Annotated in this window: 53 protein-coding genes and 1 pseudogene (1 of these 54 only partly in view); 23 read left to right on the top strand and 31 right to left on the bottom strand. The window is 71.3% G+C overall.

The features are described from left to right. Window positions 1-924: the 3' portion of an ROK family transcriptional regulator gene (locus tag ACFV8T_RS23475; protein WP_385330614.1), read on the top strand. 234 nt of this gene lie to the left of the window's left edge; the window shows 924 of its 1,158 coding nt (coding positions 235-1,158); its start codon lies beyond the left edge, outside the window; it ends in the stop codon at window positions 922-924. A gap of 62 nt (window positions 925-986) precedes the next feature. Here ACFV8T_RS23475 and ACFV8T_RS23470 read toward each other — a convergent pair whose 3' ends face one another. Beyond that, complete coding sequence (locus ACFV8T_RS23470) at window positions 987-1,754, bottom strand: GntR family transcriptional regulator (RefSeq protein ID WP_385330612.1); 768 nt, start codon at window positions 1,752-1,754, stop codon at window positions 987-989. A gap of 316 nt (window positions 1,755-2,070) precedes the next feature. Further along, entirely contained in the window at window positions 2,071-2,964 is an 894-nt protein-coding gene (locus ACFV8T_RS23465; RefSeq protein ID WP_385330609.1) for an RNA polymerase sigma-70 factor, read from the bottom strand. Between the two features lie 154 nt (window positions 2,965-3,118). On the opposite strand from ACFV8T_RS23465, the gene ACFV8T_RS23460 reads away from it, so the two are divergent. Beyond that, complete coding sequence (locus tag ACFV8T_RS23460) at window positions 3,119-3,949, top strand: alpha/beta fold hydrolase (protein WP_385330606.1); 831 nt, start codon at window positions 3,119-3,121, stop codon at window positions 3,947-3,949. A gap of 75 nt (window positions 3,950-4,024) precedes the next feature. Here the strand turns inward: ACFV8T_RS23460 and ACFV8T_RS23455 are convergent. After that, a pseudogene (locus ACFV8T_RS23455) lies at window positions 4,025-4,873 on the bottom strand (DMT family transporter); the annotation flags it as partial. Between the two features lie 47 nt (window positions 4,874-4,920). Between ACFV8T_RS23455 and ACFV8T_RS23450 the strand changes: the two are divergent. From ACFV8T_RS23450 to ACFV8T_RS23430, 5 genes are all read left to right on the top strand, one after another. Next, window positions 4,921-6,414: a PLP-dependent aminotransferase family protein gene (locus ACFV8T_RS23450; RefSeq protein WP_385330604.1), complete on the top strand. Its 1,494-nt coding sequence runs from the start codon at window positions 4,921-4,923 to the stop codon at window positions 6,412-6,414. 88 nt (window positions 6,415-6,502) lie between these two features. Further along, window positions 6,503-8,083, top strand: a complete 1,581-nt coding sequence (locus tag ACFV8T_RS23445; RefSeq protein WP_385330601.1) for an alkaline phosphatase D family protein — start codon at window positions 6,503-6,505, stop codon at window positions 8,081-8,083. A gap of 73 nt (window positions 8,084-8,156) precedes the next feature. Beyond that, window positions 8,157-9,530 carry an SWIM zinc finger family protein gene (locus ACFV8T_RS23440; RefSeq protein WP_385330599.1) on the top strand — a complete coding sequence of 458 codons (1,374 nt, stop codon included), beginning with the start codon at window positions 8,157-8,159 and terminating at the stop codon, window positions 9,528-9,530. Further along, window positions 9,527-12,208, top strand: a complete 2,682-nt coding sequence (locus tag ACFV8T_RS23435) for a DUF6493 family protein (RefSeq protein ID WP_385330597.1) — start codon at window positions 9,527-9,529, stop codon at window positions 12,206-12,208. Before ACFV8T_RS23440 ends, ACFV8T_RS23435 begins: the two co-directional genes overlap by 4 nt. Before the next feature lie 374 nt (window positions 12,209-12,582). Next, window positions 12,583-14,028, top strand: a complete 1,446-nt coding sequence (locus ACFV8T_RS23430; protein WP_385330594.1) for a GNAT family N-acetyltransferase — start codon at window positions 12,583-12,585, stop codon at window positions 14,026-14,028. On the opposite strand, the gene ACFV8T_RS23425 is transcribed toward ACFV8T_RS23430, so the two are convergent. Next, window positions 13,996-15,219 (bottom strand): trans-sulfuration enzyme family protein, encoded by a 1,224-nt coding sequence (locus ACFV8T_RS23425; RefSeq protein ID WP_385330592.1) that lies wholly within the window; start codon window positions 15,217-15,219, stop codon window positions 13,996-13,998. The genes ACFV8T_RS23430 and ACFV8T_RS23425 overlap by 33 nt on opposite strands. A 59-nt stretch (window positions 15,220-15,278) precedes the next feature. On the opposite strand from ACFV8T_RS23425, the gene ACFV8T_RS23420 reads away from it, so the two are divergent. Together ACFV8T_RS23420 and ACFV8T_RS23415 are read left to right on the top strand one after the other, a co-directional pair. Beyond that, complete coding sequence (locus ACFV8T_RS23420) at window positions 15,279-15,776, top strand: Lrp/AsnC family transcriptional regulator (RefSeq protein ID WP_385330589.1); 498 nt, start codon at window positions 15,279-15,281, stop codon at window positions 15,774-15,776. A gap of 48 nt (window positions 15,777-15,824) precedes the next feature. After that, on the top strand, window positions 15,825-17,510 hold the full coding sequence (locus tag ACFV8T_RS23415) for a DUF885 domain-containing protein (RefSeq protein ID WP_385330587.1): 1,686 nt from the start codon (window positions 15,825-15,827) through the stop codon (window positions 17,508-17,510). A 110-nt stretch (window positions 17,511-17,620) separates the two neighbouring features. On the opposite strand, the gene ACFV8T_RS23410 is transcribed toward ACFV8T_RS23415, so the two are convergent. After that, window positions 17,621-18,109: a rhodanese-like domain-containing protein gene (locus ACFV8T_RS23410; protein ID WP_385330584.1), complete on the bottom strand. Its 489-nt coding sequence runs from the start codon at window positions 18,107-18,109 to the stop codon at window positions 17,621-17,623. 95 nt (window positions 18,110-18,204) lie between these two features. Between ACFV8T_RS23410 and ACFV8T_RS23405 the strand changes: the two genes are divergently transcribed. Further along, window positions 18,205-18,651 carry an Lrp/AsnC family transcriptional regulator gene (locus tag ACFV8T_RS23405; RefSeq protein WP_385330581.1) on the top strand — a complete coding sequence of 149 codons (447 nt, stop codon included), beginning with the start codon at window positions 18,205-18,207 and terminating at the stop codon, window positions 18,649-18,651. Here ACFV8T_RS23405 and ACFV8T_RS23400 read toward each other — a convergent pair. The 4 genes from ACFV8T_RS23400 to ACFV8T_RS23385 form a co-directional block, all read right to left on the bottom strand. Next, window positions 18,641-21,805 carry an AAA family ATPase gene (locus tag ACFV8T_RS23400; protein ID WP_385330578.1) on the bottom strand — a complete coding sequence of 1,055 codons (3,165 nt, stop codon included), beginning with the start codon at window positions 21,803-21,805 and terminating at the stop codon, window positions 18,641-18,643. The genes ACFV8T_RS23405 and ACFV8T_RS23400 overlap by 11 nt on opposite strands. Continuing rightward, window positions 21,802-22,968: an exonuclease SbcCD subunit D gene (locus ACFV8T_RS23395; protein ID WP_385330575.1), complete on the bottom strand. Its 1,167-nt coding sequence runs from the start codon at window positions 22,966-22,968 to the stop codon at window positions 21,802-21,804. The genes ACFV8T_RS23400 and ACFV8T_RS23395 overlap by 4 nt, the downstream gene beginning before the upstream one ends. 137 nt (window positions 22,969-23,105) lie before the next feature. Further along, window positions 23,106-24,053, bottom strand: a complete 948-nt coding sequence (locus ACFV8T_RS23390; protein WP_385330572.1) for an ornithine cyclodeaminase family protein — start codon at window positions 24,051-24,053, stop codon at window positions 23,106-23,108. Between the two features lie 68 nt (window positions 24,054-24,121). Next, window positions 24,122-24,748: a YigZ family protein gene (locus ACFV8T_RS23385; protein WP_385330569.1), complete on the bottom strand. Its 627-nt coding sequence runs from the start codon at window positions 24,746-24,748 to the stop codon at window positions 24,122-24,124. Window positions 24,749-24,806: 58 nt separating this feature from the next. Between ACFV8T_RS23385 and ACFV8T_RS23380 the strand changes: the two genes are divergently transcribed. Next, window positions 24,807-25,217: a CoA-binding protein gene (locus ACFV8T_RS23380; RefSeq protein WP_385330566.1), complete on the top strand. Its 411-nt coding sequence runs from the start codon at window positions 24,807-24,809 to the stop codon at window positions 25,215-25,217. A gap of 83 nt (window positions 25,218-25,300) precedes the next feature. Then, entirely contained in the window at window positions 25,301-26,152 is an 852-nt protein-coding gene (locus ACFV8T_RS23375; RefSeq protein ID WP_385330564.1) for an aminoglycoside N(3)-acetyltransferase, read from the top strand. A 27-nt stretch (window positions 26,153-26,179) separates the two neighbouring features. Here ACFV8T_RS23375 and ACFV8T_RS23370 read toward each other — a convergent pair whose 3' ends face one another. Further along, window positions 26,180-26,740, bottom strand: a complete 561-nt coding sequence (locus tag ACFV8T_RS23370) for a YbaK/EbsC family protein (protein ID WP_385330561.1) — start codon at window positions 26,738-26,740, stop codon at window positions 26,180-26,182. 44 nt (window positions 26,741-26,784) lie between these two features. Next, window positions 26,785-27,357, bottom strand: a complete 573-nt coding sequence (locus tag ACFV8T_RS23365) for a helix-turn-helix domain-containing protein (protein WP_385330558.1) — start codon at window positions 27,355-27,357, stop codon at window positions 26,785-26,787. 93 nt (window positions 27,358-27,450) lie between these two features. Between ACFV8T_RS23365 and ACFV8T_RS23360 the strand changes: the two genes are divergently transcribed. Continuing rightward, window positions 27,451-28,317: an EamA family transporter gene (locus ACFV8T_RS23360; protein WP_385330555.1), complete on the top strand. Its 867-nt coding sequence runs from the start codon at window positions 27,451-27,453 to the stop codon at window positions 28,315-28,317. An 18-nt stretch (window positions 28,318-28,335) separates the two neighbouring features. Here ACFV8T_RS23360 and ACFV8T_RS23355 read toward each other — a convergent pair whose 3' ends face one another. Next, complete coding sequence (locus ACFV8T_RS23355) at window positions 28,336-29,091, bottom strand: acyltransferase (RefSeq protein ID WP_385330552.1); 756 nt, start codon at window positions 29,089-29,091, stop codon at window positions 28,336-28,338. Between the two features lie 189 nt (window positions 29,092-29,280). On the opposite strand from ACFV8T_RS23355, the gene ACFV8T_RS23350 reads away from it, so the two are divergent. After that, window positions 29,281-29,811, top strand: coding sequence for a gamma carbonic anhydrase family protein (locus ACFV8T_RS23350; protein ID WP_385330550.1), 531 nt, complete (start codon window positions 29,281-29,283; stop codon window positions 29,809-29,811). Between the two features lie 133 nt (window positions 29,812-29,944). Here the strand turns inward: ACFV8T_RS23350 and ACFV8T_RS23345 are convergent, their stop codons facing one another. Together ACFV8T_RS23345 and ACFV8T_RS23340 are read right to left on the bottom strand one after the other, a co-directional pair. Then, window positions 29,945-30,604: a DedA family protein gene (locus ACFV8T_RS23345; protein WP_385330547.1), complete on the bottom strand. Its 660-nt coding sequence runs from the start codon at window positions 30,602-30,604 to the stop codon at window positions 29,945-29,947. Window positions 30,605-30,762: 158 nt separating this feature from the next. After that, window positions 30,763-31,200 carry a DUF4442 domain-containing protein gene (locus ACFV8T_RS23340; RefSeq protein ID WP_385330996.1) on the bottom strand — a complete coding sequence of 146 codons (438 nt, stop codon included), beginning with the start codon at window positions 31,198-31,200 and terminating at the stop codon, window positions 30,763-30,765. A gap of 151 nt (window positions 31,201-31,351) precedes the next feature. Between ACFV8T_RS23340 and ACFV8T_RS23335 the strand changes: the two genes are divergently transcribed. Both ACFV8T_RS23335 and ACFV8T_RS23330 read left to right on the top strand, forming a co-directional pair. After that, window positions 31,352-32,413, top strand: coding sequence for a hypothetical protein (locus ACFV8T_RS23335; protein WP_385330544.1), 1,062 nt, complete (start codon window positions 31,352-31,354; stop codon window positions 32,411-32,413). 62 nt (window positions 32,414-32,475) lie between these two features. Further along, window positions 32,476-33,774 carry an MFS transporter gene (locus ACFV8T_RS23330; protein WP_385330541.1) on the top strand — a complete coding sequence of 433 codons (1,299 nt, stop codon included), beginning with the start codon at window positions 32,476-32,478 and terminating at the stop codon, window positions 33,772-33,774. On the opposite strand, the gene ACFV8T_RS23325 is transcribed toward ACFV8T_RS23330, so the two are convergent. From ACFV8T_RS23325 to tuf, 3 genes are all read right to left on the bottom strand, one after another. Next, window positions 33,736-34,581: a spermidine synthase gene (locus ACFV8T_RS23325; protein WP_385330538.1), complete on the bottom strand. Its 846-nt coding sequence runs from the start codon at window positions 34,579-34,581 to the stop codon at window positions 33,736-33,738. The genes ACFV8T_RS23330 and ACFV8T_RS23325 overlap by 39 nt on opposite strands. 22 nt (window positions 34,582-34,603) lie before the next feature. Then, a complete protein-coding gene (locus tag ACFV8T_RS23320; RefSeq protein WP_385330536.1) occupies window positions 34,604-35,449 on the bottom strand; it encodes a patatin-like phospholipase family protein in 846 nt (281 codons plus the stop codon). 73 nt (window positions 35,450-35,522) lie between these two features. Beyond that, complete coding sequence (gene tuf / locus ACFV8T_RS23315) at window positions 35,523-36,710, bottom strand: elongation factor Tu (protein ID WP_385330533.1); 1,188 nt, start codon at window positions 36,708-36,710, stop codon at window positions 35,523-35,525. Window positions 36,711-37,121: 411 nt separating this feature from the next. On the opposite strand from tuf, the gene ACFV8T_RS23310 reads away from it, so the two are divergent. Continuing rightward, on the top strand, window positions 37,122-37,835 hold the full coding sequence (locus ACFV8T_RS23310; protein WP_385330530.1) for a TVP38/TMEM64 family protein: 714 nt from the start codon (window positions 37,122-37,124) through the stop codon (window positions 37,833-37,835). A gap of 211 nt (window positions 37,836-38,046) precedes the next feature. Next, window positions 38,047-38,919: an undecaprenyl-diphosphate phosphatase gene (locus tag ACFV8T_RS23305; protein ID WP_385330527.1), complete on the top strand. Its 873-nt coding sequence runs from the start codon at window positions 38,047-38,049 to the stop codon at window positions 38,917-38,919. A 58-nt stretch (window positions 38,920-38,977) separates the two neighbouring features. On the opposite strand, the gene ACFV8T_RS23300 is transcribed toward ACFV8T_RS23305, so the two are convergent. Both ACFV8T_RS23300 and ACFV8T_RS23295 read right to left on the bottom strand, forming a co-directional pair. Beyond that, a complete protein-coding gene (locus ACFV8T_RS23300) occupies window positions 38,978-39,232 on the bottom strand; it encodes a DUF1049 domain-containing protein (RefSeq protein ID WP_385330525.1) in 255 nt (84 codons plus the stop codon). Between the two features lie 131 nt (window positions 39,233-39,363). Beyond that, window positions 39,364-39,633: a hypothetical protein gene (locus ACFV8T_RS23295; RefSeq protein WP_266422552.1), complete on the bottom strand. Its 270-nt coding sequence runs from the start codon at window positions 39,631-39,633 to the stop codon at window positions 39,364-39,366. Between the two features lie 250 nt (window positions 39,634-39,883). Between ACFV8T_RS23295 and ACFV8T_RS23290 the strand changes: the two genes are divergently transcribed. The 3 genes from ACFV8T_RS23290 to lnt all read left to right on the top strand — a co-directional run bounded on the left by ACFV8T_RS23290 (window position 39,884) and on the right by lnt (window position 43,217). After that, complete coding sequence (locus ACFV8T_RS23290) at window positions 39,884-40,747, top strand: universal stress protein (protein WP_385330521.1); 864 nt, start codon at window positions 39,884-39,886, stop codon at window positions 40,745-40,747. Between the two features lie 68 nt (window positions 40,748-40,815). Beyond that, window positions 40,816-41,313 (top strand): nuclear transport factor 2 family protein, encoded by a 498-nt coding sequence (locus ACFV8T_RS23285; protein ID WP_385330519.1) that lies wholly within the window; start codon window positions 40,816-40,818, stop codon window positions 41,311-41,313. 101 nt (window positions 41,314-41,414) lie between these two features. Beyond that, the gene (gene lnt, locus ACFV8T_RS23280) at window positions 41,415-43,217 is read left to right on the top strand and encodes an apolipoprotein N-acyltransferase (RefSeq protein WP_385330516.1); all 1,803 of its coding nucleotides are present in this window, start codon (window positions 41,415-41,417) and stop codon (window positions 43,215-43,217) included. Here lnt and ACFV8T_RS23275 read toward each other — a convergent pair. The 3 genes from ACFV8T_RS23275 to ACFV8T_RS23265 form a co-directional block, all read right to left on the bottom strand. Next, window positions 43,168-43,515, bottom strand: a complete 348-nt coding sequence (locus tag ACFV8T_RS23275; protein ID WP_385330514.1) for a hypothetical protein — start codon at window positions 43,513-43,515, stop codon at window positions 43,168-43,170. The two genes, lnt and ACFV8T_RS23275, sit on opposite strands and share 50 nt — an antisense overlap. A 182-nt stretch (window positions 43,516-43,697) precedes the next feature. Further along, window positions 43,698-44,597, bottom strand: a complete 900-nt coding sequence (locus ACFV8T_RS23270) for a Gfo/Idh/MocA family protein (protein WP_385330511.1) — start codon at window positions 44,595-44,597, stop codon at window positions 43,698-43,700. Between the two features lie 13 nt (window positions 44,598-44,610). Further along, window positions 44,611-45,831 (bottom strand): FAD-dependent monooxygenase, encoded by a 1,221-nt coding sequence (locus tag ACFV8T_RS23265; protein ID WP_385330509.1) that lies wholly within the window; start codon window positions 45,829-45,831, stop codon window positions 44,611-44,613. A 124-nt stretch (window positions 45,832-45,955) separates the two neighbouring features. Between ACFV8T_RS23265 and ACFV8T_RS23260 the strand changes: the two genes are divergently transcribed. Then, entirely contained in the window at window positions 45,956-46,624 is a 669-nt protein-coding gene (locus tag ACFV8T_RS23260) for a TetR/AcrR family transcriptional regulator (RefSeq protein ID WP_385330506.1), read from the top strand. 73 nt (window positions 46,625-46,697) lie between these two features. Next, entirely contained in the window at window positions 46,698-47,162 is a 465-nt protein-coding gene (locus tag ACFV8T_RS23255) for a hypothetical protein (RefSeq protein ID WP_385330504.1), read from the top strand. Window positions 47,163-47,214: 52 nt separating this feature from the next. On the opposite strand, the gene ACFV8T_RS23250 is transcribed toward ACFV8T_RS23255, so the two are convergent. The 9 genes from ACFV8T_RS23250 to ACFV8T_RS23210 form a co-directional block, all read right to left on the bottom strand. Then, a complete protein-coding gene (locus ACFV8T_RS23250; RefSeq protein WP_385330501.1) occupies window positions 47,215-47,700 on the bottom strand; it encodes a hypothetical protein in 486 nt (161 codons plus the stop codon). A gap of 136 nt (window positions 47,701-47,836) precedes the next feature. Beyond that, on the bottom strand, window positions 47,837-48,520 hold the full coding sequence (locus tag ACFV8T_RS23245; RefSeq protein ID WP_072489654.1) for a uracil-DNA glycosylase: 684 nt from the start codon (window positions 48,518-48,520) through the stop codon (window positions 47,837-47,839). Window positions 48,521-48,631: 111 nt separating this feature from the next. After that, a complete protein-coding gene (locus ACFV8T_RS23240) occupies window positions 48,632-50,212 on the bottom strand; it encodes an ABC transporter substrate-binding protein (RefSeq protein ID WP_385330497.1) in 1,581 nt (526 codons plus the stop codon). A 117-nt stretch (window positions 50,213-50,329) separates the two neighbouring features. Further along, the gene (locus ACFV8T_RS23235; protein WP_385330494.1) at window positions 50,330-51,085 is read right to left on the bottom strand and encodes an SDR family oxidoreductase; all 756 of its coding nucleotides are present in this window, start codon (window positions 51,083-51,085) and stop codon (window positions 50,330-50,332) included. Window positions 51,086-51,105: 20 nt separating this feature from the next. After that, entirely contained in the window at window positions 51,106-51,867 is a 762-nt protein-coding gene (gene fabG / locus ACFV8T_RS23230) for a 3-oxoacyl-ACP reductase FabG (protein WP_356481807.1), read from the bottom strand. 234 nt (window positions 51,868-52,101) lie between these two features. Then, window positions 52,102-52,485, bottom strand: a complete 384-nt coding sequence (locus ACFV8T_RS23225) for a DUF3037 domain-containing protein (RefSeq protein WP_385330491.1) — start codon at window positions 52,483-52,485, stop codon at window positions 52,102-52,104. Continuing rightward, complete coding sequence (locus ACFV8T_RS23220; protein ID WP_385330489.1) at window positions 52,482-53,336, bottom strand: HipA family kinase; 855 nt, start codon at window positions 53,334-53,336, stop codon at window positions 52,482-52,484. The genes ACFV8T_RS23225 and ACFV8T_RS23220 overlap by 4 nt, the downstream gene beginning before the upstream one ends. Window positions 53,337-53,406: 70 nt before the next feature. Beyond that, window positions 53,407-54,273: a tyrosine-type recombinase/integrase gene (locus tag ACFV8T_RS23215; protein WP_385330487.1), complete on the bottom strand. Its 867-nt coding sequence runs from the start codon at window positions 54,271-54,273 to the stop codon at window positions 53,407-53,409. Between the two features lie 459 nt (window positions 54,274-54,732). Beyond that, on the bottom strand, window positions 54,733-55,035 hold the full coding sequence (locus ACFV8T_RS23210; RefSeq protein ID WP_385330484.1) for a helix-turn-helix transcriptional regulator: 303 nt from the start codon (window positions 55,033-55,035) through the stop codon (window positions 54,733-54,735). Between the last annotated feature and the right edge of the window lie 897 nt (window positions 55,036-55,932).

The following is a 55,932-nucleotide window of genomic DNA, read 5'->3' as shown; positions in this document are numbered from 1 at the left end:
TTCCGGTTCCGTGCGGAGGCCGGGCATCTGCTCGGCGTCGAGATCGGCCCGCATCGCGTCTCCGCACTGCTGTCGGGGCTGGACGGCCGGATCATCGGAGCCGACGCCCGCGAGGTGTCGGAGACTGCCTGCGCCGACGACCGGCTCGACAAGGTCAGGGCCGTGGTGGCCGACCTCCTGCGGCGTACGGGTGTGGCCAGGAGCAGTCTGCGCGCGGTAGGGGTCGGCAGTCCGGGCATCGTGGAGGCGGACGGGACGGTACGGCTGGGGACCGCCCTGCCGGGCTGGACAGGTCTCGCACTGGGTGAGCGGCTGAGGCGCTCCTTCCGCTGTCCCGTCCTGGTGGAGAACGACGCCAACGCCGCGGCGGTGGCGGAGCACTGGAAGGGCGCGGCCACCGAGTCCGACGACATCGTGTTCGTTCTGGCGGGGCTGAGTCCGGGCGCCGGTTCGCTGATCGGCGGGCGGCTGCACCGTGGTTTCGGCGGTGCAGCGGGCGAGATCGGCGCGCTGCATCTGCTCGGCCGCGAAGTGACTCCGGAGCGGCTTCTGTCCACGACGGACACTCCGCTGGATCCGTTGGACGAGCCCGCGGTCGCCCATGTGTTCGCGGAGGCCCGGCACGGCGATGTCCGGGCGCAGGCGGCGGTCGAGCGGTTCATTCAGCGCCTGGTGCACGATGTGGCGGCGCTGGTGCTGGCGCTGGACCCCGAGCTCGTGGTGGTGGGCGGCTGGGCCACCGGGCTGGACGATGTGCTGGATCCCCTCCGCAGCGAGCTGGCCCGCTACTGCCTCCGGCCGCCACGGGTCACGCTGTCGCTGCTCGGTGAGGCGGCGGTGGCCACCGGCGCCCTGCGGCTGGCTCTCGACCACGTCGAGGAACAGCTCTTCGCGGTGGAGGGAACGGTGACGGCCCGCCGCTGAGTGCGACGGGCCGTGCGTACCGACAGAGAATCGGCGGAGAGCCGGCCCGGAGCCGGCCGTACTCAGGAGGCCTGGCGCTCCTGGTCATGGTGGCTGATCTCCAGGTCGCCCGAGTCGCCGAAGGTGAGCCGGCAGGTGTCGGCACGGTACGTGGCGACGGAGAGCGCAGCGGTACCGCCCGCCACGAGGTAGTGGGTGGTGACGACGAGAACGGGGGCGCCGGGAAGCCGGTCGAGCTCCTTGGCGTCGTCCACCCGTGCCGAGCCGAGCTCCACCGACCGGTCCTGGCCGTCGAGGCCGAGGCGGTGCAGCTCGCGCAGGACCCCTCGGGCCCGGACGGGCCCGGACGGGGCGTCGATCGCGGAGAGTTCAGGCACGGACGAGGACGGGACGTACAGGAGTTCCGCCGCGACCGTCTGCCCGTGGGAGACCCGGATACGGCGCACTATGTGCACCGGCTCGTCGGCCTCCACATCGAGCACGGCCGTCACCGAGGACGGCGCGACCGACGCCGTGCAGTCCACCGGCTGCCATGCCTCCGCCGCACCGCCGCCGGACCAGTCCCGCCGTGCCGTCGAGACCGCGACCCCGACGCGCGGCGGGGCGACGGTGGTCCCGACGCCGCGGCGACGCTGCAGCCTTCCTTCGAGTTCGAGCTGTTCCAGAGCCTGCCGGAGCGTGGCTCGGGCGACTCCGAAGCGGGCGGCGAGCTCGCGCTCATTGGGCAGGATCTCCCCCACCGCAAAATCCGAGTCGAGTGCCTCACTGAGCACGGTCTTGAGGTGCCAGTACTTCGGCTCCTGCACCGATTCCAGCTGCGTGGTCCCCACCCTGTCCTCCGCAATCACCCAGCGGCTATTCCGCGACGTTATTTATTAAAGGTTCCTGTCTTAACGTTGAGACCATAGGACGGTACACACCCTTGGTCAAGACCAATCCTCGGTCGGTCACGCAGCGAAACGGGACTCTGCCGCAGAGCGTTCACAGGACGTTCGTGGTGCTGTGAGGCGAGCGCAGCACAAAGCCCCACGACCACTGGAACCCAAGGGCAGGGCGTGGGGCTTCGAACAGCGGACGGCAGCGGGGTCACCCGGCGACCGGAGTCACCGCCGCCGGTCGAGAGCGCGGTCGGTGACCCGGCAGCCGCTACGCCTCCGGAAGGTCGGCGAAACTCATGAGCTTGTCAGGATTTCGCACGATATATACGCACTGGATGAGCCCGTCCTTGACGTCCACCTGAACGACCGAGTCGACCTTTCCGCCCAGGAACAACAGCAGGCCCGGCCCGCCGTTGAGTTCCAGGAGGCGGAAGTCGAGTTCCTCGACCTGGGTGTGGGCGACGGCGAAGAGGAAGCGGCCGACCTTGTCGGCGCTCTTGAGGACCCGCAGCGGCGCCCTGGATTTTCCGCCGCTGTCCCCGACCAGCCGCGCGTCGGGCGCGAGCAGGGCCAGCAGCTCCTCGATGTCGCCACCCGCCGCCGCGGCGAGGAACCGCTCGGTAAGGTCACGGCGGTGGGCCGGGTCGACGTCGTAGCGCGGTTTGCGCTCCTCCACGTGGTGCCGCGCACGCCCTGCCAACTGGCGCACCGCGGCCTCGGTCCGGTCCAGGGCGGTGGCGATCTCCGCATACGGAAAGCCGAACGCCTCGCGCAGCACGAAGACGGCCCGCTCCAGCGGTGACAGGGACTCCAGGACGACGAGCACGGCGACGGATACGGAGTCGGCCAGGACAGCCTGTCCCTCTGTGTCGGGCACAGCCGGTCCGAAATCGGTGACGACCGGTTCCGGCAGCCACGGCCCGACGTACGCCTCGCGCCGCGACTGCACCTGCCGCAGCCGGTCGATGGCGAGGCGGGTGATGATCCTCACGAGAAAGGCGCGCGGCTCCCGTACGTCCTCACGGGACGCGGAGGACCAGCGAAGCCAAGCCTCCTGCACCACGTCCTCGGCATCGACGACCCGGCCCAGCATGCGGTAGGCAACGCCGGTGAGCACGGGACGGTGCTTCTCGAAGACATCGGTCGCGGTGTCGGCTGTCACCCCTCCATCCCAGCCGACCCGTCGCACCCTGTCCAGCGTGAATCCCATCCCCCTCTTGAACTGCAGGCTACTGAACGGTAATTGTTATTGACGAGACGTCTAAGTCGCCTTCAGGCATGGCCCCTTCATGCCGGATCACCCCGGGAGCACCAGCATGGCCACCACGGTCTCGTTCAGCGTCGACTCACCCCAAGGGCCTCGGACCGTTTCCGTGGCGTATGAACGGACCGGCGCCGGCGAGCCGCTGCTCCTGCTCCACGGCATCGGCCACCACCGTCAGGCCTGGGACCCGGTATTGTCCGTGCTCGCCGTGGAACGGGATGTGATAGCCGTCGATCTCCCAGGCTTCGGCGCCTCGCCGGCACTGCCCGACGGACTGCCGTACGACCTGCCGACCACGGCCACGGTGCTCGGAGCGTTGTGCGAGGAGCTCGGTCTGGACCGGCCGCATGTGGCGGGCAATTCGCTCGGCGGTCTGCTGGCGCTGGAGCTCGGCCGGAAGAAGCTCGTGCGGTCGGTGACAGCGCTCTCGCCCGCCGGTTTCTGGACCGGGGGCGAGCGACGCTACGCGTTCGGGACGCTGCGGGCCATGCGGCAGGCCGCGTTGTCGATGCCGGTCCCACTGATCGAGCGGCTCTCGCACAGCGCGGCCGGGCGCACGGCGCTGACCAGCACCATCTACGCCCGGCCCGCCCGACGTTCAGCCGATGCCGTCGTCGCGGAGACCATCGCCCTGCGCGAGGCGACCGGATTCCACCAGACGCTCGCCACCGGGCGCGGCGTCACGTTCACCGACGATGTGCCGGGGCTGCCGGTGACCGTCGCCTGGGGCAGCCGGGACCGGATCCTGCTGCGCCGGCAGGGAATCAGGGCCAAGCACACCATGCCCGACGCCCGGCTGGTCCGGCTGCCGGGCTGCGGTCATGTGCCGATGAACGACGATCCGGCGCTCGTGGCGCGCGTCATCCTGGACACCAGCCGTTGACACCGCACCGGTCGCCGAATCCGCACCCCGGGCCGCTCCGTTCCGGGACAGGACTCCCGATCCGAGGGCGACACCCAGCCCGACCAGAAGACTTCCGCCCGCCTGTGCGGTGCCGTACGAACCGGTGCCGACGAGCGGTGCCGTGAGCGCGGCGGAGACCGGGATCAGGCCGGAGAACAGCGTGGCACGCTCGGCACCGACGCGCTGCATGCCCATGTACCAGCAGACGAAACCGATCACGGTGACCACTGCCGCCTGCCACAGCAGCGCCGTCGCCTCCGCCTCAGTGGGCATCCGCAGAACATCGCTGCCGTCCAGGACCACGCCGAGCCACGCCGACTCGACGGCGGCGATCCCGCAGACCGTGGCGGAGAGCAGCTTCGGTCCGAGGGGTCGCAGGACCGGTACGGCGAGGACGGCGAAGCCGACCTCGCCTGCCAGAGCGCCGACCGAACAGAGGATGCCCGCCAGGTCCGTGCGACCCCAGCCCTGGACGGTGAAGGCCCCGGCGGCGACGAGCGCGGACGCGTACAGGACCGTGCGTGTCGGCCGGCGGCCGTCCATGAGTGGTACGAGTACGGCGACGAGGATCGGGGCGCAGCCGACGAACACCCCTGGAACGGCGGGTTCCGCGGATCGCTCCGCACTGAGCACGGCAAGGTTGAAGCCGACCATGCCGATGGCTGCCAGCAGCGCGAGCCGTCCCCACTGGCGCAGGGTGAGGGTGCGCAGCGCGGTGATCGGCCGGGACTGCCTGTCACGGGCCAGGAGGGGTACGAGCAGCAGCGCCGCGAGGCCGTAGCGCAGCGCCTGGCCGCCCGCGTACGGGTACGCGCCCAGGACACTGTTGGCGGTGAAGGAAGCACCCACGAGGATGCAGGCGAAGGCTGCGAGGAGCGCCCCGCGCAGAGAGCTGACGTTCATGGAATCGACGCTAGGCAGCCGGACGGTCCGGTTTAAGGTCCACTTCCATGATGTCTTCGGGGACCAATCCGCGGCCGGACCGTTCGGAGGACGGCGAGTTCGGCTCCGCCGCCTGGGAGTTGCTGCTGCCGGCTGCGGCGGAGCCGGCCCGTCGGCGCGGTCGCGCGCTGCAGTCGGCCCTGCGCGAAGCCGTGCGTTCCGGCCGTCTCGTTCCCGGGACGCGGCTGCCGTCCAGCCGTGCGCTCGCCGCCGATCTGCGGGTGTCTCGGGGGCTGGTCACCGAGGCGTACGAACAGCTCACGGCCGAGGGCTATCTGCGCAGCGGACGTGGTGCGGGTACCTGGGTGAGCGAAGCGGTTCGGGCACCCGTACCGGGGGCGTGTGATCTCGCGCCGCGCGCCGCGGGCGTACGCGTGGACTTCCGGCCTGGCACGCCCGATCTGTCGCTGTTCCCGCGCGGTGCCTGGGCCGCCGCGTACCGCTCGGTGCTCGGCCGGCTGCCGCACGGCGCGCTCGGCTATCCCGATCCGCGCGGCCTGCCCGGACTGCGGGACGCCCTGGCCGCCCTGCTGTCCAGGCGCCGAGGGGTGGTCGCCGATCCCGAGCGCCTGGTGGTGTGCTCCGGCGTGGCGCAGGCGACGACTCTGCTGGGGTTCGTGCTGCACGGACGGGGAATACGGACCGTCGGCGTCGAGGACCCCGGAAGTCCCGAACACTCCGCGCTGTTCGCATCCGCGGGGGTCGCCACCATCGGCTTGCCGCTCGACGACGAGGGTCTCGCGATCGAGCCCCTCGTGCGCTCGGACGTGCGCGCGGTCGTCACCACACCGGCGCACCAGTTTCCCACCGGAATCGCCTACTCCGCCGCCCGTCGCAGCCGGCTTCTGGACTGGGCACGCGCCGTGGACGGGCTGGTCGTGGAGGACGACTACGACGGCGACTTCCGCTACGACCGCGCCCCCGTCGGCGCGTTGCAGGGGCTCGACCCGGAGCATGTCGCGTACACCGGCTCGGTGAGCAAATCGCTGGCACCCGGGCTCCGGCTCGGCTGGCTCCTCGCACCGGCGGCCATGACCGACGAGATCGTCGCCCGCAAGCGCACGATGGATCTGGGCAATCCGGCCGTCGACCAGGCGGTCCTCGCAGACTTCATCACCCGGGGCGGCTACGACCGGCAGCTGCGCCGTTGTCAGCGCGCCTATCGCGAGCGCCGCGACACACTCACTTCGATGCTGGCGGAACACTTCCCCGGAACCGAGGTGAGCGGGATCGCCGCAGGTCTCCACATCATCGCCGCGCTGCCCGAACGGTACGGCCCGGAGCCGTTGTTCATGGCGCGCGCGGCCGGGGCCGGAGTCGCCCTGCGGACGCTCGGTGCCTGCGGCACCGTGCCGTACGAGGACCGGGCGGTGCGCCTGGTTCTCGGATACGCGCATCTGACTCCGTCCGACATCGAGCAGGGCGTACGACTGCTGGCGGCGGCTCAGGAGGACACGAAGGGACCGGGTACCGGCGAGGGGCGGGGCCGGGTGTTCATCTGAGGTTGGTGTGCGCGCCGCCGACGGGCACAAGGGTGGGTTCGCTCACCCATCCGTTCGTCCCGCTGACCACTGCCCCGGAGGCGCCTCGATGTCGAACCGTCCGCGAATTCCGTCCCCCGCCCGCCGCAGTGTGCTGCGCGGTTCGCTCGCCGTGTCGGCCGCGCTCACGCTCCCGGCGGCGGGCGCCGCGGCCCCCGCCTTCGCCCTGTCCGGCCGGCCGCGCGCGGCGTGGGGCGTGCAGGTGGGCGACGTCACCTCGTCCTCGGCGCTGGTCTGGGTGCGGTCGGACCGGCCGGCCCGGATGATCGTGGAGACATCGGCCACGGAGTCGTTCCGGCGGGCCCGCACATGGCATGGTCCGCTCGTCGGTTCCGGCACCGACTTCACCGGGACGACACCGCTGTACGGGCTGCCGCCGGGCGAGCAGGTGCACTACCGGGTGACACTCGCCGATCCCCAGGACCCCCGCCGCACCGGGGAGCCGGTGCACGGAACCTTCCGGACGGCGCCCGCCCGGCGCCGGGACGGGGTGCGGTTCCTGTGGTCGGGCGACATCGCGGGGCAGGGCTGGGGCATCAATCCGGACATCGGCGGCTACGTGGTGTACGACGAGATGCGCCGCCTCGATCCGGACTTCTTCCTCTGCAGCGGTGACAACATCTACGCGGACGGGGTGATCGAGCCGAGCGTGACCCTGCCCGACGGGCGGGTCTGGCGCAATGTCACCACCGAGGAGAAGGCGAAGGTCGCCGAGACCCTCGCCGAGTACCGTGGCAACTTCCGCTACAACCTGCTGGATCACAACCTCCGTGAGTTCAACGCCCAGGTCCCTTCGATCGTTCAGTGGGACGACCACGAGGTGCGCAACAACTGGTATCCGGGGCAGATCCTCGACGACGCCCGGTACACCGAGAAGAACGTGGATGTGCTCGCGGCCCGTTCGATGCGGGCGTTCCGCGAGTACTTCCCGGTCTCCACGCTGCGTGCCCGGTCCGGGGAGGGCCGGATGCACCGCGTGGTGCGCCATGGTCCCCTGCTCGATGTGTTCGTCCTCGACATGCGGTCCTTCCGCAATGCCAACTCGCCCGGCCGGCAGCCCGACGACACGACGGGCATCCTCGGTGCGGAGCAGCTCAAGTGGCTCAAGCACGAGCTGTCCCGGTCCCGCGCGGTGTGGAAGGTGATCGCCGCGGACATGCCGTTGGGACTCGTGGTCACCGATGGTGCGACGGACTTCGAGGCCGTCGCGCAGGGCGATCCCGGAGCCCCGCTCGGCCGTGAGCTGCAGATCGCGGAACTGCTGAGGTACATCAAGCACCGCCGGATCACCGGCACGGTCTGGCTGACGGCGGATGTGCACTACACGTCGGCGCAGCACTACGAGCCCGAGCGTGCGGTGTTCAAGGACTTCGCACCGTTCTGGGAATTCGTGTCGGGGCCGCTGGCCGCAGGTCAGTTCCAGGCGAACGCGCTCGACGCGACGTTCGGTCCGGACCGGGTCTTCGTGCGCGCTCCCGACCGGGCGAACGTGTCGCCGATGGAGTCGCCGCAGTACTTCGGCGAGGTCGACATCGACGGCGACAGTGGTGAGTTGACCGTGCGGCTGCGGGCACAGGGCGGTTCCGTCCTGTTCAGCAAGGTGCTGCAGCCGGGGCGCGTCGGGCAGTGAACCGACGCCCGGCGATCGGCCCCCGGGCGATGGCCGGGGGCCGATTGTCAGTGGTGGGATCTACGGTTTTTCCATGACCCGATCCGTTCAGGCATTGGCCTACTCACGCCCGTCCGCCCTGGATTCCTCACAGGCGGGGCAGCTCCTCGGGCTGGAGACCTCCGGTGGTCTCACCCCGCGGGGCACGGAGCCGCACCCCCGGTTCTTCTCCGGCTTTCTCACCTCGCCGAGGATCGCCGCCCGAGGTCTGCTGGCCGTGGCGGACGTGGCGTCCGCGCGTTACTACCGACCCACCCTGCCCTCGTCCCTCGACCCGGTGGTGACGGGCAACGGCGACCGCTTGCGCTTCGAGTCGTTCTCCGGCTGCTGCGGGGTGTACGCACGTCTCGATGTGCTCCAGGAAGGGCTGGACGGTGCGCGGACGGACCATGGCACCACGAATGTGGATGTCAACAATCCGCTGCGGGAGGCGCTCTCGCGGATAGCGGGCGACGATCCACTGCACATGCGGGTCGGCCCGGACGAGATGGCCGTCACCACGCTGGACGGTCCGGTCGTGGAGAAGAAGGTTCCCCTGCCCGACCGTTGGCTGCGCGGCTTCGCGGAGGCGCAGGTGGTGTCCGCGGGTTTCGATCTGCGGGCCGAGCTGTCGGCGGCCGAGGCCGTCCGGTTCCTGCGTTCGTTGCCGCGTTCGACCCAGAAGGCCTCGCGGGGCGCCCAGTGGGTGGTCCCGGCCGGGAAGACGCTCCGTCCGACGACACGCCCGGTGACGGGGGCGGTGTGTCTGCCGGGCCCCGAGCGTCTGGTGGTGCTGCAGCGGGTGCTGCGTCACGCCACCTCGCTGCGGGTGTACGGACCTGTGGCCGACGGGGCGGCGACCGCGAGCGCATGGGAGGTGGTGCTGCCCGGCATGCGCCTCACCCTGACGCTCTCGCCCGATGTCTCGCGCGGCTTCTCCGGCGAGGGCGGCGTGCTCGAAGCGCTGGCCACCGACGATGCCGCGGCCGATGCGGAGCTGGTGTCCGTGCTGCTGGCCTGGGAGCCGCGGATCGATCCCGCCGACCTGGCGGAGCAGTCGGGGCTCCCGGTGGAACGCGTGAGGGCCGCGCTCACCCGGCTGGGGACGGCGGGCCGGGTCGGCTACGACGTCGCCGACGCGTCCTACTTCCACCGCGAGCTGCCGTACGACGCCGACCGGGCCGAACGGCACAATCCGCGTCTGGTGGCGGCCCGGCAGCTGGCCGGCTCGGGTGCGGTCGTGCTCGACGGGGAGACGGCGGCCGTGGCCTCGGGAGACCGCCGCTATCAAGTGAGGGAGAAGGACGGCATGCTGAGCTGCACCTGTCAGTGGTGGGCGGACTACCGCGGGCGTCGGGGCCCGTGCAAGCACGCCCTGGCCGTCCGAATGGTCCGTCGCGGGGCGCCGGTTGCCGGGGGTGCGCGATGAAGGAGCTGCTCACCGCCGTACGCGAGGCACGCAGGCTGGACGTGCCTGCCCTGCTGTCCGGGCTGGACCGGGCGGAACGCAGGTCGGCGCTGGCGGAGCTGAAGGAGCTGCGCAAGGAGGCGCGGAGCTGGCCCTGGGAGAAGCAGGACAGGATCCGCAAGGCCCTGCTGGTCGCGGGCGCCGGCTGTCACACGGGAGCGGCGGGCTGCGCCGCCTGGATCGGCAGCCGGGACCTGCAGATCTGGTCACGGCCTCCCTACCCGATGCTCCTGAGCGTCCTCGCGGACCGTGACCCCGAGTGGCTCGGTGACGTCGCGCACCGGCTGGCGGCCCGTCCGGGGACGGCGGAGACCGCCTATGAGCTGATCACCGGCCTGGTGAAGACCTCGCAGTGCCCCGTTCCCACCACCGACGGCTTCGTACGGGGCTGGGCCGAAGCGGTCTCGGCCTCGCAGTGGCAGCAGAAGAGGCGACCGCTGGCCGATGTCCTCCGTGCGGACCCGTATGTCACCGTTCTCGTGCCGCGGCTCTTCGAGGTGGCGGAGCTGCCGTCGCAGATGCTCTGGTTCGACGAACCGGACGACCCGAGCCGATGGCATGTGGCGCTCGCCGTCCTCGCGGACGAGGGTCTGCTGGAGCGGGCTTCGCTCGTCGACGGTTGTGTGGCCCGGCTGATCCGCGGCGGAAGGCCCGGCGAACTGCGGTTCTTCCTCGCCGTATTGCGCCGGCTCGCGCTGACCCGCGAGGAGGAGGCGGAGCGGGTGGCGGACTGGACCGCCATGGCGGCGGACGGGATCTCCACCGTCGCCGGGCACGCCCAGGAGGTGCTCGCCCGGCTGGACGGGCACGGCGAACTGCCCGTGCGGTCACTGGCGGAGGTGTCGGGTTCCCTGCTGTTCCGCCCGGAGAAGAAGCTCGTCCGCGCCCAACTGGTGCTGATCGGCAAGACGCTGCGCCGCGATCCGCCGGCCGCCGACGAACTGCTGCCCGTCGTCGCCGAGGCATTCGGGCACGCCGACATCGACATCCAGGAGCGGGCGCTCAAACTCGTCGCGCGCCATCTGCCCGCCGTCGACGCGGCGGTGCGAGAGGAAACCGCCCAGTCGGCCCCGCTGCTGGGTCCGGCACTCCGTACGGCGGCGGCCGAGGTGTTCGGCGACCTGATGGACGACAGTACGGCGGCGGAGCCGTACGTCGAACTCCTGCCGTCCGCCCCCGTCCTGCGGCGCATCGAACCGGCGCCGACAACGCTGCCCGAGCTCGTCGAGGAGGTGGTGGTCCTGGCGAGATCCGCATCACGGGATGTCACCGCCTTCGAGCGGGCACTGGACGGGCTGGTCCGCCACGCCCACACCGACCGGCCGGCGTTGACCGAGGCGCTGCGGGACGCCCTGGCCGGCAGTTGGTGGCTCGTCGACGAATCGCAGAAGAGGGTCGAGCAGCAGCTCCGCTCGGAGGCCGGAATCACCCTGGTCGTGGCCGTGCTGCTCGGACGGGTTCCGATTGAGGCGGTGCATGAGGGGCGTGCGGCCTGGTCCATCAGCAGCGTCTGCGTCCATGCGGCGCTCAAGGGAGTATTGAAGGCCCGGCTGTGGGAAGCCGCCGACGCGGTACTGACCGGCAGCACACCATTCCTGCTGGCCTTCCCGACCTGGCACACCGGCTCGCTCGACCCTGCCGTGCTGATCGAGCGACTGCGTACCTATCAGCAGCTCGGAGTCCGGCCCGGGGAAGCCGACTTCGCCCAGGCCCTGCTGCGGGTTCGGCGCGACGGTCAGCACGAGGCGGCCGAGGCGGCCGAGGCGGCCGACCGGCTCGGCACTCCGGAAGGTGACCGGCTGGCGGCCTGGCTGCGGGCCGACCGGCCGCTCGCGACCGTATACCGCTTCGATCTGGAACGACAGGAGTCCACGGCCCGCGGCTGGGTGGAGCGGCAGCCTGCCGACTGGACCCGGCGCATCCTGATGGCGAGCGATGAACACCCGTTCATTCAGCGGGAGTTCCCGCGCTCCTTCCACTGGCTGGGCAGCGCCCATACCCCGCGTCATCGCACCTGCGACCACGGGAACGACCACCCGGATCCCTGGCTCGCCACCCTGCCCGAGGACAGCGAGACACTGGCCGCGTGGCTGCTGCCGGCCATGGCGACGTGTGCCACCGATGAGCTGAAGGATGCGGCGCGGCCGCTCCTCGGCCTGGTCGAACTGGGTGGGTCTGCCGCCGAGGCCATCCATCTGGCCGTGGGGTACGGGCTGGGTGCCCGGTATCCGGAGGACCGGCTGTCGGCGGTGGACGCCTTGCTGATACTCGCGGCCCGGCAACGGCTGGACACGACGTCGCTCGGCGAGCAGTTGGCGATCCTCCTCGATCACAGGCTGGTGAAACCCACCCGCCTCGCGGACTCCGCCCGTACCGCGGCCGCGACGGGCGCATACCGGACGGTGCTGTCCGTACTGGTCCCCGTTCTGCCCGGACTCCTGGCGAACAAGAAGGGGACGCGCGGGCTGAGCGACCTGCTCTCCGTGGCCGCCGAGTGCGCGGAACACTGTGGTGCGGTGGGCGGTGGCGAGCCGATACCCGGGCTCGCCGAAACGGCCGCGCGCGGCGGATCGTCGCAGCTGGTACGCCAGGCGGTCCGCCTGCAAGCCGCCTGGGAGCAGGGCCTGGGGCAGACGTGAAGGCCCAGGACATCGTGGTGTGACCCCGTGGGTTCTGCCGGCTCGCAGCGATCGGGCCGGCGGTGCGGCAGCTCCTGTCCGGCCCGGCACCGGGCCGGGAGGGCGGGGGCTGCCGCACCGCGACAGCGGGCACGATCAGGCGGACGCATCAGGCAGACACATCGGGCAGACGCATCGGACACACAGACCGGGCAGGCGAGCAAGCGCACAGGTCGGGCGAGCGATCGGGCACACGGGTCGGGCGCGCGGACGGGCACGCGATCAGGCAGGTCACCAATACACCGAAAGTGGGCGATAACGAACTAGATCCATACTTAACCCATCAGTCACAGAGTGTTCGTGATCAGGCAACAACGCTCGGTCAGAGTGAGTCCATGACTGATGTGACATCCGCGAAGACTGCCCGCCGCCCCCACCACTGGCGTCGGGACCTGACCGAGCTGGCCGCGCTGTTCACCGCGGTCGCGGTGGCCGACGCCATCGCGAACCTGATCGGGCACCAGCCGGACGGACCGTACCTGCTGATCGCCTCGGCCGTGGCCCTGGCGGTGACGGCCGGGTTCCACACCTGGTGGGCGCGGCGGCACAGCCACGCCCCGCCGCCGACCGGCTCCGACCTCCCAGCCGAGGGAGACGGCGTCGGCGCGGTCCCGGCCCACCGCGTCGACGCCGCCACGACCGCGCTGCTGAGCACGCCCACCGCTGCGGGCCCGTCCCCGTCCCCCGAGGGCATGGTGCTGTGGCGGATGCGGACCACGGTGCGGGACGCCCCCGGCAGCCTGGCGGTGCTGTGCAGCGCCCTCGCCCGGCACCGGGTCGACATCCTCACCCTGCAGACGCACCCACTGGCCCAGGGCACGGTCGACGAATTCCTGCTGCGCGCGCCCGCCCCGCTCCCGGCCCAGCAGCTGAGCCGGGCGATCTCCGCCGCCGGGGGCAGTTCGACCTGGATCGAGCGGGCCGACACGCACGATCTGGTCGACGCCCCGACGCGCGTCCTCGGCCTCGCCACCCGCACCGCCCTCGACGCGGCCGAACTCCCTCTCGCGCTGCGACAGTTGCTCGGACGGTGCACCATCCACTCGCTGCCCGCCGTCTCGATCACCGGCCGCGCGACCGGTGAGCTCACGCCCGTCGAAGGAGTGCTGGAGCAGACGGTGATGCGGCTGCGCGACCCGTCCGGAGGTGCCATCACGATCGAGCGGCCCTATCTTCCGTTCACGCCGACCGAGTTCGCGAGGGCGCGTGCCCTGGTCGAGCTCGATGCCCGGCTCGGCCCCCGCGTCCCGCGCAGCGAGCACGTGCTCACCCTGCCCGAGGGCAACGAGATCACCGTGCGCCGCGCGGACAGCAGCGACCTCGGAGCAGCACGTGCGATGCACGACCGCTGCTCCGAGCAGACGCTGCGACTGCGGTACCACGGGCCGGTCCACGACGCCGACCGCTACCTGGACCACCTGCTGAGCCCTCGCTTCGGCCGCACGCTGGCCGTGCAGACGGCCTCGGGCCGGCTGGTCGCCCTCGGCCACCTCCTCTGGGACGGCGACGAGACCGAGGTCGCCCTCCTCGTCGAGGACGACTGGCAGCGCCGTGGCATCGGCTCCGAGCTCCTGAGCCGCCTGGTGGCACTCGCCATCGAGGCGGGCTGCGAGAGCGTCTACGCCGTCACCCAGTCGTCCAACACCGGCATGGTCGCGGCCATGCGCGCGCTGTCCCTGCCGTTGGACTACCAGATCGAGGAGGGCACCCTGGTCGTCACCGCCCGGCTGGACGCGACGCCGGTCCGTTCACTGCCCCCGTACGAGCAGGCCGGTCGCTGACTCCCCGGACACGGAGGACTCCCGCCCGGCCTCCGGCGAGCTCAGCGCCTGGCACAGATCGGCCCACAGGTCCTCGACGTCCTCCAGACCGACCGACATGCGCAGCAGCCGGTCCCCGACGCCGGAAGCCTGCCGGTCTCCCTCATCCACGATGCGGTGGCTGATGGAGGCCGGATGCTGGATCAGGGAGTCCACGCTGCCCAGACTCACCGCGGGCGTGATGAGCCGCACGGCCGAGATCACCCGGTGCGGGTCCCCGTACACCTCGAACGAGACCATCGCCCCGCCCAGCTTCGGGTAGTGGACCCTGGCGATGCGCGGATCGACGGTCAGCCTGCGGGACAGTTCGGCGGCGCTCGCGGACGCCGCCCGTACCCGTACCGGAAGCGTGGACAGGCCCCGCAGCAGCAGATACCCGGCCATCGGATGCAGCACCCCGCCGGTGGCGAAACGCACCTGCCGCAGGCGGGCCGCGAACTCCTCGTCGCAGGCGACGACCCCGCCCATCACGTCGCCGTGCCCTCCGAGGTACTTGGTGGCACTGTGCAGCACGATCCGGGCACCGTGCTCGACGGGCCGCTGGAGCACCGGGGTGGCGAAGGTGTTGTCGACGAGCAACGGCACGGAGCCGCAGGAGTGCGCGATCGCGCGGATGTCGACCTCGGCGAGCGTCGGGTTGGCGGGCGTCTCCACCATCACCAGTCCGGTGTCCGGACGGATCGCCTCCGCGATGCCCGCCGGATCCGTCCAGGTCACCTCCGTGCCCAGCAGCCCGGCGCCGAGCAGATGGTCGCTGCAGCCGTAGAGCGGCCGGACGGCGACCACATGGCGCAGTCCCATGCCGGCGCGGACCAGCAGCACGGCGGTGAGCGCCGCCATTCCGCTGGCGAACGACACGGCGCTCCCGGTCCCTTCGAGCCGAGCGAGGGCGGTCTCGAACCGGGCCGTCGTCGGGTTGTCCAGCCGTGAGTAGACCGGCGGCCCTTCGAGCCGGGCGCCGGTGGCGGCGAAGTCGTCGATCCGCTCCGCCTCGCCCCTGGAGTCGTACGAGGGGTAGGTCGTGGACAGATCGATCGGCGGGGCGTGCAGTCCGAGGGCCGCGAGATCGTCGCGGCCCGCGTGCACGGCTTCGGTGGCCAGCGCCCGGGACCGGGGTGTCGTCGGGGGCGCCATCAAGGATTCGGTGTCCATGTCACCACTCTGAACAAACACCGGATTCACTGGGCCATCTCCCGTGTTACGTTCGGCAGATGGCCGATTCTGTCGCTCTTGACCCGGTGGATCTGCACATTCTGCGGCTGCTGCAGAACGATTCCCGGACCACCTACCGCGAGCTGGCCGCAGAGGTCGGCGTCGCACCGTCGACCTGCCTGGACCGGGTGACCAGGCTGCGCCGGTCAGGCGTCATTCTCGGCCACCAGCTGCGTCTGGACCCGGCACGGCTCGGCCGTGGTCTGGAGGCGCTGCTCTCCGTACAGGTCCGGCCGCACCGCAGAGAGCTCATCGGCCCGTTCGTCGAACGCATCAGGACATTGCCGGAGTCCCGCGCGCTGTTCCATCTGACCGGCCCGGACGACTATCTGGTGCATGTCGCGGTCACGGACACGGCCGACCTGCAACGCCTGGTACTGGACGAATTCACCTCGCGCCGCGAGGTGGCGAGGGTCGAGACCAGGCTGATATTCCAGCAGTGGGAGTGCGGGCCGCTGCTGCCACCGTCCGGAGAATCGGCGGAGTCGGGCCACTGAGGCCGAATAATGATGACGCGGAGGCCTCCGCCGTACGAGGATGTCCGCATGTCAGACACATCCAGCAGCGCGCTGCCCCGCCAGGTCGCCGACACCTACGTCGACGCATTCATCGAACTCGACCCGATCGCCGGCACCTATCTCGGTGTCGCGGAGAGCTCGCGCCGCCTTCCCGACTTCTCCCCCGCCGGGCAGGAGGCTCTTGCCGAGCTGGCCCGCACCACCCTGGCGAAGCTCGATGCCGCCGAACAACTGCCCGGCGCGGACAGCGATGCCGAGCGCCGCTGCGGCCGTCTCCTGCGCGAGCGCCTCACGGCGGAACTCGCCGTTCATGAGGCCGACGAGGGGCTGCGCAAGGTCTCCAATCTGTTCTCCCCGGCGCACAACGTCCGTGAGGTGTTCACGGTGACGCCGACCGAGACCGACGAGGACTGGGCGGCGGTCGTGGACCGGCTGCGCGCGGTTCCCGCCGCGCTGGAGGGCTACCGCGAGTCGCTCGCACTCGGCCTGGAGCGCAAGCTGTACGGCGGTCCGCGCGCCACCGCCACCTTCATCGGCCAGCTCGACGAGTGGGCGGGGGACGGCGGTCCGGGCTTCTTCCAGGAGTTCGTGGCCGCGGGACCCGCGACTCTGCGTGCCGATCTGGACGAGGGCGCCCGGCAGGCCACGGAGTCGGTCGTGGCGCTCCGGGACTGGATGCGCGAGGTGTACGCCCCCGCGATCGAGGGTGCGCCGGACACGGTGGGCCGCGAGCGGTACGCCCGCTGGTCGCGCTACTTCAACGGCACCGACCTGGATCTCGACGAGGCGTACGCCTACGGCTGGTCCGAGTACCACCGGCTGCTCGCCGAGATGAGGACCGAGGCCGAGAAGGTACTGCCCGGGGCCGGCCCCTGGGAGGCGCTGGCCCATCTCGATGTGCACGGCAAGCACATCGAGGGCGTCGACGAGGTCCAGGCCTGGCTGCAGAGCCTGATGGACGAGGCGATCGAGGCTCTCGACGGGACGCACTTCGAACTCGCCGAGCGCGTACGGAAGGTGGAGTCCCGCATCGCCCCGCCCGGCGGCGCCGCGGCCCCGTACTACACGGGTCCCTCCGAGGACTTCTCACGCCCCGGCCGCACCTGGCTGCCCACCATGGGCGAGACCCGTTTCCCGGTGTACGACCTGGTGTCGACCTGGTACCACGAGGGTGTGCCGGGCCACCACCTCCAGATCGCCCAGTGGACGCATGTCGCCGACAGCCTGTCCCGCTACCAGGCGTCGATCGGTGGTGTCAGCGCCAACGCCGAGGGCTGGGCGCTGTACGCGGAGCGGCTCATGGACGAGCTGGGCTTCCTGCCGGACGCGGAGCGCCGCCTCGGCTATCTGGACGCGCAGATGATGCGGGCCTGCCGGGTGATCGTGGACATCGGCATGCACGCGGAGATGGAGATCCCGGCGGACTCCCCGTTCCACCCCGGCGAGCGCTGGACCCCCGATCTGGCCCAGGAGTTCTTCGGCAACCACAGCGGCCGGCCCGCCGACTTCGTGGAGAGCGAACTGACGCGTTATCTCTCGATGCCGGGACAGGCCATCGGCTACAAGCTGGGCGAGCGTGCCTGGCTGCTGGGCCGGGAGAACGCCCGCAAGGCGCACGGTGACGCCTTCGACGCCAAGGCCTGGCACATGGCCGCCCTGTCGCAGGGTCCGCTGGGACTCGACGATCTCGTCGACGAGCTGTCCAAGCTCTGACCGGACGCCCCTGCGATACCGCGGCGACCGGGCTCGGTTCACGCCATGAGCCCGGTCGCCGAGCGCCTTCGCGGCCGGAACGGCCCGGCCGGTCGCGCCGGCCGGGGCTGTCAGCAGCCGCAGTCGTCGGAGTCGACCGGTGCGGTGAGCGGGTCCGCGTCGCGCCGCCCACGCCCCTCCCAGGTCTCGAACTCGAAGCCCTCGCGCACCCAGTACTCGAAGCCGCCGAGCATCTCCTTGACCCGGTAGCCGAGTTCGGCGAGGGCGAGCGCGGCACGTGTCGCACCGTTGCAGCCGGGTCCCCAGCAGTACGTGACCACGGGCACGGCCGGGTCGAGAAGGTTCCTGGCCTGCTCGGCGACGAGCGCGGTGGGCAGGTGGACCGCGCCGGGGACATGTCCCTGGTCCCAGGAATCGGTGGAGCGCGAGTCCAGGAGCACGAAGCCAGGATCGCCGTCGGACGCGAACGCGGCGGCGACATCGGAGACGTCCGCGTGGAAGGCGAGGGAGGCGCCGAAGTAGGCGGCGGCCACCGCCGGGGAGGCCGGTGGCACACGAAGGACGGGATGGGCCGGGGTAGCGGTGGGCTGCGATGTCATGCCCGGAAATCTATGGCCGGTGATACGTCTCCCGGAAGATGAGATCCCCGGCACAGCGCTTGATCTGCCGGGGATTTCCCTGTTGTCTCCCGAGCATGACCGACTATTCCCCGGACGCCACCGACTGGCGCATCCTCGATGTCCTGCAACGCGAGGGGCGGGCGTCGTTCGCCGAGCTGGCGCGCGCGGTGGCGATGTCCCCGAGCGCCGTGACCGAGCGGGTGCGCAGGCTGGAGGAGGCCGGGGTGATCAGCGGCTACGCAGCCGTGGTCGACCCGGAGCGGCTCGGGCTGCCGATCCTCGCCCTCGTACGGCTGCGTTACCCGAACGGCCATTACAAGCCGTTCCACGATCTGCTCGCCACGACTCCGGAGATCGTGGAGGCCCACCATGTCACCGGTGACGACTGCTTCGTACTGAAGGTCACCGCCCGCTCGATGAGTCACCTGGAGGAGGTCTCGGGGAGGATCGGCGCCCTCGGCTCGGTGACCACGAGCGTCGTCTACTCCTCGCCGCTCCCCCGCCGCGCCATCAGCCGCTGAACTCACCGGTGGTGCGGTGCCGTACCGCCGAGCCGTGCCGCTCCTTCACCACTTCGAGCTGTGCGGGGACGCGGCGGCGCAGGTCGGCCACATGGCTGACGATGCCGACACTGCGGTCCCGCTCGCGCAACGAGTCCAGCACGTCGAGCACCTCGTCTAGGGTCTGGTCGTCCAGGCTGCCGAAACCCTCGTCGATGAAGAGGGTGTCCAGCCGTACACCGCCCGCCTCGTCGGTGACGACGTCGGCCAGGCCGAGGGCGAGGGCGAGGGAGGCGAAGAACGTCTCGCCGCCCGAGAGCGTCGCCGTGTCGCGCTCGCGGCCGGTCCAGGCATCGACGACATGCAGTCCGAGGCCCGATCTGCGGCCTCCGGTGCGGGCGTCGGAGTGGACCAGCGTGTAGCGGCCGGACGACATGCGCTGCAGCCGTGCGGTGGCCGCGGCGGCGACCTGTTCGAGCCGGGCGGCGAGCACGTACGACTCCAGTCGCATCTTGCGTTCGTTGTCCGCGGAAGTGCCCGCGGTGAGCCCGGCCAGCCGTGCCACCCGGTCGTACTCCTCGCGCAGCGGTCCGAGTCCGCGCACCTCGTCCGCGGCGCCGCGCGAGAGCCTGCCGAGCTCGGCGCAGCGTTCGCGCGCGGCGGCCAGCGCGGCCGAGGCGTCCCGCAGCGACCGCTCGGCCGTGTCGTGCGCGGCCTGCGCGAGCCCCACCGCGGCCTGCGGGCGGTCGGCTGCGGCACGGGTGTCCGTCTCCGCCAGACGGTCGGCCACCGCCGCCGCCTCGGACTGCCAGGCGTCGACGAGCTGCTGGAGTTCGCGCTGCCCGGCATCGCCGAGGAGGGCCTCGGCCGCGTCCTGCGGGGTGTCGAACCCCGCCCGGAACGCGGCGTCCGCGAGCCGGTCGTCGGCCTCCTTGCGGCGCTGTGCGGCCAGCTCCTCCTCCCGTACCGCCTCGGCGGCTGCGGCGAGCAGAGCGACCCGGCGCTCCAGGAGTGCGGAGTGTTCGGCCACGCTGCCGGACTCGCCACGGGCGGTCACCAACTCGGCCTCCAGCGAGGCCTGCTCACGGTCCAGGCCCTCACGCAGGGAGGTGCGGGCCGCGGCCCGGCGTTCGGCGAGCTGCCGTCCGTCGAGGCGTTCGGCCTGTTCCCGCTCGGCGGCCGCGAGAACCTCGCGCGCGGCGTGCATGCCGGCCGCGGTGCGGTACGCCTCGGCGTGCATGCCCGTCAGCCGGTCGACGAGCGCGCCGAGTTCGGCGACGGTGGGGTCGGTGCCGGGCCCGGTCCCGACCGGTCCGGCGGCGACCGCCCCGGTCCCTGCCGTCGGCGCCGGCCCGGCCGATCCGACGGCGGCTCTCCCCGCCACGCATCCGGACACGGCCGGATCGCCGGCATCGGCCCCGTCCCTCGGCTGCGGCACCGCCGACTGCGCGGCCGCGCGGGCGGCGGTGTGCTGCTCGCGTACGACTCCGAGCTCCCGGTCCGCCCGCGTACGCGCCTCCTCGGCGCGCCGGTGGGCGTCGAGGGCCCGCTCCTCGGCGGCCTTGTCGACATGTCCATCTGCCGCGCGGGCCGGCTTGGGGTGGTCGGCCGAGCCGCAGACCTTGCAGTCCTCGCCGTCCACCAGCTCCGCCGCCAGTTCCGCCGCGATGTCACGCAGTCGTCGCTCGCGAAGCTCCAGCCACGACTCATGGGCCGCGGCGGCGCGCTCGCGGGCCGCGGCCAGCCGCTCGGCGGCGGCCGACACCTGGGCGGCGAGCACGTCGCGGCGGCGGGCCGCGTCCAGCCGCGCGCGGGCGGGCTCCAGCCGGCCGGCGAGCTGTTCGGCACGGGTGGCGGCCTCCTGGGCCGCCTCGACGCGTGCGCGCAGGCCGTCGCGGGTGGATTCCCAGTCGGCGAGCCAGAGTTCCGCTTCGCGGATCAGCTCGTCGTCGGCCCTGGCCTGCCGCTCCAGTCCGGCCCGCTCGGTGTCGATCTGTGCGCTGCGGCGCTCGGCACGCTTCGCGGCGTCGAGCCCGCCGAGCTCCTGGCGGAGCCGTCGCTCCAGCTCCGCCAGCTGTTCGGCACCGGCGTCGGCCAGGGTGCCGGGCAGCACCGCACGGGCGCGGTCACGGTCCCGGCAGGCCGTGCGGTACCCGCGCTCGGCCTCCTCGCGCAGGTCCAGAGCGGGCGCGACGAGGTCCGCCTTGCGGGCCCGTGCGAGACGTTCGTGGTGCCGGTCGCGGTCGGGGCGGCGGGTTTCGAGTGCGGCGGCGCGGCGCCGCGTCTCCTCGTACCGCTGCTGGAGTGTGGCAAGTTCGCGTTCGCTGTCGAGGGCCAGGCGGGCGGCCGACTGCCGGCCTTCGGCCATGGCGAGGACACAGGCGGCGATGTCGAGCCGTTCGCGGGCGCCGCTGCGGGCCGTGGCGGCCCACTCCAGCACGCCTTCGGCGAGCCCCGGTTCGCCGGGCTGGAGGCCGGGGAACGGCGATTCGCGGGCGGCGGGTCCGGCGGCCTGGGCGATCCGCTGGGCCACCGCGAGAACACGTTCGTCCGCGGCCGCGACCCTGGTTTCGGCGGTACGGCGCAGTTCGGCCAGGCGCTCCTCGACGGCGGCGAAACGGTGGGTGTCGAAGAGCCTGCCGAGGAGTCTGCCGCGTGCCTCGGCATCGGCGCGCAGGAAGCGTGCGAAGTCGCCCTGCGGCAGGAGCACCACTTGGCAGAACTGTTCCCGGCTCATCCCGATGAGCTGGGTGATCTCCTCGCCGATCTCCTGGTGCGAGCGGCTGAGCGGCCGCCAGCCGTCGTCGGGGTCGTACTCGCGCAGCCGGCTCTGGGCCTTCTCCGTCGTGAAGCCGCTGCCCTTCTTCTTGGGGCGGGGCTGTGCGGGGCTCCGGGTGATTTCGAGGCGCCGGCCGCCGACGGTCAGTTCCAGCTCGACCTCGGTGGCGAGATCCGCCGGGGCGTGGTCGCTGCGCAGGGAGGTGCCGGGGCTCTGGCGGGCGCCGGGCACCGCGCCGTACAGGCCGTAGCAGACCGCGTCGAGGACCGAGGTCTTCCCGGCGCCGGTCGGCCCGTGCAGCAGGAAGAGCCCGGCCGACGCGAGGGCGTCGAAGTCGATCTCCTGGGTGGTGCCGAACGGTCCGAAGGCGGTGATGGTGAGCCGGTGGAGTCTCAACGGTTCACCTCGCGCACGCCGTCGTCCACCCGGACGTGGTCGAAGGCGCCGCGCAGCACCGTTCGTTCCTGTTCGTCGGCTGCGGAGCCGCCGCGCACATGTGCCACGAAGTCCTCGGCGATCTGCTGGTCGTCGCGCCCCTTGAGGCGCTGTGCGTACGAGGCGAGCGGGTCGTCCGGGGCCCGGTCGGGTTCGAACACGAGGCTGAGTGTGTGCGGGAACCGCTCGACGAGCCGGGCCATCGGCTCGACCGGGCGCACCGGGTCGGTGAGGGTGGCCTCGATCCAGGAGTCCCGGTGCCGCTCCGGCGCGGGGTCCTCGACGAGCTCGTCGAGGCGGCCGCGGAGCCGGGCGAGGGGGCGGGGCACCGGGCAGTCGAGGCGTTCGGCGGTGACCGTGCCCGAGGCGTCGAGGTCGATCAGCCACATCGTCTTGCGGTGGTCGGCCTCGGAGAAGGAGTACGCGAGCGGCGAGCCGGAGTAGCGGACGCGTTCGGTGACGGTCTGGCAGCCGTGCAGATGGCCGAGCGCCACGTAGTCGACGCCGTCGAAGACTCCGGCGGGCACGGCGGCCACCCCGCCGACGGTGATGTCGCGCTCGCTGTCGCTGGGCTCCCCGCCCGCGACGAAGGCGTGGGCGAGCACCACGGACCGGGTGCCGTCCGGGCGTGCCGCCAGATCTGTGCGTACCCGCTCCATGGCGGCGGTCAGCACCGCTTCGTGCCCGGCGCGCTCCGCCTTGAAGACGTCCTTCACCAGGGCCGGTTCCAGGTAGGGCAGCCCGTAGAACGCCACCTCACCGTGCGCGTCCCGCAGGACGACGGGGGTGGCGCAGTCGGCGGGGTCGGTCCGCAGATGGATCCCGGCCCGCCCGATCAGCCCTGCGCCGACGCCCAGCCTGCGTGCCGAGTCATGGTTCCCGGAGATCATCACGGTGGGCACACCGGCGGCGGCGAGCCGGTGCAGCGCGTCGTCGAAGAGCGCGACGGCGGACAGCGGTGGAACCGCCCTGTCGTACACATCACCCGCGACGAGGACCGCGTCCACCTCGTGCTCGCGCACCGTCGTCACCAGGTGGTCCAGGTAGGCGGCCTGGGCTTCGAGCAGGGAGACCCGGTGGAACGAGCGCCCCAGGTGCCAGTCCGATGTGTGCAGAATTCTCAAGACCCGGCTCCGACCCGCATTGTTCTCTTCCTCCGCCCCCGAGTGGTGAGCCCCTCTTTTCTCACCTCTCACAGTCTCGCATCACCGCCGACCGCGTCCGGGCCTTCGGCGCTCCGGCCCTTCGGCCCTTCGTCCCCTCATCCCAGAAGATCGATCCGCGTTCCGACGTCGCGGAGTTCCGCCCTCCGGTACGCCGTCCAGGCGACGGCCAGGTCCTGCCAGGGGAGCCCGACCGGCGCGTAGACGGAACGGGCCGTGCCGGAGGTACGGCCGGGGTGCGCGCCGCCGAGCAGCTCGCCGAGAGTGGCGTCGGCGGCGGTGGCCGGCAGTCCCGCCGCGGCCAGGGCGCCCGTCGCCGCGGCCTGCTCGCGGTCGTCGACGACGAGAAGGGCGGCGGCGAGCAGATCGGCGGAGAGCTCCTGCTTGCCGGGTTCGTCGGCGCCGAGCGTGGTGAAGTGCTGTCCGGGGCGGCTGTCGGCGAGGCTCAGCAAGGGAGCGCGCGACCAGGTGGAGAGCAGTACGACATCGGCCGCCGCGGCGACCCCGGCTGCCGTGCCGAGGGCCCGGCCGCCGTGCCGGATGGCGAATTCCGAGGCGCGTTCCGGGTCGGTGTCGTGCACCACGAGTTCGCGGAAGCTCCGCAGACTCCGCAGTCCGCGGACCATGATCTCGGCCTGGGCGCCCGCGCCGACGACGCCGAGCACCGCCTCGCCCGCGGGGTCGGGGGCGGCGAGGACATCGGTGCCGAGGGCGGCGGCCAGCCCGGTCCGCCATGCCGTGACGGTGGCGGAGTCGAGGAGCGCGAGGAGTTCGCCGTCCCGGCCGCTGTGCAGGCAGATCACACCGCGCAGCGCCGGCCGGGCGCCCGGGAACTTGGCGTTGACCTTGACGGTGTAGGCGTCGATACCCGGCAGCAGGCCGGGAATGAGCGCCGTCGCCGTACCGGGGAACGGCAGATCCGTGCGCACCCGCTGCCCGGCGACCGCCGGGGATCCGGCGTGACGGAACCCCTCGGACAGGGCTTTCAGGGCGGTTTCCGGATCGAGGACGGCCAGGAGGTCGCTGCGGGTCAGGAGTCGGGTCATGCGCCCATTGTCCGGTGCGGCCGGTCAGTGGCGGCGCCTCGGTACCCCCGGGCGGTCCGTGGTTCCGGTCAGGCGTCCCCGTACGCCTCGCCGCCCAGCTCCAGCTCGGCCTCGCCCGCTGTCGCATCGGCCAGCCAGCCGCGGAAGGATTCGACATCGGCGTCCGGCAGCCCGATCTCGATGATGACGGCCTCCGCGTAGCGGACCTCGCGCACGGTGCGGCCGGTGGCCCGGAGGTCGTTCTCCAGTCTGCCCGCGCGCTGGTGGGCGACGGTGATCGTGGCGAGGCGGAACCGTTGCCGGGTGATGGTGCCGAGCTCGTCGAGGGCCTCGCCGACCACTCCCCCGTAGGCCCTGATCAGCCCGCCGGCACCGAGCTTGACGCCGCCGTAGTAGCGGGTGACGACGGCGACGACGTAGCGCATCTCGCGGCGTGTCAGCATCTGCAGCATGGGTACGCCCGCGGTGCCCCCGGGTTCCCCGTCGTCGCTCGCCTTCTGTACGGAGGCGTCGGCGCCGATCACGTAGGCGAAGCAGTTGTGGGTGGCGGTCGGGTGTTCCCTGCGGATGCGTGCGACGAAGTCCTGCGCCTCCTGCTCGGTGGCGGCGGGGGCGAGCGCGCAGATGAAGCGCGATCGGTTGATCTCGGTCTCGTGCACGCCCGCTCGGGCGACTGTCCGGTACTGCTCCTGCATCCGGCCACCCTATGCCCCGCCCGGGAATGGTCCGGGGCCCCCGTCCGTTGTGCGGATCATGTACGCGGACGAAGAGACGATCCACAGGATTCTCCGGGACAGCGGCGACACCTGGGCCGTGGTGGGCCTGTCCAACAACCGGTCGCGCGCGGCCTACGGTGTCGCCGAGGTGCTCCAGCGCTTCGGCAAGCGGGTGGTCCCGGTGCATCCGAAGGCGGAGCGGGTGCACGGCGAGGACGGCTACGCCTCGCTGGCCGACATCCCGTTCCCGGTCGATGTGGTGGACGTCTTCGTCAACAGTGAGCTGGCGGGGGCGGTGGCCGACGAGGCGGTCGCGGCGGGTGCCAGGGCCGTCTGGTTCCAGCTCGGTGTGGTCGACACGGAGGCGTACGGCCGCGCGCGTGCGGCAGGGCTGGACATGGTCATGGACCGGTGCCCCGCCATCGAGATCCCGGCACTGAAGCGCTAGGAAGCCCCGGCAGGCGCACCCGCGTCCCTCGTCCGGATGTGCGTGGTGTCGCCCCCGGCGTCCGGCTGGGAGAATGGCCGGCTGTGACTACTACGACTGCGCCGAACGTCACCCACAGCCGGAGCGGGCTGGCCGGTCAGCTGGCCGAGCTCGGCGTGGAGTCCGGCGGTGTCCTCCTGGTGCATGCCTCGATGCGCGCGGTGGGCCCGGTCAGCGGTGGGGTCCGCGCGATGGCCGGCGCGCTGCGGGACGCCCTCGGGGGGCGCGGCACGCTCGTCGTCCCCGCCTTCACGCCGGAGAATTCCGATACGTCTCCGCACTACCTCGACCGGGTGCGCGGCCTCGACGACCGGGCCCGGAAGGCGGTACGCGCGAGCATGCCGCCCTTCGACCCGGCGACCTCGGCCGCACCGTCGGTGGGCAGCCTCGCGAAGGCGGTACGGCTCGGCGAAGGGGCGACGCGCAGCGACCATCCGCAGACGTCCTTCGCCGCGCTCGGCCCGCTGGCCCGGGACCTGATGGCGGGTCACCGTCCCGACTGCCATCTCGGCGAGGACTCGCCCTTGGCCCGCCTCTACGATCTGCGGGCCCAGGTGCTCCTGCTGGGCACCGGATTCGACACCTGCACCGCGTTCCATCTCGGCGAGTACCGGGTACCCGCCCCGCCCCGCCGGAGCTACCGCTGCGTGGTGGCGACCGGGGGCCGCCGCCAGTGGTGGGAGTACGAGGACGTCGCCCTGGACGACAGCGACTTCGCGGCCCTGGGCGCGGACTTCGCCGGTGCGCACGACGCCTCGGCCGTGCGTACCGGCCCGGTCGGCTCGTCGACGAGCCGGCTCTTCCGCATCACCGACGCCGTCGACTACGCCACGCGCTGGCTGACCTCTCACCGGGCCGTGCCGCCGGTGCGGGCCCTCTGCCACTCGCCGGGCTGAGAGCGCCGGCAATCGGCGGTCGCCGTCTCAGCTCCTGATGCCGAGACCCTCGACGATCACCGCGCCCGGCAGCGCCGCCAGGGCCTTGCCCGGGACGATCAGCTTGCCCCGGCGGCTGCCGCTGCCGATCAGTACCCACTCCTCGTCGACGACGGCGGGATCGATCAGCAGCGGCCACGCGGCGGGGAGGCCGATGGGGGTGATGCCGCCGTACTCCATGCCGGTCTCGCCGACCGCCGTGTCCATCGGGGCGAAGGACGCCTTGCGGGCGCCCAGTTGCTTGCGGACCGCGCCGTTCACGTCGACGCGGGAGTGGGACAGGACGAGGCAGGCCGCGAGCGTCACCTCGCCGCCGCGCTTGCCCGCCACCACGACGCAGTTGGCCGACCGGTCGAGCAGTTCCGCGCCGTGGTGCTCGACGAAGACCGCCGTGTCGGCGATGGCCGGATCCGTGTCGACGTGAATGACCTGCTCGGCGGGGAAGCCACCCCAGCCCGCGGTCACGGCGGCGGCGACGGGGTCGGTGAGCAGGTCGAGGCGGTCGGCCGCCGGGCCTGCGTTGTCGAAGGAGCCGATGGGAGCACGCATGCGCACCACGCTAACAGCGCCCCCGGGTCCCTCGGCCGGCCGTCTCACCGTACGGGCGGGATGGAGACCACCAAGGTGATCCCGACCGGCTCGGAGCCGTCATTGCGGTAGGCGTGCGGGTGATGCGCCTCGAACGAGGCGGAGCCGCCGGCCGGTACGGCGTACGAGGTGCCGTCGACGACCAGGGTGAGCTCGCCCGTGGTGACATGGAGCAGTTCGACGGTGCCCTCGGGGTGCGGATCGGAGGCGCTGCTGTCGCCGGGCATCAGGCGCCAGGTCCAGAGTTCGAGCGGCCCCCTCGCCTCCGCACCGACGTGCAGGGTGGTGGAACTGCCCGCGTCGGTGGACCACATGTGCACCGCCTGGCTCTCGGGCACCAGCCGGACCGGTGAGCTCTGCTCGTAGTCGAGCAGCGTCGTGATGCTGACACCGAGCGCGTCGGCGAGCTTGACCGTGGTGCCGACGCTCGGGTTGGTGCGGGCCTGCTCGATCTGGATGATCATGCCGCGGCTGACCCCGGCGCGGGCGGCGAGCACGTCCAGGGTGAAGCCGCGTTCCCCCCTCCAGCGCTTGAGATTGCGCGCGAGCGACTGAGTGAGCTGATCGAGGTCAGACACATTCCGTCCAATATTTTGGATGACAGGGTCGAAAATACCGCACTACGGTGTGGTGAACCCAACCGTTCACCGCACTGTACTGCGAGGCATGCAGTGACAGCACTGTTCGCGCTGGCCACCAGCCTGCTCCGGGGACTGGCCGACTTCGGCGGTGGACTGTTCACCCGACGCATCCCCGCGCTCACCGTGGTCGTCGTCTCGCAGGCCGCCGCGGCCGTGGTGCTCGGCGTCATCGTGATCGCGACCGGCGGGTGGAGCGAGGCTGGCCCGCAGCTGTGGTTCGCCGTCGCGGCGGGCGTCGTCGGACCGGTGGCGATGCCGTGCTTCTACAAGGCCCTGGCGCTCGGCCCGATGGGGGTCGTCCCCCCGTTCGGCTCGCTGGGCGTCGCCGTGCCGGTGAGCGTCGGACTCGTCGTCGGGGAGCGGCCGGGGCTGTTCCAGTTCGCCGGGGTCGGCATCGCCGTGACGGGCGTCGTACTGGCGGGCGGACCGCAGCTGCGAGGGGCGCCGGTGCAGCGCCGGGCGGTGCTGCTGACCCTGCCGGCCGCGTTCGGCTTCGGGTCGGTGATGTCCCTGATCGCGGAGGCCTCCACGACGATGACCGGGCTGTTCCTGGCGCTCTTCGTCCAGCGCCTCACCAATTTCGCGGTGGGCGGTACGGCCCTGTTCGCGTCGGTGCGCCGCGGGGCACGCGCGCTGCCCGAGGAGGGCGGGTCCGCCGCGGTACTGGCCGCGCTGCCCGTCCTGGCGCTCATCGGGCTCGCGGATGTCGCGGCCAACGGCACGTACGCGATCACCGCGCAGCACGGGCCGGTCACGGTGGCCGCCGTACTCGCCTCGCTCTATCCGGTGGTCACGGCGCCGGCCGCGCGCGGGGTACTGAAGGAACGGCTGCGTGGGGTGCAGGCCGCCGGGGCCGGTCTCGCCCTGGTGGGCACGGTGCTGCTCGCGACCGGATGAGACCCGCTCCGGCCGCGGTCAGCCGGCGGACGGGTCCGCCGGCTCGGCGGGTTCCGCCAGGGCGAGCAACTGCTCGGGCGTGACGCCCGTCGGGATCGGCACCGGGGCAGGGGTACGCAGCGGCGGCTGCCAGCCCTTCTCGGGATCCCAGCTGCGTACGACCCGGGCGGGGGCACCGGCCACCACCGCGTGGTCGCGCACCTCGCCCCGTACCACCGCCCCCGCGGCGACCACCACGTTGCGGCCGAGCGTGGCCCCCGGGAGGATCACCGCCCCGGTGCCGATCCAGCAGCCCGGCCCGATGGCGACCGGCTCCATGCGGGGCCACTGCCGGCCGACCGGCTCGTGCGGATCGTCGTAACTGTGGTTCGTCGACGTGATGTAGACATACGGCCCGCAGTACGTGTCCGGGCCGATGGTCACCGTGGTGTCGGCGACCACATGACTGCCGCGGCCGAGCACCACCCCGTCCCCCAGGGTCAGGATCGGATCGGGGCCCAGGTCCAGGTCGGGCATGAGCCCGGCCGTCAGCGTGACCTGCTCACCGATCACGCAGTGCGCGCCGAGCTCGATCCACCGTTCCCCGAAGACCGTGCCCTGCGGAAAGGCCAGCCGGGTGCCCGCGCCGATCCGGCGGAAGCGCAGCGCGCCCGGACGATCCGCGGTGACCGCGCCCGTCTCCTGCACCCAGCGCCAGCCGCGGTGGACGGCCCGGGACAGGGCGCGCCGCCGCCAGGCGGCAAGGGAAGAGAACGCGTTCCTGTTCGTCGGCACTCGCTCACGGTAGTCGGCGGCGTCCGGCCCGATCACCGCGGCGGCCTGTGATGTTCACCCCACTGGGTCGCGGTCCGCCGACCGTCGCATACCGTTTCTCCGAGGCGATCGACGCGATCCAACAGCCGCGGCCGGCTGCCGGAGCGGACGGCCGCGGCCGCACGAGACCTGAGCACGGAGGAACGGGCGATGGCAGAGCAGGCGTTGATCACGGGAATGGGCGGCAAGGAGCCGGACATCGACGCGGATGCCTTCACGGCACCGACCTCGGTCGTCATCGGTGAGATCACGATGGCCGCGGGCTCCAGCGTCTGGTACCACGCCGTACTGCGCGCCGACTGCGGCCCGATCGTCATCGGGTCCGACAGCAACATCCAGGACAACTGCAGCGTCCATGTCGATCCCGGGTTCCCCGTCACGGTCGGCGAGCGCGTCTCGGTCGGGCACAACGCCGTGCTCCACGGCTGCACGATCGAGGACGACGTCCTGGTCGGCATGGGCTCCACCATCCTCAACGGAGCCCATATCGGCGCCGGTTCACTGATCGCGGCGCAGGCGCTGGTCCCGCAGGGAATGCGGGTGCCCCCGGGCTCGCTGGTCGCCGGTGTCCCCGCCAAGGTGAAGCGGCAGCTGACCGAGGAGGAGCTCGAAGGCATCAAGTTCAACGCGGTGGGTTACGTGGAGCTGGCCAAGGCGCACCGCCAGGCCCACGAGGGCTGAGCGGGGAGGACGGGGCGGGGCCGGGAGCGTACGGGAGGGAGTGCCGGGCGAGGCACGTGCCCGGCGGCTTCGTGTCTCCGCCTCGCCCGCACCATCCCGCACCGCGCTGTCCCGCCCGCGCCGCCCCGTCCGGTCAGTCCGCGGCCCGAACCGCTGCCGAGCCGGGCGCGGAGGCGGCCGACGCCTGCTCCGCCGCCTTCTTGGCCCGGTTCTTCACGATCAGCATCGAGGTGATGCCGATCAGCACCGCGGCCACGAGGCCGAGATACGAGAACCGCTTGAGCCAGGCCTCGGCGACGACTCCCACCGAGTAGATGACGGCCGTCGTGCCGCCCGCCCAGACGATGCCGCCGAGCACGTTGGCGATCAGGAACTTCCAGTACGGCATGTGCAGTACGCCCGCCAGCGGACCCGCGAAGATCCTCAGCAACGCCACGAAGCGGCCGAAGAACACCGCCCACATGCCCCACTTCTGGAACGAGCGCTCCGCCAGCCCGATCTGGCTCTCGCCGAAGTGCTTGGGGAACTTCCTGCCCAGCCGGGCCAGCAGCGGCCGGCCGCCCTTGCGGCCGATGGCGTATCCGATCGAGTCACCGATGACCGCGCCGGCCGAGGCACAGGCGCCGAGGATCCACGGGTTCACTCCGTCGTGCCCGGCAGCCAGCAGCGCCGCGCTGATCAGTACGATCTCGCCCGGCAGCGGAATGCCGAGGCTCTCCAGCCCGATGACCACGCCCACCAGGGCGTAGACGCTGACCGCGGGGATGGTCTCCAGCCATTCCTGGATGTGCAACGCCGATCCTCCCGTAACCGATGTCCGTTGCCCGCCGGGCAACTCCTCGGCGCACGGCGGGAAGCCTACCTGTCCCGCCGACTCCCCGGACAGCGCGAAAAGCCGCCATGCGCCCTCTCGTTGGGGTGCGTGGCGGCTCTTCGCGGAACCGGCCGGAATCAGGCGTGGGGACGCAGCGTCCAGACGACCGTCATCTCACCGGTCACCGCGCCGTCCGCGCGGTGGATCTCGATGGCCACGGGGAACTCCGGCCGTTCGCCCGCGTCGAGTTCGGCGATGACATCGGCCACCGGGCGGCCGAGGGTCGCCGTCGCCGTGACGACGCCCTTGGCCAGCTTCTTGTAACCGATCTCCGCCTTCACCGCCAGCGGCACGGCGCGCGACATCTGGTCGCCGAAGGCGGCGATGACGATCGCCCCGCTCGCCGATTCCGCCAGCGTGAACATCGCTCCGGCGTGCGGTCCGCCGATGTGGTTGTGGTACTCGGCCTGGTCCGGCAGGCGGACCACCGCGCGCTCGGCGGTCGTCTCCAGGAACTCGAGATTGAGGGTCCGGGCCATCGGGACCGTCGCGACGAGCATCTCGCCCACGGTCATCTGTTCAGCGCTCATGACGGGATGTTACTCACGAGTAAAGCTATTTGGCCATCCCCGTGTCCCCCGGCACCCCCCCTGATCGGATCCTTCACCGTCCGCACACGGGGGCGGCCGTAGCAGACCGGCCACCACCCCTCTATCGTTACTCGCCATGTGGCCAGGACAGCAGCCGCCCGGGGGCGAGCAAAACCCGCAGGACCAGAATCAGAACCCGTACCAGCAGCCGGGGTACCAGCAGCCGAATCCCTATCAGCAGCCGGGATATCAGCAGCAGGGACAGCCCGGACCGCAGCCGGGACATCCGCAGCAGGGCCAGCAGCCCGGCTATCCGCAGCCGAACCCGTACCAGCAGCCGACCGTGCCGCAGTACGCGGTACCCGGCCCGCCCGGTGAACCGCAGCCCGGCGACAACAAGAAGAAGACCACCGCCGTCGCGATCGTCGCGGCCACCGCTGTCGTCGTGGCCGCCGTGGTGACCGGTGTCGTCGTGATGAACAAGGACGACAAGGGCAAGGACGTCGCCGACGACAAGCAGACGTCGGCGCCCAAGCCGTCCGGGTCCTCCTCCACCGCCGAGGCGAACCCGCGTGGCGACGACGGGGACCCCAAGCCCCTCATCCCCGGGTGGAAGGTCGTCACCAATCCCAAGTGGGGCACGCAGTTCGACGTGCCCGGCGACTGGGAGGTCGGGACGCCCGGCACGTTCTCGTACTTCGAGGACGACAAGAAGGGCGACAAATCGCCCCTCATCGGCTTCTCCGCGCCGTCGTTCTACCAGAAGCAGTGGTGCGTGGACGACTCCGACAAGGACGGCATCAAGGAGAACATGAGCCTCGCGAGCGCCGGTACCAGGGGCGCCCAGGGTGCCACCGACGCCGCCAAGAACGCCCACAGCGAGGCCGGCACCTGGGCGTGGGCCGCCTACGCGCAGCACATGCCGGAGAGCACCATCAAGTTCACCGAGGCCAAGCAGTACACCACCAAGTCGGGTCTCACCGGCCAGGTCGTCACCGCCACCGCGCCGAATGTCACGAAGCGGAAGAAGTGCGACAGCGACGGCAAGACCATCGCCTTCACCTTCAAGAACAAGAATGGTGAGTTCGCGTCCTGGGTGCTGTACGGAGCCGATTCCGTCAAGGACGAACTTCCGGACACGACGATCCAGAAGATCCTCAGCACCGTGCGGCTGGTGGACGTCGTCAAGACCGACTGACCCCTTCGTATCCCCCGGGAAAGCAGTTGGCACGGCGAGGGCGCGGCGGCGATAGTCCCCTGGTGACTGTCGCCTCCGCCCCCGCATCCCGTCCGCTGCGCCCCGGCCGCAACTACCGTCTGCTGACCGCCGCCGCGATCATCACGGGCCTGGGTACCCATGGCGCGCTGATCGCGGCGGCGTTCGCCGTTCTGGAGGCGGGCGGTGACGGCGGCGACGTCGGTCTGGTGGCCGCCGCCAGGACCGCGCCCCTGGTGCTCTTCCTGCTGATCGGCGGCGCGATCGCGGACCGGCTGCCGCGCCACCGGGTGATGGTCGCGGCCAACGCCCTCAACTGCCTCTCGCAGGCCGCGTTCGCCTGGCTGGTCCTGGCCGGCGATCCGAAGCTGTGGCAGATGATGCTGCTCACCGCGTTGTGCGGCACCGGGCAGGCGTTCTTCAACCCGGCGGCCGAGGGCATGCTGATGTCCAGCGTCAGCCGCGAGCAGGCGAGCCGTGCCTTCGCGCTGTTCCGGATGGCCATGCAGGGCGCGACGATCGGCGGGGCGGCGCTCGGCGGCGCCATGATCGCGGCGATGGACCCGGGCTGGGTGCTGGCCGTCGATGCCGCGGCCTTCGCGGTGGCGGGCGCGCTGCGCGCGTTCCTGGACGTCAGCCACATCCCCCCGCGCGCGCCGGGCGGCGGTCTGCTCGCCGATATGCGGGACGGCTGGCAGGAGTTCATCGGCCGCCCCTGGCTGTGGAGCATCGTGGCGCAGTTCTCGGTGGTGGTCGCCGCGGTGGGTGCGGCCGAGTCGGTGTACGGTCCGCTGGTCGCCCGGGACGAACTCGGAGGCGCCCGCCCCTGGGGTTTCGCGCTCGCCGCGTTCGGGGCCGGCACCCTGGGCGGGGCGCTCCTGATGATGCGCTGGAAGCCCCGGCGGCTGCTGCTGGCCGGAACGCTCTGCGTCTTCCCGCTGGCGCTGCCGGCGGCGGGCCTCGCGGTGCCGTTGCCGGTGGCCGGACTCTGCGTGGTGATGTGCGTCAGCGGCGTAGCCATCGAGGTGTTCGGGGTCTCGTGGATGACGGCCATGCACCAGGAGATCCCGGAGGAGAAGCTCTCCCGGGTCTCGGCGTACGACTGGTTCGGCTCGGTGGCGATGATGCCGGTGGCCACCGCGCTCGCCGGTCCGGTGGAGTCGCTGGTCGGGCGGAGCGAGGCGCTGTGGGGCTGTGCGGCGCTGATCGTGCTGGTCACAGGGGCCGTGCTGTTCGTGCCTGAGGTGCGTGGTCTGACCCGGGCCCCCGCCACCGCCGAGGTGGCGAAGGGCCGGGGCCCGGCGTCATCCGATGCTGAAGGCCCCGTCGGGCGGCTCGGGTGAGGCGACCGCCGCACCGTCCCTGACCGGCCGGGCGGCACCGGCGAGCCGGTCCAGCGCGGCACCGTGCTCGACCCTGGCGGGGAAGGCGTCGGCGGCGCAACGGCGGGTCAGCGTCGCGATGTCGAGGGGACTCGGGGAGGCGACGAGGACGAGGTTGCCGAAGCGCCGGCCGCGCAGCACCGCCGGTTCGGCGATCAGCGCGAGTTCCTCGAAGACGGCTGCGAAGGTGGCCAGTTGGGAGCGGAGGAAGCCGAAGGGCGCGCCGTCCGCGAGGTTGGCGGCGTAGATTCCGCGGTCCCGCAGCGACCGCCGGGCAGCCTGCGCGTACTCGACGGAGGTGAGGTGGGCGGGTACCCGCGAGCCGCCGAAGACATCGGCGACCAGGATGTCGACGGAGCCGGGCGCGGTCCGTTCCAGCCGGCCGCGGGCGTCCGTGCCGTGCACGGTGATCCCGCTGCCGTCGGGGACCGGCAGGTGCTCGGCGACCAGTTCGAGGAGCCCGAGGTCGGCCTCGGCGACGTCCTGGCGGGAGCCGGGCCTGGTCGCGGCGACATAGCGGGGCAGGGTGAGCGCACCGCCGCCGAGATGGAGTACGTCCAGCGGTGCGCCCGGTGCCGCTGCGCAGTCGATGACGTGCGCGAGCCGTCGCGCGTACTCGAACTCGAGGTGGTCCGGCGCGTCGAGGTCGACGTAGGACTGGGGCGCGCCGTCGACGGTGAGCAGCCAGGCCCTGTCCCGGTCCACGTCGGGGAGAAGCCTGGCGGTGCCCTGGTCCACGTCCCGGATGACCGGTATCGAGTCGTTCACTCCCCCATTGTGGGGTGCCGGATCAGCTGCTCAGGACCGCGGCCACGGCTTCGGTGTGCGACGCCGACTGGGCGAGCCCGGCGCGGGCGGCCGCGGCCCGGCAGCTCGGGTCGAGGGGGTTGCGGCCGAATGCCTTCTTCGCCGCCGCGTCCGGGGCGATGACCTCGACGCGGGCACCGTTCGCGGCGAGCACGGCCGCCTGCGAACCCGGCGAGGCGATGGCCTTGTTGCCGCCGGCCGACGGAGCGACGACGACGACACGTCCGTAACCGGCGGCGAGCTGGGCGTTGGCCGTGGAGTGCACCCCGCCGTCGATCCAGGGCCGCCCGTCGATGCGGGCGACGGGCCATACGCCGGGGACCGCGGAACTCGCGGTGACGGCGTCGACGAGGGACACCCCGCCGTCCTTGTCGAACGTGTGGAGTTCGCCGGTCGTGGCGTCGACGGCGGTGATGAGCAGGGGGCGTCCCGGCCACTCGGGCGACAGGAGGCGGCTCGCGACGGCCGCGCGCCGTTCCTCCGCGGTGATGCCGAGCCGGGCGTCCTGCGCGATCCTGCCCAGTTTCCGGCCGTACGCCTCGGGGGTCCGGGCGGACAGTACGGCCGCCGCGTAGCGCAGCAGGGTGAGTGTGCCGAGCTTGCCGCCCGTCATGCCCTGCGGGTCGGCGAGCTGGAGTTCGTAGAGTTCGGGAAGGCCGAGCAGTCCGGAGGCCAGCTGTGCGCCGACCACCGCCCCCGCCGAGCTGCCGATGATCAGATCCGCCGCGGAGAGGTCCAGGCCCGCCTCCGCGAGCCCGTGCAGGATTCCGGTCTCCCAGGCGCTGCCGGTGACGCCGCCGGAACCCAGTACCAGTGCTGTGTCTGTCATGCCGTCAGTCTTGCGCACGACGCCGGGCCCGCCTCCCGCGGGTGCGGGGGGCGGGCCCTTGGAGCGCCGCGGTTCAGAGCAGGCCGGTGACGGTGCCGGCGCCGACCGTGCGGCCGCCCTCGCGGATCGCGAAGCCGAGTCCGCTCTCCAGCGGGACGTCACGTCCCAGCTCGACGGTCAGGTCGACCGTGTCGCCCGGACGAGCCACCGCCACCGCACCGAGGTCGACGTCGCCGACGACGTCCGCGGTGCGGATGTAGAACTGCGGCCGGTAGCCGGTGGTGACCGGGGTGGTCCGGCCGCCCTCCTTCGCCGACAGGATGTACACCTGCGCGGTGAAGCGACGGCTCGGCGTGACGCTGCCCGGCGCCGCGACCACATGGCCGCGGCGGACCCGGTCGCGCTCCACGCCGCGCAGCAGCAGGGCCACGTTGTCGCCGGCCTCCGCGGACTCCATCGGCTTCCCGAAGGTCTCCAGACCGGTGACGACGGTCTCGATGTCCGGGTCCGGTCCGAGCACCGAAACCCGGTCGCCGGTACGGACGGTGCCGCGCTCGACGGCCCCGGTGACGACGGTGCCCCGGCCGGTGATGGTCAGGACGTTCTCCACCGACAGCAGGAACGGCGCGTCGATGTAGCGGACCGGCATCGGTACGTAGGTGTCGACGGCGTCCAGCAGCGCCTCGACGGCCGAGGTCCAGCGCGGGTCGCCCTCCAGTGCCTTGAGGCCCGACACCCGCACGACGGGAGCGGAGTCACCGCCGTAGCCGTGCGCGGAGAGCAGCTCGCGGACCTCCAGCTCGACCAGGTCGGTCAGCACCGTGTCCTCGCCGTCGTCGACGGCGTCCGCCTTGTTGAGCGCGACGACGATGTGGTCGACACCCACCTGGCGGGCGAGCAGCACGTGTTCGGCGGTCTGCGGCATGATCCCGTCGAGCGCGGAGACGACCAGGATCGCCCCGTCGAGCTGGGCGGCGCCGGTGACCATGTTCTTGATGTAGTCGGCGTGGCCCGGCATGTCGACATGCGCGTAGTGACGGGTGTCGGTCTCGTACTCGACGTGCGCGATGTTGATGGTGATGCCGCGCTGCGTCTCCTCCGGCGCCCGGTCGATCCGGTCGAACGGGACGAACGTGCCGGTCCCGCGGTCGCTGAGGACCTTGGTGATGGCGGCGGTCAGGGTGGTCTTCCCGTGGTCGACGTGGCCCATGGTGCCGATGTTGAGGTGCGGCTTGGTGCGCACGTATGCCGTCTTGGGCATGGTTCATTCCTTGGTGTTCGAAGCTGAGAGAGAAGACCCCGGGGCCCCGCCGACCCTCCCCTTGCGGGGTCCGCCGGACTGTCGGGGGAGGGTCAGCTTCGGGCGCCGCCGATGAGCGCTGCGGCAGCGGTGGACACCGCTGCGGAAGTTGCCGCGGTGACGGGGCTCACGGCAGCCTTCGGCGCGTCCGCGACTGCGGACGGCGCTGCGAGGAAGGCGTACCGGAACATGAGTCCGATCATGTCGGACGGGCCGGGCGGCGTCGAATGGTTTTCGGGCGTACACCGCAGTCGCGGCAGGGGAGTTCGGCCCGAGCCGGACGCCGGGCGGGCGAGGGGCGCGGCATCGGCCGCCCCGCTCCCGCCACGCACATTACGGCGATCGGACACCGGCGTCGGTTACTCTCCCCGCATGCTCGACCCCGTCCCCGCCGCCCGGCCCGCCACCGGCCTCGCCGTGCGCTGCACGAGGGCGCTGCTCTCGCCCTGGTCCCGGTTCTCGCTGCTCGTGGCCGTGCTGCTGGGCGCCGCGGCGACGATGCTCCTCCTCGAACCCCAGCGGCTGCTCGCCACCGGCTGGCCCGACCGGCTCAGCGGTGGCGCCGTCGCGGTGATCCTGTTCGGTGTCGCGTACGGCGTGTGCACCGTGGCCTTCGCTCCCCGGCCGCTGCTCAATCTCGCCGCCGGCGCGCTCTTCGGTACGCAGGCGGGACTGGCCGCCGCTCTGGCGGGGACGGTGCTCGGCGCGGGCATCTCGTTCGGACTGGGCAGGGTGCTGGGACAGGACGCGCTGCGTACGCTGCTGCGCGGGCGGTGGCTCAAGGCCGCGGACGGTCAGTTGAGCAGGCACGGATTCCGCTCGATGCTGGCGCTGCGGCTGTTCCCGGGCGTGCCGTTCGCGGCGGCCAACTACTGCGCGGCGGTGTCGCGCATGGGGTATCCGCCGTTCCTGGTGGCCACCGGGCTCGGCTCGATCCCGAACACCGCGGCGTATGTCGTCGCGGGCAGCGAGGCCTCGTCACCGACGTCTCCGGCGTTCCTGGCCGCGATGGGCTTCATCGTGCTGACGGGGCTGGGCGCGGCCGTCGTCGCCTGGCGCAAGCGCCACCGTCTGACCGCCGAGTGAACCGGTGCGCACGGCGACCCGCACCGGGGCGGTGGGCGGCCCGGGGGTACGCGTAACGCTGTTCATCTGAGGGCGGTACCCTGCCCGCGACCGACCGAAGATCTCCGGGCCCGTCACGGCCCTGCCCTCAATTGACCGCAATGCGCACGCTGCCGACGGCCCTCCATGCCGTCGGCCGATGCACGATCACCTCCGGGATGGCCAAAGCCCCATGAGCTGGTTCGAATCGTTCGTCCTGGGCCTCGTACAGGGACTGACCGAGTTCCTGCCGATCTCCTCCAGCGCGCATCTGCGGCTCACCGCAGCGTTCGCCGGCTGGCACGACCCGGGTGCGGCGTTCACCGCCATCACCCAGATCGGTACGGAGGCGGCAGTCCTCATCTACTTCCGCAAGGACATCGTCCGGATCGTCTCGGCCTGGTTCCGTTCGCTGACCGACCGGTCGATGCGCAGCGACCACGACGCCCAGATGGGCTGGCTGGTCATCGTGGGCTCCATCCCCATCGGCGTGCTCGGTGTGACCTTCAAGGACCAGATCGAGGGCCCGTTCCGGGATCTGCGGCTGATCGCCACCACGCTGATCGTGATGGGCATCGTCCTGGGCATCGCCGACCGTCTCGCCGCCCGCGACGAGGTGGGCGGGAAGCACCGGGCCGCCAAGGAGCGCAAGACGCTCAAGGAACTCGGGGTGAAGGACGGCCTGATCTTCGGTTTCTGCCAGGCGATGGCCCTGGTCCCGGGCGTCTCCCGCTCCGGGGCCACCATCAGCGGTGGTCTGCTGATGGGGTACACCCGCGAGGCCGCGGCCCGGTACTCCTTCCTGCTCGCGGTCCCGGCGGTGCTCGCCTCGGGTGTCTTCGAGCTGAAGGACGCGGGCGAGGGACATGTGTCGTGGGGGCCGACGATCTTCGCGACCGTCATCGCGTTCGGCGTGGGGTACGCGGTCATCGCCTGGTTCATGAAGTTCATCACCACCAAGAGCTTCATGCCGTTCGTCATCTACCGCGTGCTGCTCGGCGTGCTGCTGTTCGCGCTGGTGGCCGCCGGTGTGCTGAGCCCGCACGCGGGTGAGTCGGCGGGCTAGATCCGCACGTACGACACCGGGGCGCGGTCCCTCGCACGCGCGGCACCCGGGCGCCGGGTCAGCGCCTCGCGCGGCGGCGGAACAGGTATCCGCCCAGGACCAGCCCGGCGACCAGGGTCACGGCCAGGACCGCCCAGAGCGGCAGGGTGACGGTGGGAATCCACAGCCGGATGCCGACCGACCCGGTGTTCGCGGCGATGAACCAGATCGCGAGCCCCGCCAGCACCAGGGCCCCGATGGTGCGGAGGCGTACGTTCCGGCCCTTGACGGTCAGGGTCGGCGGGCCGTGCGATCGGGACGTCTTCTCTGCCATGCGTCCAGTATTGAGTGATTCGGGCGATTAGTCCTGACGGGCAGCCGCATTCCTCGGGTACCGGTGCACCGGGCCGTCGACGATGCCCGGCCGCACCCGTACGTCCCAGGATGCGACCTGCCTCCGGCGGGTCAGGGTATGTCGCCCCGCCAGTCCCAGCGGTCGGGGTCGCCGTCCCGCGGCCCGTACTCCGCCCTGCCGCCCGGTCCGAACCGCCCGATCTCGGTGTTCAGCGCCGCTCCCTCGCGCAGCGCCCGGTCCGTCCAGCCGGTCACGTCGAGAAGCAGGCCGTCGAGCGGGCCGCCCACCAACTCCCGGTAGGCGTGCCCCGGCCGGGGCCCGGGGTCGGGATCGTCATGGTCGGCGCCGTACACGCGCCGCTGCCGCATCAGCTCGTCCATGGGGGCAGGATCGCACCCGGCACTGACAATCGCAGTGGCCGGGACGTCACGGAGCGCACCGGCGCCGCCGGGTCCGCCCCGATTCCCGGGACCGTCTCCGCGTCGTTCGCGAAGCCGAGCCGCCGCTCCCGCGTACACGGGCGGCCACAGGTCCCGGATGTTCCGGGCAGATAGGGTCGAAAGTCCCTGCCGCACGATGTCCGTGCGTACCAGCCTGGGACATGCACCGCCGGAACCTGGAGGGAACATCATGACCAGCACCGACCGTCCCGTGATCGCCGCAGTCGACGGCTCGTCGCACAGCCGCGAGGCACTCGACTGGGCCGCCCACGAAGCCGCACGGCGGGGCCTCGGGCTGACGATCGTGCACGCCCGCACGCCCGACCGGCGCGTCGGACAGGACACGCAGCGGCGCGAGGCGGAAGAGCTGCTCGACCGGTCCGTACGAAGGGTGTCCGAGATCGCTCCGGAGCTGCACACCTCGAAGCTGACACCGCTGGACTTCCCTTCGGCGGCGCTCACCTCGCTCAGCCGTGAGGCCTCGCTGGTGGTCGTCGGCTCACGCGGTCTGGGCGGCTTCCGGTCCCTGCTACTCGGCTCCAACAGCCTGGCGACCGCGTCGATGGCCGAATGCCCCGTCGTCGTGGTCCACAGCGGGCCGTCGGACGAGGACGCGGCGGAGACGGCGGAAACACATCCCGACATCGTCGCGGGAGTGGCTGCCGACGAGAGCAGCGAAGCGGTTCTCGAGTTCGCCTTCGGAACCGCGGCGTCCCGGCCCGGTGCGCGACTGCGGATCGTGCACGGCTGGACGATGTTCTCCTCGATGCTCTCGGGCGGCCCCGTCTTCGACCGGGACGCGGCGGCGAACTCGGCCGCACGGACCCTCGCGGAACTCACCGCCGGCTGGCGGGAGAAGTACCCGCAGGTCGAAGTCGTCAGGGAACCGGTCGGCGGCTCCGCCTCACGCACCCTGGTCACGGCATCGGCGACCGCGGCCCTGACCGTGATCGGGCGGCGCCGGGGCGGCGAGTCCCTCGGGCTCGGGCTCTCCCCCGTCGCACAGACCACGCTCACGCACGCGCTCGGCCCGGTCGCCGTGGTGCCCTGCTGACATCGGCGCCGCCCCGCCGTGCGTGCACGCCTCTTGGCCTCGCACGCCGGCGGGCAGACACTGACCCGATGACGCAGCGCGTGGATCTCGCGACCGTGATGGACCGGCTGTCCATCGATGCAGTGATCACCGGCTACGCGACGGCGGTGGACGACGGCGAATGGGCCGACTACCGGGCCCTGTTCACCGCGGACGGCCGAGCCGACTACCGCGGCGCCGGTGGCGTCGAAGGGCCGGCGCACGAGGTCGCCCAGTGGCTGGCGGGGACGATGCGGCTCTTCCCCGTACGCCAGCATCTGATCGTCAACCGCCGGCTCGACCTCCAGGACCTGGGCGGCTACCCGGGCGACCGCGCCGAGGTGGGCGCCGACTACCTCAACCCGATGCGGCTGGAGAGCACCGCGGCCGGTGCGGGCGATGCGGAGGAACGGGACACCGCGCCGAACTTCGTCTCCGGCGGGCGGTACGCGTTCACGCTGTCGCGTACGGACGGCGGCTGGCGGATCCGGACCGTGACCGTCCACGAGAAGTGGCGCAGCGCAGGCAGCCTCTTCCCCGCGGGCTGATCCCGGCCCTCCGGTGCTTCCGCTCCCCCGCACCGGGGAAGAACTGCGGAACGGACAAGCAGGGGGGAGACTGCTGATCAGGCAGGACGAGGAGGCGCGGCATGCGATTTCCGGCCGGTCGGAGCGGGCAGTGGGAGCGGGTGCTGCGGTCCGGCCGGTGGCGCAGCTGTCTCGCACTGCTCGCGGGGGCGCTGCCCGCACTCGCGTTCCCCGCGCCTTCGCTGTGGTGGCTCGCCGGTGTCGGCCTGGTTCCGTGGCTGCTCCTCATCCGGTCCGCCGGCACGGGTCGCCGGGCGGCGCTGGACGGCTGGCTCGGCGGCACCGGCTACATGCTCGCGGTGCATCACTGGCTGATGCCGAGCCTCCATGTCTTCATCGTGGTCCTGGCGGCCCTGCTCGGTCTGCTGTGGGCTCCGTGGGGGCTGCTGGTCTTCCGGATGCTGGGCGGGCCGGTGTCCGCGGCGGCCGTCGTCCTCGCGGTCGTCGTGGTGCCCTCCGGGTGGCTGATGATCGAACTGGCCCGCTCCTGGGAGGCGCTCGGCGGCCCCTGGGGGCTGCTCGGCGCGAGCCAGTGGCAGGTGGCTCCCGCGCTCCGTGTGGCGTCCGTGGGCGGGGTGTGGCTGGTGAGTTTCGTGTTGGTGGCGGTGAATACCGCTGTCGCCCTGCTGTTCGTGTCCCCGGCCGCCCGGGGGGTGGCCGCGGTGAGCATCGTGATGTGCGCCCTGGCCGTGGGGTCGATGGCGAAGTGGGCACCGCGGCCCGAGGAGTCGGGGGTGGCCAGGATCGCCGTCGTGCAGCCGGGTGTGTTCACGGGGGCCCACGGCGTCGAGCGCCGGCTCGCCCGCAGTGAACGGCTGACCGGCTCGCTGGCCGGGCGCGATCTCGATCTGGTGGTGTGGGGCGAGAGCAGTGTGGGTGTGGATCTCGCGCGGCACCCGGACATCACCGCCCGGATCGCCGCCCTCTCGCGCCGGGTGGGCGCCGACGTACTGGTCAATGTGGACGCCCGGCAGACCGACCGATCGGGCCGGACGGGGATCTTCAAGTCGGCGGTGCTGGTGGGTCCGGCCGGGCTGACCGGGGACCGCTACGACAAGATGCGGCTGGTGCCGTTCGGCGAGTACGTCCCGGCCCGGTCGGTGCTCGGCTGGGCCGCTTCCGTGGGCCGGGCGGCGGGCGAGGACCGGTTGCGGGGCACCCGGCAGGTGACGATGTCGCTGCCCGGGGCCGAGGGCGGGCACGGTCTGCGGATCGGGCCGCTGATCTGCTTCGAGTCCGCGTTCCCCGACATGAGCCGTCGGCTCACCCGGGACGGTGCGCAGCTGCTGATCGCCCAGTCGTCCACCTCCTCGTTCCAGCACAGCTGGGCACCCTGGCAGCATGCCTCGCTCGGGGCGCTGCGGGCCGCCGAGAACGGCCGCCCGATGGTGCATGCCACGCTCACCGGCGTGAGTGCGGTGTACGGCCCGCAGGGCGCGCGCGTCGGTGCTCCGCTCGGTACGGACACGAGCGGCGCCGCCGTGTTCGACGTACCGCTGGCCACGGGCACCACGCTCTATGTGCGGCTGGGCGACTGGCCGCTCCAGGGGGCCGCGGCGGTGCTGGCCCTGTTCTGCGCCTCCGAAGGGGTCCGGTCGCTCATGAGGCGTCACGGGGTGCCGGGCGGGGCGGACGCCGCCACCTCTGAACCACGCCCCGGCCAGGCGCAGTCCAGGTCGCGCAGGATGCGTTCGCACAGTTCGTGTGTGCGCAGGGCGTCGGGGGGCGCGGGACGTCTCCCCCCCCCCCCCCCCCCCCCCCCCCCCCTCCCCCCTCCCCCCCCCCCCCCCCCCCCCCCCCCGGGCCCGGCCGGGCCTATCCGGGGCCGTTCACCGAGACGATGTGGCCCTGGGCGTCGACGGTGAGCGAGACCCGCTCGACCCTGTTGGTCACGGCCAGCACCAGCCACACGGCGCCCCAGAGGAAGCAGGTGAACACCATCAGGATGGCGTGCAGCACATGGTTCAGCGGGTTTCCCCGGACCATGACGACCTGTGTCCCGGAGCGCGATTCCACCCGCCAGCCGCTCGCGATCCGCTGATTGACCGCCCAGTCGAGGATCAGGCCGCGCTGCGTCTCGTCGGGCGGCCGCCCATCGGCCGAGTAGTAGCCCGGCGGCGGCTGGAGCGCCCCCCAGCCCTTTGGCTCGTCGTGAGATCTCACGAGGTCACCTCCACGGGCCGGTGGCCCATCACCCCAGCCTGCATCGGAGCGGGACCCGACGCATCCGGGGGCTCACCGGCCACCGCTCCCGGCGGCTGCGCCGGGACAGCCCTCAGGGCGTTGTCTCAGAAGTCCCGTCTGTCTCGCGGGGCGGACGACGCCACTTCTGAAACACGCCCTGGCTAGGCGCAGTCCAGGTCGCGCAGGATGCGTTCGCACAGTTCGTGTGTGCGCAGGGCGTCCTCGGCATTCAGCACCTTTCCGGCGCGTACGGCGTCCAGGAACGACAGCACGCTCTGCTCGATGCCGCGCTGGCGGGCCACCGGCACCCAGTCGCCGCGCCGCCGTACGCTCGGCTGCCCCTTGTGGTCGATCACCTCGGCGAGGTTGACGACCTCGCGCTTGGAGTCCTGGCCGGAGACCTCCAGCCGTTCCTCGGTCGAGCCGCTGAGCCTGTTCATGGTGCCGATGGCGGTGAATCCGTCACCGGACAGCTGCAGCACGACATGGTGCATCAGGCCCTCGCGGATCCTGGCCTGCACGACGGTGTGCTCGACCGGTCCCGGCGCCAGGAAGCGCAGGGTGTCGACGACATGGATGAAGTCGTCGAGCACCATGGTGCGCGGGTCCTCCGGCATGCCCACCCGGTTCTTCTGCATGAGGATCAGCTCGCGCGGGTGCTCGGCGCACTGCGCGTAGCCGGGTGCGACCCTGCGGTTGAAACCGACGGCGAGACTCGCTCCGCGCTCCTCGGCGAGACTCACCAGGCGCTGGGAATCAGCGAGTTCGTAGGCCAGTGGCTTGTCGACGTAGGTGGCGACGCCCGCCTCCAGCAGCCGGGCCACGATCTCCGGATGCACGGTCGTCGGGGCGTGGACGAACGCGGCGTCCAGCCCCTGGGCGATCAGCGATTCGAGGTCGGTGTGGCACTGCGCGGCCGGGATCCGGTGCGCCTCGGCAACCGCGGCCAGAGTGGCGGGGGTTCGGGTCTGCAGATGCAGTTCGACCCCGGGCAGGGCGGTCAGAACCGGCAGATATGCCTTCCGCGCGATGTCGCCGAGCCCGATGCAGCCGACCTTCACAGGGGTCTTCCTCTCACTGTTCGCCGTCCACCGGTGCGGTGTTCGCCTCGCGAGGGGCAGCATACGTGTGCTGCGGCGGCTGCCAGTCGGCTATCCCGTCGAAGGTGCGCAGGACCAGGTTGGGCCCGAGGCGCGAGACGGCGGATACCAGCGCGTCACGCATCGCGACGGCGGGGGCGCTGGTCAGGCGCATCAGACGGGCAGTCCGTTCCGCCTTGCGGACGATGGCGGATGTGCGGGGCAACCGCTCGGCGGTGTACGCCGCCGCCCCGGCGGCGAGGTCACCGCCCGGCGTCAGATGGTGGACCAGCACGATCGCGTCCTCGATGGCCTGGTTGCCGCCCTGGCCGAGGCTCGGTGCCATCGCATGCGCGCAGTCGCCGACGAGGACGGTACGGCCCCGGTGGAAGGACGGCAGGGGATCGAGCAGCTGGTGGACGTCGTTGCGGAGCACCTGGCCGGGATCGGCGGCGGCGATGACGGACGGGATCGGGTCGTGCCAGCCGCCGAACCGGCGCAGCAGCTCCGCCTTCTCGCCGTCGGCGGCGTGGGCCCCGGCGGGGGCCACGGCGGCCCCGTAGGCGTAGATCCGGCCGTCCTTGAGCGGCTGGGTGCCCCAGAGAGCGCCGCGCCCCCAGGTCTCGTGCGGGGCGAAGGGCCGCTCGCGCGCGGGAACGACGATGCGCCAGGTGGTGAATCCGGCGTACGAGGGGCCGGGGTGGTCCGGGAAGAGTGCGCTCCGTACGGCCGAGTTGATGCCGTCGGCGCCGATGACGAGGTCGGCCTCGATGTTCCCGGCCGCCGTGCCGACCACGGCGGGCGCACCGTCCGCCGTCCCCGGGTCCAGCAGTTCCGCGGCGGTACCGGTGCGGACGGTGTCCTCGGGCAGCCGGGCCACGAGGCGGTCGACGAGGCCGGCCCGGTGCAGCAGGACGATCGGGCCGCCGAACCGCCGGGCCGCGGCGGCGCTGTCCGTACGGGAGAGCCAGCGGCCACCGGGGACACGCATGCCGCCCTCGCCCTGCCAGGCGGCGAGGGCCCTGATCTCGTCGCCCATGCCGATGACGTCCAGGGCGCGCTGGGAGTTGGGGGCGAGGGCGATACCGGCCCCGACGGGCTCCAGGGAGGGCGCGCGCTCCAGAACGGTGACCCGCCAGCCGCGGCCGTGCAGGGCCACCGCCGCGGTGAGGCCGCCGATTCCACTGCCGATGACGACGGCATGGGGCTTGTCCATGACTCCTCCACGAAGCATCGAAACCACGCAACTCGTCGAAACCACGGAGCCCGGAACCCGGAACTACATCCGTAGTGACACGTTCACCGTACTACGGATGTAGTGGGAAAGGTAGGTTGGCCCCATGGCCACACGCACCGCCGGTACCTCCCGGGCCGATCTCATCGCCGACGCCGCCCTCGCGCTCCTCGCCGAACGCGGGATGCGCGGGCTGACCCACCGCGCGGTGGACGAGCGCGCCGGTCTCCCCCAGGGCTCGACGTCCAACTACGCGCGCACCCGGCAGTCCCTGCTGGAGGTGGCGGTGCGACGGCTGGCCGAGCGTGAGGCACGGGTGCTCGCCCCCGGTGAACTCCCGGTCCCGGGTATCACCCCGGTCACCGGCGCGCGACACGGTTCGAGCGGCGGCCCGGAGACCGGTCCGGCCGCCGGGGCGGAGGCGCTGGTCGCCGGTCTCGCGCTGGCGCTGCACCGCTATCTCACCCGCCACCTCGAACTGCTCGTCTGCCGCTACGAGCTCGCGCTGGAGGCGACCCGGCGCCCGGAACTGCGGGAGTTCTTCGACGCGACGGGCCGACAGTTCCGCGAACCGCTGATGGCGCTGATGACGGCCGCCGGATCGGCCGAGCCCGAACGGCACACCCTGTCCCTGGTGGCCTGGTGCGAGGGGCTGATGTTCTCGTGCGCCGCGGGGTCGTACAACCGCTCCGTCCCGAGCGAGGAGGAGCTGCGCACCGGCTTCGCGGAACTGCTGAGCGGGATGCTGGGACCGCGGTGGGCGACGCCGCGCTGACCGCCGTCACCCGTGCGGGCCAATCCCGGCCGCCCGGCCCACCGGGGCCATGTCCGCACCGCAGAGTGATCAGGTGCAACGAACCAGAATCACCGTGAGCCTCCTGGTCGGCGTGGCCGTCACGACGCTGTCCGGCTGCGTGTCCGTACAGCCCCGCCCGGACGTTCCGCCGCGGCCCCGGGCCAGTGGGCCCGCCCGGGACCTGACCCCGCAGATCGTGCTGCCGCCCGTCCACGACTCCCTGGAGGCCGTACCGGCCCCCGAGCCGTCCGCCTCGGCGGGCCGCCCTTCGAAGGGCGCGCCGCCGCCGGAGACCCGCCGCCCCGTGCCCCGCGCCCCGCGGCAGCAGCGGCAGCCGCGGTACCCGAATGCCGCACGGCCCAGGCCGCACCGTGCCCCGCCCGCCGTGACCGCGCCCGTTCCGGCCCCGCCGGCCCCGGTCGCCGGTACGGACGTCTGCGCGCTGGGACGGGGCTACGGGCACTGGCCCGCGGGCAGCCCGCAGTCCCGGATCTGCGACGACACCTACGGCCGCTGAGCCCCGAACGGACGAACCGAGCAGTGGCCCGTCCACCACGGACGGGCCACCCTCACAGCTCGCGCAGCCGAAGCTCCAGCCGCGCGATCGCCGCGCGCACCCCTCCCCCGTACCCGTCGTCCGCCCCGTCGTCCGCGAGTACACCGGAAGTGGCGTGGGCCCGGTCCAGATGGAACCGCGCCGCATCGGGTCGCCGGAGCTTCACATAGTCCGCCGCGAGATTGAGGTGCAGCGACGGATAGAAGGCACGCGCCGCCGGCGCATCGGGGTGCTGCGCCGCCCGCTCGTCGGTCAGCCCGTCGGCCGCGGTCAACGCCCGCAGGTCCCAGGCCAGTTCATCGCCGGGATCGTCCTGGGTGTCGGCCAGGTAGTGGGCGAGGGTGCACCGGTGCAGGGCGTCACCGTCCTCGCCGATCTCCGACCAGAGCTCGCCGAAACGATTGCGGGCCTCTTCCCGATCGCCGCCGTGCAGCAGCATGATCGCCTGGCCGATCCTGGTCATGACGGCGTCCCTGGACGCCTCCCGCTGCTCCGTCACCGCAACCTCCCTGCGCATTCGTCCGCCCGTTCCCGTGCGACGCTAGTCGCAGGTGCGGTCAATCCCGCTGAGGCTCGGGCAGACGTCCCCGGCCGGCCGCCGGACGCCCGCCGCCGGCCGGGGCCACGACCGCCTGTCAGCCCAGGTCGGGGATGCGCCAGTCGATGGCCTCGTGCCCCTGCGCGGCCACCGCCGCGTTGATCTGCCTGAACGGGCTGGAGCCGAAGAACTTCTTGGCCGACAACGGCGAGGGGTGCGCCCCCTTCACCACCACATGGCGCTCCTCGTCGATCAGCGGAAGCTTCTTCTGGGCGTAGTTGCCCCAGAGCACGAAGACCGCCGGGTCGGGCCGCGAGGCGACCGCGCGGATCACGGCGTCGGTGAACTTCTCCCAGCCCTTGCCCTTGTGCGAGTTGGCCTCGCCCGCGCGCACCGTCAGCACGGCGTTGAGCAGGAGTACGCCCTGCTCGGCCCATGGCATCAGATATCCGTTGTCCGGGACCGGGAGGCCGAGCTCCTCCTTCATCTCCTTGTAGATGTTCCGCAGCGACGGCGGCGTCTTCACGCCCGGCCGCACGGAGAAGCACAGCCCGTGCCCCTGCCCCTCCCCGTGGTACGGGTCCTGGCCGAGGACGAGGACCTTCACCTTGTCGTAGGGCGTGGCGTCCAGGGCGGCGAACACCTGGTCGCGCGGCGGATAGACCGGCCCCTTGGCCCGCTCCTCCTCGACGAACTCGGTGAGCTCCTTGAAGTACGGCTTCTGCAGCTCTTCGCCGAGGACGCCGCGCCAGGACTCGGGCAGCAGGTCGGTGTCGGTCACTTCAACAACCTCCGGTAAGCAATCAGCTTTTCATCCGAGAACCTACCGGGGACCACTGACAACGCGCCCCGCCAACCCCGCCGGGGCGGGCCTGTCAGCCGGCCTTCGGGCCTACCAGCTGGCCTTGCGGTACAGCTCCCACATCTGCATGACCGTCTGCGGGTCCAGGGCGCGCTCGCCACCACCGATGTCCTCGCCCGACGCGACGTACAGCTTGCCTTGCCACAGCGGCAGCAGCCGCACGTCGTCGACCAGGATCTGCTGGGCGCGTTCGAACTGCTTGCTGACCGCGCCCCGGTCGCTCTCCTTGCGGGTCTGCGGCAGCAGCTCCTTGGTGATCTCGTTCTTCATGTACGGCATCCCCGTGACGCTTTCCTTGCCGAGGAACGGGGCGATGAAGTTGTCCGGGTCCGGGAAGTCCGGGAACCAGCCGCGGCCGAAGACGGGGTACTCCCCCTTGGTGAAGCCTTCCTGGAACGTCTTCCAGGGCCTGCTCTTCAGTGTGATCTCGAACAGCCCGGAGCTCTCCAGCTGCCGCTTCAGCTCGTCGAACTCGGGGGCGGTGGAGGAGCCGTACCGGTCGGTGGCGAACCAGAACGTCAGCTCGACCGGCTTGGTGATGCCCGCCTTGGCCAGGATCTGCTTCGCCTTGCCCTGGTCCGGGTCGCCGTACGCGTCGAAGAAGCTGGTGGTGTGTCCGGCGATGCCCTTGGGGACCATGGAATACAGCGGTTCGGCCGTGCCCTGGTAGACCTTGGCCACCAGGGCGTCGCGGTCGACGAGCTGGGCGATGGCCCGCCGTACGGCCACGTTCCCCGCCGCCGGGTCCTTGGGGTTGAAGACCAGGAAGCGAATGTCCGCGCCGACCGTCTCGACGATCTGCAGGTTGCTGTCCTTGTCCTGGGAGCCCTCCAGGCTGACGACCTCCTCGGCGGTGAGGCCGCGGTAGATCGCGTCGATCTGCTTCTTCCGCAGCGCCGCGACCACGGGGGCCGATTCCTTGAAGTACCGGATGGTCACGGCGTCGTTCTTGCGGTTGGCGAAGCCCTTGTAGTCCGGGTTCTTCACCAGTTCGGCCCGGTTACCCGGCTTGTACGAATCAAGGAGATACGGACCGGATCCGGTGATCTTTCCGTCGCTGCGGATCTTGTGCCTGGAATAGGCGCTGGGCGCCACCAGCGACATCGCGGGCGTGGCGAGAATGAAGGGGAACGTGGCGTCCGGCTTGGTGAGGTGGAAGACGACGATGTCGTCCCCCTTCGTCTCGACGCGGTCGAGCGAGCCGAGCATGCCGACGGGGCCGCCCTTGAACTTGATCTCCGAGATCCGGTCGATGGAGTACTTCACTGCCTCGGCGTCGAGCTTGTCCCCATTGGAGAATTTCAGGCCCTCGCGGATCTTGCACCGGTAGGAGGTGCTGGTGGTGTCAGTGAACTTGCACCATTCCGCGGCGTCGGGCTCGGGGCTCGTACTGCCGGAAGGGAAACTCACCAGGGTCTGGAAGACATTCCGCATCAGCTCCCAGGAGTTGTCCCACGCCGCCGCCGGATCGAGGGTGGAGGGTTCGCTGGTCGTACCGACGACTATCTTCTGCTCGACTTTCGAGCCGCTGTCGGAAAGAAGTCCGCAGCCTGCCAGCAGAGAAAGGGAAGCAACGGCTGCAGCGGCCTGCAGACTGGCCCGGTAGAACACGTGAACGCTCCTCGATCAGCCATGGGTCGGCAGACCATACCGCAGTGCCCCGTCGGGTCAATCCGCAGGCCCGACAGGGCACTTGAGTCAATCAGGGCCAAATCCGCTCAGGCTGTCTCAGCCCACGCCCGCATTCAGGAAGATTCCGCCGTCGACCACCAGGGTCTGTCCCGTGATCCAGTCCGCCTGACTCGACGTGAGGAACGCGGCAGCGCCACCGATGTCCTCGGGAACTCCCAGCCGGCCGAGCGGATATGCCGCGGCGGCCTCCGCCTCGCGGCTTTCGTACAGCGTCTGGGCGAACTTCGTCTTCACGACCGCGGGAGCGATCGCGTTGACCCGGACGACCGGCGCGAACTCGTGCGCCAGCTGAAGGGTCAAATTGACCATGGCGGCCTTGCTCATGCCGTACGCGCCGATAAAGGGCGAGGCGGAGATCGCGGCGACCGAGGCGATGTTGACGATCGCCCCGCCATGCTCCTTCTGCCAGGCCTTCCAGGTCTGCTGCGCGAAGCCGAGCGCCGAGATCACATTCATCTCGAAGACCTTGCGGGCGACGTTGAGGTCGAGCTCCGCGATCGGCCCGAAGACCGGATTCGTCCCGGCGTTGTTGACCAGGAAGTCGACCCGGCCGAACGCCTCCATGGTGCGCTCGACGGCCACCGCCCGGTGCGCCTCGTCGTGGGCCTTGCCCGCCACACCGATCACCCGGTCGGCGCCCAGCCGCTCCACGGCCTCCTGAAGCGCGTCCTCGCCGCGCCCGGTGATGCACACCCGGTCGCCGCGGGCCACCAGCGCCTCGGCGATGCCGTAGCCGATGCCCCGGCTCGCACCCGTGACGAGCGCGACCTTCCCGCTGTCCTGCACAGTCATGATGTCCGCAGCCCTTCGGGTCAGTTGAGCGGTCCGCCGGCGACGTACATGACCTGGCCGGAGACGAAGCCGGCCTCGTCGCCCGTGAAGAAGGCGATGGCGTTGGCGATGTCCTCGGGGCGGCCGACGCGCTGCACCGGGATCTGGGTGGCGGCCGCGGCCTGGAACTCCTCGAAGCCCATGCCGACCCGGGCCGCCGTCTGCGCGGTCATCTCGGTGACGATGAAGCCGGGGGCCACGGCGTTGGCCGTGATGCCGAACTTGCCGAGCTCCTTGGCGAGGGTCTTGGTGAAGCCCTGGAGACCGGCCTTGACCGCGGAGTAGTTGGCCTGGCCGCGGTTGCCGAGCGCCGAGGAGGAGGAGAGCGAGACGATTCGGCCGAACTTCGCGTCCACCATGTGCTTCTGGACGGCCTTGGCCATCAGGAACGCGCCCTTGAGGTGCACGTTCATCACGGTGTCCCAGTCGGACTCGCTCATCTTGAAGAGCAGGTTGTCGCGGAGCACGCCCGCGTTGTTGACGAGGATCGTCGGGGCGCCGAGTTCGGCGGCGACCCGCGCGACCGCGGCTTCCACCTGGGCGCTGTCCGACACGTCGCAGCCGACCGCGAGGGCGGTGCCCCCGGCGGCGGTGATCTTCTCGACGGTGTCCTTGCAGGCCGCCTCGTCGAGGTCGAGTACGGCGACGGCGCGGCCCTCGGCCGCCAGGCGTACCGCGGTGGCGGCGCCAATGCCCCGCGCCGCTCCGGTCACGACGGCGACACGCTGCTCGGTGGTGGACATGCTTGGTTCTCCTCGCCCTTGGATCGCCGCTCAGCGGACGTCGGGGCACCCCCGGCACGGGACCTCGTGTGCACGGAACCTCCCCGATAGCTGAGCAACCGCTTAGTACCTTCAGCAGACGAGACGCTAGAAGCCCTGGCACCCGGTGTCAACGGCCCACGGCCGCCGGGGCGCATGTCACACCCGGCGGCGCCGTTCGCGCAGTGGTCGCGGGCGGCGCCGCGGGGCGGCGGATCAGCGCACCAGCAGGTCCAGCAGCCGCTCGACCTCGGCCTCCGGGTCGGTGGTGAGACCGCTGTGCACGGGGCTCGGCTGGACGACCGTGGAGCGCGGGGCGATCAGCCAGCGGAAGCGGCGCCCGGCGTCGTCACGGGCCGCCTGGCCCGCGTCCGTACCGCCGCGGCACACGCCCTCGACGGCATGCAGGGCGGCCCGTACACCGATCACGTCGGCGGTCGGGTCCAAGGCCCGCAGTTTGGTCTCGTCGAGATGGGTGCGGGCGGCCACGAAACCCCGTGCGCGGCAGTAGACCACCACGCCCGCATTGAAGAACTCGCCGCGCTGCACCCGCGGGACGACGCGCAGCAGCGCGTACTCGAAGACATCGCGCTCGCTCACCGCTGGCCGTCCTTGTCGTTCTTCTTGGTGGGATGCGGCCAGGGGGTGAGGTGTTCGGTGAGCCAGCCGGGGGCCTGGGACGGCTTGGGCCCGGTGGGGCCCTCCATCGTGATCCGCTCGTGGATGGTCGCGGCACGCGGCAGCAGCGCGTCCACGTAGGCGCGGCGCAGCTCGTCGGTGCTGTCGAAGCCCGGCTCGTCCACCAGCCACTCGTCGGGGACATCGGCCGCGACCTCGGTGAGCAGCTCCTCGGTCACCAGCGGGGCGAGCTCGGCCGCAGCAGCCGCGATGTCGGGTGCGAACGGGGCGAGCGCGTGGTCGGAGGCGTTGTAGGGCTTGGCGGCGGAGGCCTGGACGCCGGGCCAGTTGTGGTGCCAGATCATGGTGGCGCCGTGGTCGATGAGCCACAGGTCGCCGTGCCAGATCAGCATGTTCGGATTGCGCCAGGACCGGTCGACGTTGTTGATCAGCGCGTCGAACCAGACGACCCGTCCGGCTTCCCCCGGGTCCACCTGGTAGGCGAGCGAGTCGAAACCGATCGAGCCGGGCAGGAAGTCCATCCCCAGATTGAGCCCGCCGCTGGCCTTCAGGAGCTCCTGCACCTCCTGGTCGGGCTCGGCGAGCCCGATGACCGGGTCGAGCTGGATCTGTACGAGGTCGGGGACCCGCAGCCCGAGCCTGCGGCCGAGCTGCCCGCAGATGACCTCCGCGACCAGCGTCTTGCGTCCCTGTCCGGCGCCGGTGAATTTCATGACATACGTGCCGAGGTCGTCGGCCTCGACGATCCCGGGGAGCGATCCACCCTCACGCAAAGGCGTGACATAGCGAGTCGCTACGACTTCTTCCAACACTTTCCCAGGCCACCAATCTCTTCAGCCTTACAATCCACGAAAGACCTCCCCGGGGGCGTAGAGGTAGGAATCACCGGTCAACGGCGCTGGGGAGAATCTGGGGAGTTTCGGCTGACGAGCCGGTCACCCCGCTCCCCAGCAGACCGTCGATCGTGCCGCGCCCCTTGCTGCCAGCTTCCGGCATGAAGTGAGCATAGTAACCGAGGGTGATCGCCGGTGAGGAGTGTCCGAGCCACCGAGCCAGGGTCACGACGGACTCTCCGGCTTCCAACATGATCGAGGCGTAGGTGTGCCGAAGCACGTGGAAACCGTCCTTCGGGGCCGCTGCCCACTGCCAGGCTTTCGCCCCCTCGGCACGTGGCGGGATGACGCCCGCCTTGGCCAAGGCGGGCTTCCAGGTGTAGGTGTTCCATGTGTTCACCGCGACGGCGTTGCCGAAGCGCGTGGTGAGCAGCAGGGAGAACTTCTTCCTCTCCCCCTCCGGTTTCCCCCACGGCAGCTCCACCTCTACCGGCGGGAACGTATCGATGTGACGCTTGAGTTCCTCGGCTACCGAGGGGGGCAGATCCACCGTGCGGATCTTCTTCCCCTTCGGCAGGGCGGAGTACAGCCTTCCGTGAATCGCCTGTACTTGGCGCCGGACGTGAAGCATGCCGCGTACATAGTCGACGTCCTCCGGACTCAGCCCGAACACCTCGCCCTGGCGGAGCCCGCACCCCAGGCCAACCACGACAGCGATCCTGTTCCGCTCGTTGATGGCATCGCGGACCCGCAGTGCCGTAGCCATCGACCACGCGTCGCGCCGCTCCCGCGGCGACTTGGGCCACCGCACAGATTTCGCGTGCATAGGGTTGCGCACGAGGCGCTTGTCGTCGACGGCCGCTTCCAGAATGGAGGAAAGCTCGGACAGGATGCCGCGCTGGTAGTCGACCGACAAGACCGTCGACTCCAGCTTGGTTATGAACGCCCGCAGATCCGTTGCGGCGATACTCCTGAGCGGAAGCTGACCCAGGTGCGGAACGATATGAAGACGCGTTCTACGCTCCTGACCGTCCTGGGTTTTCGGAGCACCACCTCGCCCCGGTGCCCAGTGCGTCGCGATGTAGTCGGCCAGGTGTTGGATCCGTCACGCGGGTCTACGAACTCACCTCGCTCCTCGTCCGTAGCGGCGCGGCGAAGCCACGCCTTGGCGTCCTCCAGCACGTCAAAGGATCGGTCTCGTACCCCAGGCACGCCGGCGACCTTGTACCGCTTACCCTTACCGTAGCGAGCGGTCTTCTCCCTTCTCCCGGTGACCGGATCCTTCTCCTTCTTGAGCCAACGATCCTCGATATAGCCGGCCAACTTTGCCTCCTTTCAGGAGGGTGCGAAACAGCTCGCGACAACCTTCGAGGCATCAAGCACCGGGGTTACGTCGCTGCAGAGGTGTACTCAGCGGACTCAGAGCAGGGTTGGAGCGGGAGTCTGCGCTTTCCTGCTCATCGACCCAGGCGTCGAGAGCTGTCCGCCGATACATGACCCGGCCACGGGGGCCCAAGCGGAAGCTCGGCGGCCCCTGCCGTCTGTGCCGCCAGACATAGAGCGTGTGCGGTGAAATGCCGAGGTACGCGGCAGCGTCCTTGACGCTGAGGAAGCAGGTCCGTACAGCGCTCGTGGGTTCGGGCACGGCCAGGGGGACGAGCTGTGGTCGTGTAGACATGGCGCACTTCCTGTGAAGGGAACGAAGCAAAGTGGGCCAAGGAGACCCATGTCCGCTACGACTCCACCGCCAAGCGCAGTCGGAGGCGAACACCTGAATAGTCCTGACCATCGCCGGTTTGGCTAACCGGTGATCGTCGGCTGTGTTGCGCGCGCCGCGTCGGTTGAGATCGGCAGGAGCTCGGGGCAGCTTCGGTCATGAATCCATCTGCGAGGCGGTCAAGATTGCGCGCCGCGAGGCATCCAGAAATACCCGTTACCCGGGCCACACTCCTATTCGCGACCCCAGGGTGCGTCGAATAGGTCGGCCGCACAGATGCACAAACAGAGTCCGCCAGAGGCCGCTCTGTAGTCACTCGACATTTTCCCGGACCAGGCGTTCAGTCCCCCGAGGCCGTAAAGCGAGCAGAGCGGATAGCGTAAGAACGAGAGTCTCGCATGGCTGGCATTTCGGACAGTCCTTAGCCTTACCCATCGATCCCCCTCTCCTCTGATCTGGCGTCTTCCGGGACGTTGTACGTTGACATGACTTCGCCCGAGGTTCCAGTCCTTTGCAATTGAATGTCGTCTGCCGTGAGCGAATGCCCGCTGTCTCCCAGCTGAGAGCCGACCGCTTTAGACACGGAGCCTTTTCCAACCTCAGTCTGACAATGCCGGGCCGAGCGTCGGAGCCGGGTGATAGACACCTGCCATGGCGCAGTTCTTGGTACTGGTTGACGGTGAGGCGGGCGGATGGCGGGTCGACCGCGAGGCTCTAATACTCCAGCAGGATTTCGCTGTCTGAGCTGGTCTTTCGCCGGGTGGCGGGAGTGTAGCGGGACTTCGGTCGTGCGGGGGCGGTCTCACGGCGACCGCCCCTCGATCGTGCGACAACGCCGCAGGTAGTGACAGCGGCGGG

The sequence above is a fragment of the Streptomyces sp. NPDC059832 genome, assembly GCF_042731715.1.
In the GTDB taxonomy this organism is placed as follows: Bacteria; Actinomycetota; Actinomycetes; order Streptomycetales; family Streptomycetaceae; genus Streptomyces.
The sequence above is the reverse complement of the archived record's forward strand: the minus strand, read 5'-3'. Positions and strand labels throughout refer to the sequence as shown.

What these genes read in the sequence shown, in the direction of transcription:
- ACFV8T_RS23415 (WP_385330587.1), top strand. Translation starts at nt 15,825, where the DNA reads ATGTCAGACACATCCAGCAGCGCGCTGCCCCGCCAGGTCGCCGACACC.
- ACFV8T_RS23425 (WP_385330592.1), bottom strand. Translation starts at nt 15,219, where the DNA reads ATGGACACCGAATCCTTGATGGCGCCCCCGACGACACCCCGGTCCCGG.
- ACFV8T_RS23320 (WP_385330536.1), bottom strand. Translation starts at nt 35,449, where the DNA reads ATGACAGACACAGCACTGGTACTGGGTTCCGGCGGCGTCACCGGCAGC.
- ACFV8T_RS23430 (WP_385330594.1), top strand. Translation starts at nt 12,583, where the DNA reads ATGACTGATGTGACATCCGCGAAGACTGCCCGCCGCCCCCACCACTGG.
- lnt (WP_385330516.1), top strand. Translation starts at nt 41,415, where the DNA reads ATGCGATTTCCGGCCGGTCGGAGCGGGCAGTGGGAGCGGGTGCTGCGG.
- ACFV8T_RS23335 (WP_385330544.1), top strand. Translation starts at nt 31,352, where the DNA reads ATGTGGCCAGGACAGCAGCCGCCCGGGGGCGAGCAAAACCCGCAGGAC.
- ACFV8T_RS23300 (WP_385330525.1), bottom strand. Translation starts at nt 39,232, where the DNA reads ATGGCAGAGAAGACGTCCCGATCGCACGGCCCGCCGACCCTGACCGTC.
- ACFV8T_RS23235 (WP_385330494.1), bottom strand. Translation starts at nt 51,085, where the DNA reads ATGACTGTGCAGGACAGCGGGAAGGTCGCGCTCGTCACGGGTGCGAGC.
- ACFV8T_RS23420 (WP_385330589.1), top strand. Translation starts at nt 15,279, where the DNA reads ATGGCCGATTCTGTCGCTCTTGACCCGGTGGATCTGCACATTCTGCGG.
- ACFV8T_RS23450 (WP_385330604.1), top strand. Translation starts at nt 4,921, where the DNA reads ATGATGTCTTCGGGGACCAATCCGCGGCCGGACCGTTCGGAGGACGGC.
- ACFV8T_RS23445 (WP_385330601.1), top strand. Translation starts at nt 6,503, where the DNA reads ATGTCGAACCGTCCGCGAATTCCGTCCCCCGCCCGCCGCAGTGTGCTG.
- ACFV8T_RS23385 (WP_385330569.1), bottom strand. Translation starts at nt 24,748, where the DNA reads ATGCAGGAGCAGTACCGGACAGTCGCCCGAGCGGGCGTGCACGAGACC.
- ACFV8T_RS23295 (WP_266422552.1), bottom strand. Translation starts at nt 39,633, where the DNA reads ATGGACGAGCTGATGCGGCAGCGGCGCGTGTACGGCGCCGACCATGAC.
- ACFV8T_RS23260 (WP_385330506.1), top strand. Translation starts at nt 45,956, where the DNA reads ATGGCCACACGCACCGCCGGTACCTCCCGGGCCGATCTCATCGCCGAC.
- ACFV8T_RS23410 (WP_385330584.1), bottom strand. Translation starts at nt 18,109, where the DNA reads ATGACATCGCAGCCCACCGCTACCCCGGCCCATCCCGTCCTTCGTGTG.
- ACFV8T_RS23285 (WP_385330519.1), top strand. Translation starts at nt 40,816, where the DNA reads ATGACGCAGCGCGTGGATCTCGCGACCGTGATGGACCGGCTGTCCATC.
- ACFV8T_RS23390 (WP_385330572.1), bottom strand. Translation starts at nt 24,053, where the DNA reads ATGACCCGACTCCTGACCCGCAGCGACCTCCTGGCCGTCCTCGATCCG.
- ACFV8T_RS23440 (WP_385330599.1), top strand. Translation starts at nt 8,157, where the DNA reads ATGACCCGATCCGTTCAGGCATTGGCCTACTCACGCCCGTCCGCCCTG.
- ACFV8T_RS23310 (WP_385330530.1), top strand. Translation starts at nt 37,122, where the DNA reads ATGCTCGACCCCGTCCCCGCCGCCCGGCCCGCCACCGGCCTCGCCGTG.
- ACFV8T_RS23435 (WP_385330597.1), top strand. Translation starts at nt 9,527, where the DNA reads ATGAAGGAGCTGCTCACCGCCGTACGCGAGGCACGCAGGCTGGACGTG.
- ACFV8T_RS23265 (WP_385330509.1), bottom strand. Translation starts at nt 45,831, where the DNA reads ATGGACAAGCCCCATGCCGTCGTCATCGGCAGTGGAATCGGCGGCCTC.
- tuf (WP_385330533.1), bottom strand. Translation starts at nt 36,710, where the DNA reads ATGCCCAAGACGGCATACGTGCGCACCAAGCCGCACCTCAACATCGGC.
- ACFV8T_RS23380 (WP_385330566.1), top strand. Translation starts at nt 24,807, where the DNA reads ATGTACGCGGACGAAGAGACGATCCACAGGATTCTCCGGGACAGCGGC.
- ACFV8T_RS23405 (WP_385330581.1), top strand. Translation starts at nt 18,205, where the DNA reads ATGACCGACTATTCCCCGGACGCCACCGACTGGCGCATCCTCGATGTC.
- ACFV8T_RS23290 (WP_385330521.1), top strand. Translation starts at nt 39,884, where the DNA reads ATGACCAGCACCGACCGTCCCGTGATCGCCGCAGTCGACGGCTCGTCG.
- ACFV8T_RS23340 (WP_385330996.1), bottom strand. Translation starts at nt 31,200, where the DNA reads ATGACCGTGGGCGAGATGCTCGTCGCGACGGTCCCGATGGCCCGGACC.
- ACFV8T_RS23305 (WP_385330527.1), top strand. Translation starts at nt 38,047, where the DNA reads ATGAGCTGGTTCGAATCGTTCGTCCTGGGCCTCGTACAGGGACTGACC.
- ACFV8T_RS23370 (WP_385330561.1), bottom strand. Translation starts at nt 26,740, where the DNA reads ATGCGTGCTCCCATCGGCTCCTTCGACAACGCAGGCCCGGCGGCCGAC.
- fabG (WP_356481807.1), bottom strand. Translation starts at nt 51,867, where the DNA reads ATGTCCACCACCGAGCAGCGTGTCGCCGTCGTGACCGGAGCGGCGCGG.
- ACFV8T_RS23210 (WP_385330484.1), bottom strand. Translation starts at nt 55,035, where the DNA reads ATGTCTACACGACCACAGCTCGTCCCCCTGGCCGTGCCCGAACCCACG.
- ACFV8T_RS23350 (WP_385330550.1), top strand. Translation starts at nt 29,281, where the DNA reads ATGGCAGAGCAGGCGTTGATCACGGGAATGGGCGGCAAGGAGCCGGAC.
- ACFV8T_RS23460 (WP_385330606.1), top strand. Translation starts at nt 3,119, where the DNA reads ATGGCCACCACGGTCTCGTTCAGCGTCGACTCACCCCAAGGGCCTCGG.